The following is a 52,916-nucleotide window of genomic DNA, read 5'->3' as shown; positions in this document are numbered from 1 at the left end:
CCCCGACCCCGAGCCCTACCCCGAGCCCTACCCCGACCCCGACCCCGACCCCGACCCCGGCCGTGACCCCGAGCCCTACCCCGACCCCGAGCCCCACCCCGACCCCGCCCCACGCGCCGGTCCAACGCGCCACCGCCCCCGGAACGGTGAGCCGCGGCGAGGCGCCGCCGGTCGTCCCGCGCGTACGCCTCGACCCGGCGCCCGCCCAGACGGCCGCCGGCTCCGTGCAGAGGACGGCCTCCCCGCTGCCGATGCCGTTCACGAGGGGCGCCGGACCGGGACGCGGGGCCGAGCCCACCCCGCCCCGCGTCGTACCGGCACCGGCCGCCAACCGGCTTCAGACCAAGGCGGTCCAGCGGATGGCGCAGGAGGGGCTCGGCGGCGTCCCGGTGACCCCGGTGACCCGTGCCACGTCCACCTCGGCCGCCTCCACCCCCTCGGCCACCGGGACGACGTCCTCGACGCGCCCGGCCGCCGCGACCACGTCCACATCGGCGTCCAACCCGCGAGGGCCCGAGATCGAGGAGCTGGCCAGGCAGCTGATCGACCCGGTGGCCCGGCTGCTCCGGGCCGAGATGCGCCGAGGTCGGGAACGCACGGGACGTCCGTACGACAGCCGCCGCTGACCTCCGGCCGCTGAGACCCCGGCCGCCGACCCCCGGCGCCACTCCAGACACAGACCAGCACACAGACCGGCACGCAGACCGGCACGCAGACCGGCACGCAGACCGGCACACAGAACGGGCCTCCGGGCCAAGGAGAGAGATGACGGACAGCATCGTCGCGACGAGCGTGTTCTTCCGGCTCGCAATCGGCGGCAACGACCTCGGTGCCTTCCACACCTGCTCCGGCCTCGGCGCGGAGGTGGAGATGCACCAGTACGCGGAGGGCGGCAACAACGGGTTCGCCTGGCAGCTCCCCGGCCGCATCACCTGGTCCAACATCACCCTGACCCGGCCCGTCACCGCGGACACCGCCAAGATCGCCCGCTGGCTCGACGAGATCATCGAGCGGGTCGAGCCCAAGGACGGGGAGATCGTCGCGCTCAGGCCCGACCTCAGCCGCATCGTCAGCTGGCAGGTCCTCGGCATCGTCCCGGTGCGCTGGCAGGGCCCGTCGTTCGACCCGGCGAACTCCCAGGCCGCGATCGAGACCCTGGAGATCGCCCACGAGGGCCTGCGCCCGTCCTGAGAACCGGCAACACCCACGGAGAGGAGGTACGGACGCGATGGCACCCGCCCGATCGAGCCGCGCACGGGCCCAGCTGACGATCATGGAGCCGCCCGCGAAGGTCGGCGCCAAGCCCGGCGGCACCCTGGCCCGGGTGAAGCTCCAGTTCAACCCGTCGGCGCTGACCATGAGCAAGTCCACCGAGTGGCGGCGCACACCGTCCCGGATGGCGGGCCAGTCGGCCCTGCCCGAGTTCGTCGGCAGCGGACCGCGTTCGCTCTCCCTCGAGGTCTTCCTCGACGCCACGGCCACACACGACAACTCCGTGGAACAGGCCGTGCAGCAGATGATGACGGCCTGTGTGCCCACCAAGGCCAGCCTGGCCCGCAAGACACCGGCCAGCCCCTGGGTGCGGTTCGAATGGGGCACGTCGAAGACGACCTCGTTCGACGGCGTGCTGTCCAACTTCTCCGTCAACTACACCCTGTTCGACGTGGACGGGAAGCCGCTACGCGCCACCTGCTCGCTGTCGATCGAGGAGGCGAGCGTCGACCCGCCGGGCCAGAACCCGACGTCGGGCTCGCGCGAGGCACGCCGTACGCACCGGGTCGTCGCGGGCGACAGCCTGCCGCTGCTGGCCTGGCGCGAGTACGGGGACGCCACCGCCTGGCGCGTCATCGCCGAGGCCAACGGCATCGACGACCCCATGGTGCTCGCGCCCGGTACGGAACTCGTCGTGCCCGGCGCCGACGGAACAGCGGAGGAGGACCGATGAGCGCCGCCACGGAGTCGCGGGGCGGCCGGTCGTTCGCGGCCGACCCGATCGTCGAGGCCCCCGCCGAACTGCCGCCCGCCTGGGTCGCGCAGTTGGTCAGCTGTGTGGTCGACGAGAACGTCGGACTGCCGGACACCGCGCTGCTGACCTACCGCGACCCGAACCACGAACTGCTCACCGCCACCGGCATCACCATCGGCACGCCGCTGAAGATCTCGGTGGTGACCGTCACCGGGCAGGCCAGGGAGCGCCTGTTCACGGGCGAGGTGACGGCCGTCGAACTGGACACCGACACCACGGGGTCGTTCACGGTGATCCGCGCGTACTCCAAGGCGCACCGCCTTCAGCGCGGCCGCAAGGTCGTCGCGTACCGCAACATGACGACGGCGGACATCGTCCGGAAGGTCGCCGCCGGGGCCGGTCTGGCCTGCGGAAAGATCGAGGCGGCACCGGTCACCCATCAGCAGCTCTCCCAACCCAACGTCTCCGACTGGGAGTTCCTCCAGTACCTGGCGGGGGAGAGCGGTGCCCATGTGCGGGTCGACGAGAAGGGCCTGCTGCAGTTCGTGAAGCCGACGCCCGCCGCGTCCGCGCCGGCCCCGTCCACCCCGGCGACCCGCAGTCCGTTGGTCCTGGAGTACGGCCGCAACCTGCTGGCCCTGCGGGCCGTCCTGACGGGCGCCGACGGGGCGGGCAACGTGGAGGTGCGCGGCTGGAACGTGACCACCAAGACCCCGCTGGTCGCCACCCGGCCGGCCGTCCGCAGCACCACCGTCACCCCGGGACTCAACCCGTCGGTGGCGTCCGCGTTCGGCGCGTCCGCGAAGGTCACCGTCACCGACACCCCGTACCGTTCACAGGCCGAGACGACGGCCGTGGCCGGTTCGGTGGCCGCGTCGGTGAGCGCCGGGTTCGGCGAGATCGAGGCGGTCGCCGAGGGGAACCCCAAGCTGCGGGCGGGCAAGCCGGTCGCCCTCGGCAACGTGGGCCCCGCGTTCTCCGGCCGGTACACGGCCACCGCCGCCCACCACGTCCTGGAGCCGCAGGGCGGCTACCGTACGACGATCGTCGTGAGCTCCTCGCCCGACCGCTCCCTCACCGGCCTCGCCACGGGCGGGAACGCGCCCGCGCGCGGGTCGCGCATGCCCGGTCTGGCGATCGGCGTGGTCACCGACATCCGGGAGGCGGGCGGCGGCCAGCGCGGCTGGGTGAAGCTGAAGTTCCCCTGGCTCGACGCCACCTACGTGACGGACTGGGTACGGACCGTCCAGTGGGGCGGCCAGGGCGGGGGAGGGGTCTTCAGCCCGGAGGTCAACGACGAGGTGCTCGTCGGATTCGAGCAGGGACTCCTCGACAGTCCGTACGTGCTCGGCGGTCTCTACAACGGCGTGGACAAGCCGTCACCGCACGACGTCCCACTGGTCGACAAGACCAGCGGCAAGGTCCAACGCCGCTCCCTGGTGTCCCGCTCGGGCCACCGCCTCGAACTGCTCGACACCCCGCGCGGCACGTCCGGGGTACGCCTGGCCAGTGGGAACAAGCGGCTGGAGGTGAAGCTCGACGAGCGCCGCAACCGGCTCGAACTCACGGTGTTCGGCCCGGGCGGCAGACGGGCGTTGAGCTCGGTGACGCTGACCCCGAAGGGCATCACGCTCGACGCGGGGACCGGGACGCTCGACCTGAACGGCCGGACGGTGAACATCAACGGCAAGACGGGGGTGACGGTGGACGGCGGGCTGCTGGCGACGATCAAGGCGCGGATGATCCGCCTCAACTGACGAAGGCCCGGGCCGCCCGCGCATGCCGGGGGCCGCACATGCGGAGGGCCCCGGACACACCGGGGCCTGCCCTCCACCACACACCACAACTCCCTCATCCTCATTGTCAGCAAGGAGAAAGAGAATGCCTCCCGCAGCCCGCGTCGGGGACCCCACGGCCCACGGCGGTGTCATCGGCACCCCGCCGCCCGGCGCCGTCCTGGTCCCCACCGTGCTCATCGGCGGCAAGCCGGCCGCGGTGACAGGAAGCCTGCACGCGTGCGTACCCCACGCCTACCTCGGTCCGGCCAACGTGATCATGCCGAACCCACGCACCGCCGTGGGCGGGCCCGTACTGATCGGCGGGCTGCCCGCCGCCTGCGTACGGGACCAGACGAGCTGCGGGGCGCAGATCGTGGCCGGCGCGGTCAACGTCCTCATCGGGGGGCCGATGTGAGCGAGCGGTTCATCGGCCGGGGCTGGGGCTTCCCGCTCCGGGTGAGCCCCACCGGCGGGATCGGCATGGTGGAGCGCGACCGGGAGATCGAGGAGGCGATCCGCCTGGTCCTCGGCACGGCGCCGGGCGAGCGCCCGATGCGCCCCGAGTTCGGCTGCGGGATCCACGAGTACGTCTTCGCGCCCGGCGACGGCGAGACGGCCGGCCGGATCGGCCACGAGGTGCGGACGGCGCTGGAGCGCTGGGAGCCGCGGATCGAGGTCGACGACGTGGTGGTCGCGTTCGACGCGGTGGACGACGGCATCTTCTACATCGACGTCCGGTACACGGTCCGGTCCACCAACGACCTGCGGAACCTGGTCTTCCCGTTCTACTCCATCCCCTCCCACGAGGGATCCGACGAGACGGGAGGACGCTGATGGCTCTGCCCTCACCGAACCTGGACGACCGGCGTTTCCAGCAGCTGGTCGACGAGGCGAAGCGGTACGTGCAACAGGCGGCACCGGAGTGGACCGACCACAACGTGTCGGACCCCGGGGTCACGCTCATCGAGACCTTCGCCTACATGGTCGACCAGCTGCTCTACCGGCTGAACCGGGTGCCGGAGAAGAACTACGCCGCGTTCCTCGACCTGTTGGGCGTCCGGCTGTTCCCGCCGACGGCCGCGACGGCGGACGTCGACTTCTGGCTCTCCGCGCCCCAGCCCGACACGGTGATGCTGCGGGCGGGCGTCGAGGTGGCCACCGTACGGAGCGAGACCGAGGACGCGGTGGTGTTCAGCACCGCCGCCGACCTGCCGATCGTGCCCAGCTCCCTCACCCGCCTCGTGACCGCCCCGGCCGGCGGCGAGCAGACGGACCGGACGACGGCGCTCGGCGAGGGCCGCGACATCCCGTGCTTCCAGGCGGCCCCGGCCCCCGGTGACGCGTTGCTGTTCGGACTGCCGACGGCCGTGCCGCACTGCATCGTCGCCGTCCGGCTCGACAGCCGCGTCGAGGGCGTCGGCGTCGACCCCCGGCAGCCGCCCCTCGTGTGGGAGGCATGGGACGGCGCCCGGTGGGTGGTCTGCGAGACCGGTTCGGACACCACGGGCGGGCTCAACAGGCCCGGCGAGGTCATCGTGTTCGTACCGGCGGGACACACCGCGTCGGTGGTCGCGGGCACGCGCGCCGGCTGGCTGCGCTGCCGCGTCACCGCGCCCGAGGCGGGCCAGCCGTTCTACTCCGAGTCGCCCACGATCCGCGAGGCGGAGGTGTTCACGGTGGGCGGCACGATGGCGGTCGAGCACGCGGAGACCGTGTACGACACCCTGCTCGGCGCCTCCGACGGGGTGGCGGGCCAGCGGTTCCGGCTTCCCCGGCCGCCGCTGCTGCTCGACGGCGAACCGGTGGTGGTCGAGGTGTCCTCGGCCGAGGGCTGGCAGACCTGGACGGCGGTGGACCACTTCGGCGACTCGTCGCCCACCGACCGGCACGTGGTCGTGGACGCCACGAACGGCGAGTTCACCTTCCCGCCCGCGCTGCGGGAGCCCGACGGCACCGTGCGCACATACGGGGCGGTGCCCGACCAGGGAGCCCAGGTCCGGGTCCCGCGCCACCGCACCGGCGGCGGCGCCGGCGGCAACGTGGCGCGCGGCGCGATCTCGGTGCTGCGCAGCTCCGTCCCGTACGTGGCCCGGGTCGAGAACCGCGAGGCGGCGCGCGGCGGGGTGGACGGCGAGACCGTCGACAACGCCAAGGTGCGGGCGCCGCACGTGCTGCGGATACGGGACCGGGCGGTCACGGCCCAGGACTACGAGTTCATCGCCCGCGAGGCGGCGCCCTCGGTGCGGCGGGTGCGCTGTCTGCCCGCCGTGGCGGGGGAGGGCGGGGCGGTACGGGTGCTGATCGTCCCGGACGCGGTCGCCGACGAGGGGGACGACCGGCTCCGGTTCGAGCAGCTGATCCCCTCCGAGCAGGTCCTGTCGGCGATCACGGCCCGCCTGGACGAACGCCGCCTGGTCGGCACACGCCTGGTGGTGGAGCCCCCCGCGTACCAGGGGATCACGGTGGTGGCACGCCTGATCGCCGACCCCCAGGACGTGGACCGGGTACGGGAGGACGCGCTCGCCGCGCTGTTCCGGCACTTCAACCCGCTGCACGGCGGAGCCGACGGCAGGGGCTGGGCGTTCGGCCGCCCCGTCCAGTACGGAGAGGCGTTCGCGGTCCTCCAACGGGCGGCCCGGAACGCCCTGGTGGACGAGGTCCGCCTCTTCCCCGCCGACCCGGTGACCGGCCGCCGTGGCGCCCCGGCCGAACGGATCGACGTGGCCCGCAACGCCCTGGTCTTCTCGTACCAGCACCAGGTGGTCGTGACCCCCGGGGACCTGGGGGGTGCGACATGACCAGAGCAGCGGTCCCCGGCCTGCCGAGCCGCCACCCGATCGGCGGCCTGCTCCCGGCCCTGTACGCGGAGGACGACTTCGCACAGCGCTTCACGACGGGCCTCGACACGGTCCTGGCCCCGGTGCTGTCGACCCTGGACAACCTTCCGGCGTACTTCGACCCCGCGCTCACGCCCCCGGACTTCCTGCGGTGGCTCGCGACCTGGCTGGGTGTGGAGCTGGACGAGGAGTGGCCGGAGGAACTGTCCAGAACGGTCGTGGCCCGGGCGACGGACCTCCACCGCCGCCGCGGCACCCGCCGCGGCCTGGTGGAGAGCCTGCGCCTCTGCCTCGGGGTGGAGGCACGGATCGTCGACGGTGGCGGCGCCACCTGGTCGACGACGGCCGACTCGGAACTGCCCCCGGCACCCCCGGGCGAACTCCTCGTCCTGGTCTGGCCGGTCCGCACACCGACGGTGGACGAGCGCCAGGTCCTGGACGTGATCGCGGCGTCGTGCCCGGTCCACCTGACGTGCCGGGTGGAGATCCTCACCGGCCCACCGGAAGACGGAGGTAGCTGAGGCCATGCGCTCATGCCCGGACTGCGGAACGGCGAACGGCGAGACGGACGACTTCTGCGGCAACTGCGGCGGGTACCTGGGCTGGTCGCAGGAGGAGGAGAGGAAGGAGGAGCGTGAGGAGGCCCGGAAGGAGCCCCCGCAACCCCCGCTCGTCCCCCCGCCCGCGGCCCCACAGGAACGCCCGCCGGCCCCCGCGTCGGGACGCCCGTCGGTACCGCCGCCGGCCCCCGCGCCGGGACGCCCGTCGGTACCGCCGCCGGCACGCGCGTCGGGACGCCCGTCGGTACCGCCGCCGGCCCCCGCGCCGGGACGCCCGTCGGTACCGCCGCCGGCCCCCGCGTCGGGACGCCCGTCCGTACCGTCGCCGGGCCCCGCGCCGGAAACCCCGACGGGACTTCCGTCGTCACTCGCACCGGAGCTCCCGACGGAGCCTCAGCCGGGATTCCTGAGAGGGCTGCTGAGGGGCTTCCAGCAGGACCTCCCGGGTGAGCGTCCGACGGGACTGCAGTCGGGACGACAGGCGGACCTTCCGACGGACCTGCCGGCGGGACTCTCGGCGGACCTCCCGGGGGAGTTCGCGTCGGGACTGGCGTCGGGGCGACCGGTGGACCTGCCGACGGAACCGCCGGCGGGCCTCACGACCGATTCCCCGACGGACTCTTCGGCTGAACAGGAGGAGGGCACCCCCAAGGACCGCCCGGTGCCCACGACGCGTCCCGCTCCCGCCACCCCACCAAGGCCCACACACAGGCCCGCGAAGACTCCCACGACCGCGCCCGCGAGCACCCCCACTCCGCCGGCGATCCCCGCACGCACTCCGACCCCCGCACGCACCCCGACCCCCGCCCCCGACGCTCCGGTGGGGGCGGTGAAGCCGGCGAAGCCGATCGCCCAGCGCCCGAAGGTACGCCCGACGGCGGAACAGACGCAGCAGGTGGGCCCGCCGTGCCCGTCGTGCGGAACGCCGAACGCATCGGACCGCCGCTTCTGCCGCCGCTGCGCGACCCCGCTGCGCGTGACAGCCCAGGCGGCGCCGCTGCCGTGGTGGCGGACGGTGTGGCCGTTCCGCCGCAAGGTGCGATCGGGCTCGGGCCAGTGGGCACGCCGAACGGTGATCGCGGTCGTGGTGCTGGGCCTCCTGGTGGGGGGCTACTTCCTGATCCCGGCGGGCCGCTGGCTGTACGACGACGTGCGGGACAAGCTCTCGAAGGCGACGCACGTCACGCCGGCTTCGGTCGAGGCCACAGCGTCGGTCCCGAAGCACGGGCCGACGCTGGCGACGGACGGCCTGAGCAACACGTACTGGGGCGCGCCGGCAGTCGGCGACTCGCTGACCTTCACGTTCCGCTCCCCGCTCCGCCTGGTGGACGTGGTGGTCCACACGGGCGTCTCGAAGAAACCGGAGGCGCACCGCGATCAGGCCCGCCCGATCAGAGCGGACCTCCTGATCACGGCGTCGGACGGAACGACGAAGAAGAAGACGATCACCCTCGCGGACAAGCCGGGCCCCCAGACCGTCCAGACGGGTTACAGCGACGTCGTCTCGGTCCAACTGACCCTCCGCGAAGCGACGGGGCTCACCGAGGACCGCCACATAGCCCTGGCGGAGGTCGAGTTCTTCAGGAGGAGCTGACGTCCGTCGGCGGACGAACGCAGGAAGGAGCCGGCCCCGGCGGGAGGCCGGCGTCGGGTGGACCTCACTCCTCCAGCAGACGGCGGGCCTCGGTGAGGAGGCGCAGCAGCTCGGCGCGTGCTCGGGGGTCGGTGGCGTCGGCGTCGGCGTCGGCGTCGGGGGTGTGCGGGGGCCGGGACGTGAGGACGTGGAGGGCGACGGCGGCCTGGCGGGCGAAGAGGGACAGCAGGTCGAGTTCGGGAAGACCGGATCGCGCCTGGGGGGACGGGTCGAGCACTTCGAGGACGCCGAGCACCCGGTCGTCGTGGATGAGCGGGGCCGCCATCAGCGCTTCGGGGACGTAGCCGGTGGACTTGGCGACGGCACGGTCGAAGGATGCGCTGTCGTGCAGGTCGTCGACCACCATCGGTTCGCCGGAGGCGGCCACCCAGCCGGCGATGCCCCGGCCGCCCGGGAAGCGGCGGCCGACCAGGAACTCCTGGCCCTGCCCCGAGACGGCTTCGAAGACCAGCTCGTCGGCCGCCTCGTCGAGGAGCAGGATGGAGCTCGCCTGGGCGCCGAAGATGGCGCGTGCGGTGTCCACCACCGACTGCAGCAGTTCCGTCAGGGCCGGGTCCGGCCGGGGAGCTGTGGACACGGAGGATTCGTTCGTCTGGGTCATGGGGTCCCCCTTCTGGAGTGGTGTCGGGTCGTCACCGAAGTCCGTCGACACGGACGTTGGCAGCCGACAGGTACAGGGCGTTCTTCAGCTGGAACGGCGTCAGCCGGGGACGGCTCGACAGGATGCGCGCGCAGAGACCGGCGACGAACGGGGTCGCGAAACTGTTGCCGGAGCTCCGGATCGACGTCCCGCCGAGCCAGGCCACCTCGACCTTCTGGCCCGGGGCGAAGAACTCCACCGGGGGCTCGGGGTTGTAGAGGTACAGGTTCGGGTCGTCCTCCTGGTGGCTGCCGACCGAGATCACCGAGGAGAACCGCCAGGGGAAGCTCTCCACCTGTGTGTTGTGCGCCGAGGCGACGATCACGGTCCGCTGGAAGTACGCCTCGTCGGCCAGTTTGCGCAGCTCCTCCGAGAAGCGGTCGCGTGTGGTCGACAGGCTGAGGTTCACGACGTCGAACCGCTGGTGCACAGCCCACTGGATCCCCGCGAGCAGGGCGTCCCCGCTGCCGGAGAACCGCTCACCGAGCACCCGGACGCTGGACAGCTCGCACTCCGGTGCCGTGCGCCGGATGATGCCCGCGCAGGCGGTGCCGTGGCCGCAGGCGTCCCCCTCCTCGGTCTCCTCGACGTGGATGCCGGCGTCGTCCTTGAACACGCGCCAGGCCTGGGAGACCGGGCCGACCATCGGGTGGTCCCGTTCGACACCCGAGTCGACCACGCACACCCGCACGCCGCGCCCGGTGCCGCCGACGAGACCCGGCCCGGGGGGATCCGGGGGGCCGTCGGCCTCGACGGGTACGTCGGCCGGGCCGCGTCCCCGCAGGCCCCAGGTAAGGCCGGGCACGGGTTGCTGCGGGGCGGTCATCGTACGGTCTCCCTTGCGGTTTCGGCGGTCTCGGCCGCCACGTTGTCGGCTCCTCGGCGTGGTCCGTGTCCGGCCGGGAAGCCCCGGCACAGGTCGGCCATGGCGTCGGCGCGGCGGACGGCGGGGAGATGGCCCTTGGCCGCGAAGCGCCGCCGTGCGAGCGCCGTCGCCTCGGCCGCGTGGGCCGGGCGCCCCAGGGCGAGGGCGGTGCGGGCAAGGTCGAGAGCGGCGGTTCCCTGGACGATCGGCGAGTCGGTGAGGTCCGCGGTGGCGAGTGCCCGGGCGGCAAGCCGCGTGGCGGTCGCGGCGTCTCCGCGGGCCGCGGCGATCCGGGCACGCATCCCGTCGAGGTCGGCCGAATCCGCGTTCGGCCGGCGCGGGTCGGAGTGCTCACCGTCCTCGGCCCGTCCCGGTCCGCCGCCGGTTCCGTCTGCGCCACGAGTACGGTCACCCCCGGTACGGGTGCGGTCACCTCCGCCGGTACGGGTACGGTCGCTCTCTCCCGTACCGCCGCCGTCCTCCCGTACGCCCTCCAGATCGGCGAGGTCAGCAGACGCCGTACGCCAGTCGCCGAGGTCCAGCCGGATGCGTGTGGCGTCCAGCACCGCACGGCGCCGCAGCCCCGAGGCACCCAGTTCCCGGGCCGCGGCGGCGGCCCCGTCCAGCGTCAGCAGCGCCTCCTCCCGGCGGCCGGCCAGATCGGCCACGGTCGCGGCGAAGATCGGCAGGAAGGCGTCGGCCTCCGCGTAGCCGAGTCCCTTCGCGAGGTGTTCCGCCTCGGCCAGGCAGGCCAGGGCCCCGTCCTCGTCGTCGTGGAGAGCCAGCAGCACCGCCAGCGGGCAGTTGAGCGTCAGCCGGACGGCGCGGCGGCCCGGTCCCTGGTCGGTGAGGAGATCACGGCATTGGGCCACGGCCTGCGCGACCGGTCGGGGCCCGCACCAGAGCGAGACCCCCGTCGCACCGAGGGCCGCGGCGCGCTCCGGCTCGGCGTCGTCGCGGACCGCGTGCGCCAGCGCGCGGGCGAGCAGCCGCTCGGCGTCCCCGTGCCGCCCCTCCTCCTGGCGGGCCTGGGCGAGCCGCAGGCAGGCCCTGGCCTGTCCGAGGTCGTCGTGGGCGGCCTCGAAAACCGGCAGGGTGGCGCGGGCGGCCTCGGCCGGCGACTCGGCCGGCCCGGCGAACCGGCCGGCGGAGGCCAGGGCGAGCCGGGCGTGCGCGGCCTCCACCACGGCTCCGCCGAAGGCGCCGTCACCGTTCGCCGCCGGGGCGCCGGCCAGTACCTCTTCGAGCAGCGCCTGGCCCTCCGCGGCGCGCCCCAGGTCCAGCAGCGTCTGGCCGAGCCGCCGACGTGTCGCCGTGCTGTTGGGCTCGCCGGGCTCGTACCGAGCGGTGGCCCTGGACAGCAGATCGGCGGCCCATACGGGGTCGGCGTGGGCCAGCGCCAGACGGCCCGCGTCGGCGAGCGCGTCGGCGGCGCGTCGGCGCAACTCGTCGGTGTGGGCGTCCTGGGCGCCCAGTTCGACCCGGTACCGGTGTGCCTGCTCCAGATGCGCGCCCACCGCGGCGCCACCTGCCTCGCGCACCGAAGCCAGGAGAGCGGCTCGTTCGTGCCGTTCGGCCCTGTCCTGCTTGGACTGGCAGTCGTAGACGACCTCCTGGATCAGCCCTCCGGCGAAGCGGAAGGACCTGCCGTCCGGTGTGACCAGACGGTGCCGGACCAGACGGTGCAGCGTGGCGCGGAGTTCGGCGTGGGCCCCGGATTCCAGGGGCGAGGAGGCGAGCGTCGGCGGGGGACCGGTGTGTGCCGACGAGGGACCGGCGAGCGTCGGCGGGGCGCCGGTGAATGCCGACGAGGGGACGACGGGTGGGACCGACGTGTCGGCGAGTGCCGTCAGCTCCTCGGCGGTGAAGTCGCGGCCCAGGACGGACGCCAGACCCAGGGCGCGGTGCTCGGGCGGGTCGAGTGCGTCGATGCGCGCGCCGATCAGGGCCTGCAACGGGAGCGGGACGCTGTCCGTGCCGACACCGTCTCCCGTGATCAGCAACTGCTCCAGGTGCAGTGGGTTTCCGCCCGCCCGCTCCAGGAGCTCGGGGGGCAGCGGCTCGCCGTTCGACGCGAACCCGGTCAGTTCGGTGGCGAGGAGCCGCGCCTCCTCGTCCGAGAGCCCGCCGAGCGGCACCGCGTCCGAGGCCAGTCCGGGCCGTACGTCGAGCAACTGGGGGCGGGTGAGCAGGACGACCAGGACGGCGGCGCCGGTGAGCGCGCGGACCAACTGGTCGAGGGCGTCGAAGAGGGGCTGCGCGGCCCAGTGGCAGTCGTCGATCACCAGGACCACGGGGCCCGTCCCGGAGAGCTGGGTGAGTACCTTGGCGAGTGCCGCGCAGGTGTCCGTGAGCGACGGGTTGGGGGTGCCGTCCAGGAGCAGGCCGTGGTTGAGCAACTCCAGTTCTGGTGACGGTGTGAGCCTGCCGCCCGCCTTCAGCGCGGCGGCCACGGCGTCGGCGAGCGGCCCGAGGCTGGCCTGCTCGCCCCGCGACCGGCAGCGGCCGAAGCCGTGGCGCAGACCGCCGGGTGACGCTGTCTCCAGGTCGAGCCACTCCCTGAGCAGCCGGGTCTTGCCCTGGCCCGCTTCCCCGCTGAAGACCAGTCGGCCGGCCTGGCGTGCCCGCACGACCCGGTCCAGTGCCCTGTCGAGCAGGGCGAGTTCGTGACTGCGACCGACGAAACCCAGGTCGAAGCGGCGCAGCGCCTCCGGGCTGTCCTCCTCGTCCAGGCCGAGCAGCCGGTGGGCTGTGACCCGGTCACTCTTGCCCTTGAGGAGCAGCGGGCCGGTCTCCGCCGTCCGGACGCCCGGCCCCGCCGCGCGCAGTGTGTCCGGACCGATGAGGATCTCTCCGGCGGCGGCGTTCTGCTCCAGTCGCGCGGCGACGTTGACCACCTCGCCGGAGACCATGGACTGGCGTGTGGTGGACGAACCCGCCACCACCTGGCCGGTGTTGATGCCGATGCGCATCTCGAGCCGGACGCCGAACGTCGTGTCGAGACGGGCGTTGAGTCCGGTGAGCGCCTCCCGCATGGCCAGGGCGGCGGTGATCGCCCGCCGGGCGTCGTCCTCCCGAACCGTGGGCACTCCGAAGACGGCCATCACGGCGTCTCCGATGAACTTCTCCACCGTGCCGCCCTGTTCCTCGATGCGCAGCCGCATCAGGTCGAACCAGCGGAGCGTCACCGAGCGCAGGGTCTCCGCGTCCAGTGCTCCGGAGAGTGCGGTGGAACCCACCAGATCGCAGAAGAGGGCGGTCACCACCTTGCGGCCGGTCGCCTCGGTGGTGCCCGGCACGGGAGCGCACGGGCTGCCGCAGGAGGGGCAGAACCGGGCGTCGGGCGGCAGTTCGCACCGGCACGAGGCGCAGGACATGGGTTCCTCCGTGGACAAGGGCTGGCGGGCGACCGGGCGACCCGGCGACCGGGTTACCCCGGCGACCGGGCGACCCGGCGACCCGGCGACCCGGCGGGGTCGCCGGGCGGGGTCGCCGGGCGGGCGAGGGTGGCCGGGCGGGCCGGATCAGAAGAGAGCGCCGCCCGCCACCTCGCCGGCCTGCAACTCGGCTCCGGGGATGCCGATATGGGCCTGCACCTCCGGTGCGGCCTCGTCGAGCCTTCCCTTGATGTCGATGAGCAGCGTGAGTTCCTCGGCGGTCAGGCCGCGCAGGACGTCGTGCTGTTCGTCGTTGAGGGCGTCGATGCTGAACCCTGCCGCGGCGAGAGCGGCCAGGGTGGGCTCGGACGGGGTGGGCCGTCCGGAGGCGGCGGAGTCGGGCGAGGGCGTGGGGTCGGGCGAGGGGGTGATGCCGGTCATGGGTGTCCTCCGGGGTCGGCGGCGAGGGAGAGGAAGAGCCGGGTGAGCAGGTTCGCCGTGTGGAGAGCGCTGACGGAGACCGAGGTCTGCTGGCGTGGGGTCAGGGGGAGTTCGTCGAGCACCGCGTGGAGCTCGCCGAGATGGCCGCCGTCGAGCTCCGCGTGCTCCCTGAGGGTGCGGAACGCCCCGTCCGGCAGCCCGGTGGCCTCGGCGAGGCGGTCCGCGAGCCAGGGCGCGGGCGCGTTGCCTTCCAGGACGGCCATGTAGCCGAGCAGCGTGGCAGGGTGCTCGTGCTCGATCCGGTAGTACTGCGCGCCGGCGAGTTCGGTGACGACGGGCGGCGGTACGGCGGCGGGCGCGGCGTCGACCGTGGCCAGGTCGTCGAGCAGCCAGGCGTCGTGGTCCCGTTCCTCATCCGCGTGCCGCCTGTAGTAGGCCGCGAGGCGCCGCGCGGGCGGGTCGTCGAGTTCGTCGCACCGCTCGGCGGCCCGTTGGAGCAGCGGCACCGAGGCCAGCACCAGGGGATGCATCGAGGCCAGGTAGCGGACGTACCGACCGCGCAGGCCTTCCGGTCGCCAGAGGGCCGCGGTGGCGGCCTTGAGCGCGGGGGCGCCCAGCGCCAGCTTGATGCCGAGCACGGCGGAGGGCGGCAGGTCGCGCGCGGCGGGGACCCTCGGGCCGACCCCGGCGGATCCTGCGCTGCCGGGCCCGCGGCGCGTGGCGGACGGGCCGGGCGCGGTCGTGGCCGAGGCGCTCATCGGCGGTCGCCCGCCTGTGCGGGCGCCAGTTCGACCAGGTCCGCGTAGCGGGAGCAGCCCAGCCGGCGCACCAGGGCGGCCGGGCCTGCGGCGAGCTGCTGCTCCGCGGTGAGTTCGTCGAGGAGCTTGCCGACCCGGCCGCCCGCGTCCCGTGCCGCGCCCGCGAGGACCTCCGGCCGGTCGGCGAGCCCGCGGCAGGTGTCGCAGTAGCCCTTCGGGGCGGGGGAGGCGTCGTAGCGGGCGTGCAGACGGCGGGGTCCCACGGTGCGCAGCATCCGCAGCACGGGGGAGTCCAGGGACCGTTCCCGTACGGTGGCCCAGTCGTCCTGGGCGATGTGTCCGAGGCGCAGGTGGCTGGGGACGGGCCGCCGGTCCACGGTCCACTGGCTGCAGCAGGCGACCACGGTCCCGTCGAAGGCGACCACCGGCCAGGCCGCCAGGGAGCACGAGTCCGTCGGGGAGCTTTCCGGAACGGCCGGCTTCACCCGCACCAGGCCCGCGGCGCGGCCGAGCGGCCGGATCTCGTTGACGAGCATGGGCACCCGGTCGGCGAACACGCGGCGGATGTCCGCGACGGCGTCCTCCAGGTACGGGTCGTCGGGGCCGGTCCCGGTGAGGTGGACGCTGACGGGGACGCCGGCGTCGAGGACGGCCCGGAGGGCGCGGAGGACGCCCTCGCGCGGGATCTCGCGTTCGTGGTGGGCGTCCAGGCTCGCCGAGAAGTGGTCGAGCGTGCCGATCGCCCGCATGATCCGGTCGGGTACGCGTCCCTCGCGTGCGAAGTACATCCCGCTGAGCAGTGCCACCCGGGAGCCCGCGGCGCGCGCCAGACCGGCGAGACGGGCGGCCAGCTCCGGCAGCAGCAGCGGTTCGCCGCCGGTCAGCATGACGACCTCCGGGCGGTTCGCCTCGCCGAACGAGCCGATGAAGCGCTGCAGGTGATCCGGGGCGGGTTCCTCGGCCGACGTCATGGAGGAGTCGGTGGAGCAGTGCGCGCAGCTCAGGGGGCAGCGCCGGGTGAGCGCCACCAACAGGCCGCCGCAGGGGACCGGACGCAGGCCGATGAGTTCTGCCAGCTGCATGTCTCCTCCTCCAGTCCTCCAAGCGCGTACCGCACGCCGCGCGTCCTGTGCGTACCGCGCACCGCGCGTCCTGTGCGTACCGCACGCGCAGGCCGACTCGGCACTCTGCCCTCACGCGGCAGATTTTCGGTTCACGGCCGCCTGGCAATCGGTTAAGTACCTGGTCGGGATGGGTGAGGCGGCAGGCCGGGTGCGGGAACGCGGGCGCCTGGAGGGTTCCGGCGCTGTCCCGGGCCCCGGTGTGGCGTCCGTATGCGGTCGCACGTCGGCCGTACGTCCGCCGGATCTCGGCCGTATACCGGTGTCGAACCGATGACCAGGCGTCGGCATACCGGGGATCCCTACGTTCTTCCTCAGTCGGCGCGACGGACGCCGTCAACGAAGGAGAGACACATGCCCGAGAACACGAACCCCGAGCCGGCGGACGAGGACATCGAGGTCGTCGCCCACACCGAGGAGGAGGAAGAGGAGGCGGGCAACTGCTTCACCAACAACAGCGACATGCTCCAGTGACTCGGTTCGTCGAGTCCTGAGCACTGAGCGCTGATCGGACCACCGGCCCTCGGACATCCATGCCGAGAGCCGGTGGCCCGCGGCCATCGTCCGCCCCGCCCCGAGGAAGTACCGAGTGACCCCCGTCGCCCGACCCGCACAGAGCCGGTACCCCGACACGGTTCGGCAGCACGCAGTACGAGAACTCCGCGGACCGCACGCCGACCCGCCCACCCGACAGGTGGGCCGCACCGTGCCGGGCCGCCCCGGCCGGGAGGCGTCGTGAACATCCTGCTCTGCCCGCTCAGCGACGGTGGCTACCTCTACCCGGCGATCGCCGCCGGGCGCGAACTGCGGCGCCGGGGGCACCACGTCAGCGTGCTGGGCCGGGCCTCCGCCGCACCCGTGGCGGCCGAGGCCGGGCTCCCGTTCGCCGCCGCGGAGGACTTCGGCGGGCGGCGGGCGTTCTCCGCCGCCCTGTGGGGGAAGACCGGTGTGACGCAGTACCGGGCGACCGTACGTGCCGCCCGGGCGTGCGGGGCGGATCTGCTCGTCACCTCCGTGCTGTGCAATGGCACGCTGCTCGCGGCCGAGGCGCTGGACATCCCCGTGGTGGTGGTCGGGCTCTCGGTCCACCTGTGGGACTACGGAGCGGGCGGCGACGGTGAGCCGCCGCTGGGCCGGACCCGGGAGAACCGGACGAGCGACGGGCGCCGAAGGTACGCCGAGGTGAGGGAACAGGCCGGGGCGGGGGCCCGTGCCTCCCGGTGGGGGGACAACCCACTGCTGGGCGACGCGCTGCTGCTCCGCGGCGATCCGGCGCTGGAGTACCCCGGCGCGGAACTGCCCGACCGGGTGTGGCAGGTGGGGCCCCTGGCCTGGGAGCCGACGCCCGACCAGGCCGAGGTCGAGGAGGTCAGGGACCACCTGGCGCGGTCCGGGAAGCCCGTCGTCTACGTGCACCTGGGCCGGGTCTTCGGCGGCGCCAGCCTGTGGCCCCAGCTCAACGAGACGTTCACCGGCGGCCGGTTCCAGGCCGTGGTCGAGCGGGGCCGCTCCACGCCCCCCGAGCCCGCCCCGGGCGCCGACATCCTGCCGGTCGGCAAGCCGTGGATGGGGCCGCTCGTCGACCTGGCCGGGATGGTGCTGACCAACGGCACCTCTGCCCCGGTGCTGGCCGCTCTGCTGCGCGGGCGAGCCCTCGCGGCCTCGCCCAACGGCTCCGAGCAGCCGTTGCTCACCGGCGCCTGCATGCGGGCCGGCGTGGCCGTGCGTCTGCCGAGGAACCCGTCGGCCGACTGGCCCGCGCTGCTGGAGTCGGCCTGGCAGGACGACGGCCTGAGGACCCGCGCCCGTGCACTCGGCCGCAGGCTGGCCACGGGGGACAGCGCCGCCCGCGCGGCCGACGTCGTCGAGCAAGTGGCTCAGCGATCCGCAATCCCGAAGGAGGACCATGAGTACGCGATCACCTGACCTCGACGAGGTCGGCGAGGCCGCGGAGAGGCTGTCGGTGGGCACGAGGCGGTGGATGGGGACCCACGCGGGGTACCTCGACTCCCCGGCCGCCCACGCCGAGCTGCCGGTGACCGCGCGGGTGAAGGCCCTTCTGCAACTCGGGCTGCTGTGCCACTACTGGGGAAGGGCGATTCCGGGGGAGGCCGCCCTGGGGGACGCGGTCGCGGTGGTGGACCGCGCCTGGCGGCGTCCGGACTTTCCGCTGCCCAGCGGCTTCGACCAGAGGAAGGCGCGGCACTTCCAGTTGCTGTACGCGGCCCTGGCACCGGCCGGGACCGCCACCGACGAGCACCGTGAGCTGCTCGCCCGGCTGGCGGCCGACGGCTATCTGGCGCCGGGCCGGAAGTCGCCCTACCTCCACCTGGGGGTCAGGTTCTTCGCCGATCTCGCGGGCGTCGGGCACCGGCTGGCGTCGTACCAGGAGCTGTACGAGTCCAGTCTCCTGGCACGAGCCGCCACGATGCCGGTGGCCGAGCTGGACGTCTGCGAGGTCACGGACACGGTCTTCTACCTCAGCGACTTCGGCTTCCGTGACCCCGGCCTGACCGAGGAGTCCCGGGAGCAGGCGTTGCGCGTCGTGGACCGGCTCATGGACCGGTGCGCGCGCGACGGGGCATGGGAGTACGCCGGCAAGCTCGTGCTCGCTCAGGCCTGTCTGGGCATGGACCCGCTGCGCACGCCGTCGGGGGCTGCCGGTATCCGGATGCTCGCCCACGCCCAGGCACAGGACGGCGCGATACCGGGGAAGACCTCGGCCGGGCGGGCTCCGGAGACCGCGACGCCCGAGGAGTACTTCCGTAAGGCCTATCAGGCGACCCTCGTCACGGCCCTGGTGATGACCATCATCACCGCAGGCCGGGCCGACGGGCTCGCGACGGCGGGACCATCGGCAGCACGGAGGGCGCTGTGAACCTGCGACAACTCGACCTGCCCGAGGGCGCGCGTCTCCTCGAAGGCAAGCGGAACCTGTGGTTTCTCGGTCGGGGCGGGGTCGCCCGCCTCGGCGTCCGGCACCTCACCGCCGACGGAGCACTGCGGCCCGAGACGGAAGACCGGCTGCGCGAGAGCGGCCTGTTCTCCTCCCCGCCGATCCGCTCCTACGGCCTGACCGTCCTCACCAGCACCCACTGCAACCTGGGCTGCGGATACTGCTTCCAGAACACCGCCCAGGACACGGCCGGCGGAAGCCGCCCGCCCAGGATCGCCCAGACCCGCCTCTCCTCGGAGACCATCACCTCGATCCTCGGCTTCACCGAGCGGCAGATGGCCGCGGCCGGTCTGGAGAAGCTGCGCATCCTGCTCTTCGGCGGAGAGCCGCTGCTCAATCCGCGAGGCTGCCTGGAACTGCTGGAGCGGGCCAGGGGCATCGGGATGTCCTCGGCCTGGATGATCTCCAACGCCACGCTCCTGACCCCGTGGATGGCACGGCAACTCGCCGACCTCGGACTGACCTCGATCCAGGTCACCTTCGACGGCGACCGCGCCGACCACGACCGGATCCGGATCGGCAGGGCGAACGGCAACGGCACGTTCGACACGATCGTCCGCAACATCGTCCAGGCCAGCGAGGTCTCACCGATCAAGTGGACCCTGCGGGTCAACGTCTCCCAGGAGACCTTCCACGGTGTCGACGCCCTGATCGAGCGGCTTGCGGAGGCGCTCGACCCCAGCCGCTGCGCCCTGTACTTCGCCAGGGTCGGCGACGTGGGCATCGGATTCGCCAACGACCTCCTCCACACCGGCGAGTTCACGTCCGGCTTCAGCCGGTGGCAGCGCCGGGCGCTCGACCTCGGCTTCACCGTGTCCCGCCCGGGCGCCCGCCGCCCGTGCCACACCTGCGGTCACACCGACGGCCGCTACGGAGCGGTGGTCAGCGCGGACGGAACCCTGGCCAGCTGCTGGGAGACCGCGGGCAAGCCCGACTGGGAGGTCGGCACGGTCGCCGACGGGTACCAGCCCGAGACGGTGACCCGCGACCGCTGGATCTCCTGCGAGGACCTCTACCAGTACGACGAGGACGCGCGCACCCTCGCGAGATTCCGCGACGACGTGGACGCGGCCCTGCTCGACTACCTGGACGAGACGGAGCGCCTGTAGCCATGCCATCGCCTCTTGACCAGCTCTCCGCCGGCGCACTCGACTGGGTGCGAGGGAACCTGGACCACTTCGACCCGTACGCGGCGAGCGCCCGGTCGGCGACGCACAAGCAGGCGAAGGCCGCACTGGAACTGGCGCTGCTCTGCCACTGCTCGGAGCGGCTGGACGGCACCCACGACGAGCGGCTGGGCGGCACCCACGACGAGCGGCTGGGTGAGGCGACCGCCCTGGTCCGCAAGCTCTGGCAGCATCCGGACTTCCCGCGCCTCTTCGAGACCCACCCCCAGGTCGCCTCCTCGTACGCGCTGATCTTCGCGGCGCTGGCCCCCGGCGGGATCGACGACACGGTGTGCCGGGCCGCGCTCGCACGGCTCACGCCCGACTTCCTCTCGCCACACGGCAAGTCACCCCTGAAGCGCATCGAGATCCGCTACTTCGCGGACAAGGCCGGTGTCCGCCACCAGGTCGAGCCGTACGCCGAGCTCGTCCCGCGCAGTCCGCTCGTCACCCTGCACGAGGCGGAGCCGCAGAACGGGCCGCCGCTCACCAACCCCCAGGGGTACTCCCTGACACACGCCGCCTTCTACCTCGGGGACTACGGCCGGGCCGACCCCGGGCTGACCGGCGACGCCCTGGCACGCGCCAGGGACCTGGTCTGCCGGATGCTCGGCCACTGTGTGGAGCACGATCGCTGGGACCTGGCCGCTGAACTCGTCACGACCCAGTTCATCCTGGGAATGGACCCGCTGCGCACGCCCTCGGGAGCCGCGGCCGTGGAGTGTCTGCTGCGGGCCCAGCGGGCCGACGGCGCGATCCCCGCACGGACGGCCGCGCTCAGGGGGGCGCAGACGGCTTCGGCCGAGGAGTTCTTCCAGAAGGCGTACCACCCGACGCTGGTGACCGCCCTCATGGCGCTGATCGTGTCCTCGGCGAGGCGGTCATGACGCCGCGTCTGACCCTCATCAACCGCGACTACACCCGGCTCTGGTTCGGGCAGGCGGTCTCGTCCCTCGGGGACATCGTGTTCAGTACCACCCTGGTGCTGTGGGTGGCCACCGTACTGGCGAGGGACGAGACATGGGCGCCGGCGGCGGTCAGCGGTGTCCTGCTGGCGGCCGGCGTCGCGGTGCTGTTCGTCGGTCCGATCGCGGGCGTCTTCGTCGACCGCTGGGACAAACGCCGCACGATGCTCGCCACCGAAGTGGTCCGCGGCGGGCTGGTGGCCCTGCTGACGGCCGTCTCCTTCCTGCCGGCCGGCACCCTCCCGGTCGGAGTGTGGCTCGCCCTCATCTACACGACCGTACTGGTGCTGAACGCGGCCGCCCGGTTCTTCGCACCGGCCCGTTTCACGGTCATCGCGGACGTGGTGACCGGGGACGCCGACCGTGCCCGGGCGGCAGGCATCACCCAGGCGACCAGCCAGACGGTCCTGATCGTCGGGCCGCCGCTCGCCGCGCCGTTGCTGTTCACGGTGGGCCTGCAATGGGCCCTGCTCTTCAACGCGCTCTCCTACCTGGTGTCGTACCTCGCCATCCGCGCCGTCCGGGTACCCGTACCCGTATCCACCCCCGAGGCGCGGCCGGCCGAGGAGGGCGGCACGGAGGAGCCCACCGGAAGGCGGGCCGAGGGGCGGGCCGGAGTGCTGCCGGAGTTCATGGCCGGCCTCCGCTTCTTCGCGCGCAGCAGCTTCCTGGTGGCGCTGCTGGTCATCGTGGTGATCGGCCAGTTCGGGGTCGGCGCCCTGAACACCCTCAACATCTTCTTCATCACCGAGAACCTCGACGCGTCGGCCCGCCTTTACGGCTATGTCGGCATGGCCATCGGGGTGGGCGGCATCATCGGCGCGCTGTGCGCCGGCCGGGTGGTGCAGTGGATCGGGGCGCGGCGGACCGTCTGGGTCGGCCTGCTGGTGAGCGGTGTCCTGCTGGTCGCCTATTCCCGGCAGACCGGGTTCCTGGGCGGCGCCGCCCTGCTCGTCCTCTTCACGATCCCCGTCACGATGCTGAACACCGCGACGGCACCGCTGCTGCTCGCCGCGGCGCCCGCCGCCTACCGGGGGCGGGTGTACTCCGTGTTCCAGCCGGTGACGCAGCTGGCCCTGGTGCTGTCGGCGGCGCTGTCCGGCTGGCTCGTCGGCAGCGTGCTGCTGGACTTCGAGGCCTCGGTGGCGGGCGTCCGGTTCGGTCCCATTGACACGATCTTCGCGGCGTCCGGGCTGATCATCGTGCTGTCCGGCGTCTACGCCCGGAAGACCCTCCCGCACGCGGCGACAGCCGAGGCCGGTGAGGCGGCCGGGACCAAGGGGGAGGCCACGGCCGACGGTACGGCCGGGACCGCCGGGCAGGCCGGGAAGCGGACCAGGAAAGAGGCCGGGGGCGGCGAGGTCGTCGCGCACCGCACGGCCGAGGAGGAGGAAGGGACCGCCACGCCATGAGTGAGCACCGAGTGAGCCTCGACACCCCACCCGTACAACGCCGGTACCCCCACGCGGACCGTCAGCACGTCGTGGAGGAACTCCACGGGCTGCGCGTCCCCGACCCGTACCGCTGGCTCGAGGACGCCGAGTCCGCCGAGACGCTCCGCTGGAGCGCGGAGCAGGAGGCCCTCTACGAGGCGGAGCGGGCTGCCTGGCCCGGCCTGGAGCAGTGGCAGGCGGAGGTGGCGGCGCTCGGCGCCGTCGATCGCGCGATGCCGCCCAAGGTCTGTGGCGGCAGGGTCTTCTGGCTGCGGCGGGAAGCCGGCCGGGACCATCCCGTGCTCGTGGTGGCGGACGCCGGGGCGGGCACGCCGGAGCGGTTGCTGCTGGACCCCTGTGCTCTCGATCCGTCCGGACGCACCGTGCTGGACGCCTGGCAGCCCAGCCCCGAAGGCGACCTGCTGGCCTATCAGGTCTCCCGGAACGGCACGGAGGACTCGCGGCTCTGGGTGGTCGATGTGGCCACCGGGAAGGTCGTCGACGGGCCGGTGGACCGGGTGCGGAAGTCGTCGGTCGGCTGGCTGCCCGGCGGCGAGGCGTTCTACTACGTCAGACGGCTGGACCCGCGGCTGAACCCCGGCGAGGAGCGCTACCACCGCCGCGTCTGGCTGCACCGGGTCGGGACCGCGCCCGAAGCGGACACACTGATCTTCGGCGAAGGGCGGGACAGGACCCAGTTCTACAGTGTGTCCGTGACCGCGGACGGCCGCTGGCTCGGCGTCAGGGCCACGCTCGGCTCCGGCCGGGGCGCCGACCTCTACCTCGCCGACCTGACCGAAGCCCCGCTCGACCGTCCACGCCTCCGGCCGGTGCAGGAGGACACCCGGGCGGCCACCCGCCTCCACGCGGTGTCCCGCACAGGCCCGCAGGACCTGGTGTGGCTGCGCACCGACCACGGCGCCGCCCGCGGGCGGGTCGTCGCCTGCCGTCCGTCCGAACTCCACCTGGGCCCCGACTCCTGGCGCGAGGTGATCGCCGAACGCCCCGACGCGACGCTGACCGACCTCGTCGTCGTGTCCGGACCGGAGCTGGAGCATCCGGTCGGCCTGGCCGCCTGGACTCGCCACATGGTGGCGGAGGTGACCGTGCACGATCTGGTCGACGGCCGGCAGCTGGCCACGATCCCGCTGCCCGGACCCGGCGCGGTGGTGGAGTTCTCGGCCGGCCAGGACGGGAGTCACGAGGCCTGGTTCGTCTACACCGACTTCGTCACGCCGCACCGGGTACTCCGCTTCGACGCGCGGACGTACCGTGTGACGCCCTGGGAACGCGAGGCCCACGAGGCTCCGGAGATCACCGGCGCGGTCACCCGCCAGGTCGCCTTCCCGTCCCGGGACGGTACGACCGTGCGGATGTTCGTGATCTCGCCCACGGGCCGTCCGGACGTCACGCGCCCCGCTCTGGTCACCGGATACGGCGGCTTCCGCGCGACCATGTCACCCCGGTACCGGGCCCAGGTCCTGGCCTGGGTCAGGGCGGGCGGCGTCTTCGCCTGGACGGGGCTGCGCGGCGGCGGAGAGGAGGGCGAGGCGTGGCACCGGGGCGGCAGCGGGGCGAACAAGCAGAACACCTTCGACGACCTGGCCGCCGCCACCGACCTCCTGGTCTCGGAGGGCTGGACCGAACCGGGCCGGATCGCGATCATGGGCGCCTCCAACGGCGGGTTGCTGGTCGGCGCGGCCCTCACCCAGCAGCCCGAGAAGTACGCCGCCGCGGTGTGCCGGGCCCCGCTCCTGGACATGGTCCGGTACGAGCTGTCCGGACTCGGGCCCAGCTGGGTGCCCGAGTACGGCAGCGCGCAGGACCCCGCGCAGCTGCGGACCCTGCTCGGCTACTCCCCCTACCACCGGGTCACACCCGGCATCCCGTACCCGGCTGTGCTGCTGGCGGCCGCGGACGGCGACACCAGGACCGACCCGCTGCACGCGCGCAAGATGTGCGCCGCGCTGCAGCACGCCACGACCGGTGCCGGACCGGTCCTGCTCCGCCTGGAGCGTGGCGTGGGGCACGGCGCCCGCGCCCTCTCGCGCGCGGTGGCCATGGAGGCCGAGTGCCTCGCCTTCCTGGCCGCGCAGGTGGGCCTCGCCGCGCCGAGCCGCCCCGGCGGGGAGGCGCGGTGAGGGCGCGGGCGCGGGTGTCCTGACCGGAGGCGGGGGCGTGGTGGACGTGCTCACCCCGGGGTGAGCAGCGGGCTCCTGTACCGCACGTCCAGCGCGTCGTGGGGGTTCTGCGGGAGCTGTGCCGTGCGCGCGTCCCCCGAAGCCCGTGCCGTGCGCGCGTCCGTCGTGTCCTGGGTGTCGTGGGCCTGCGGTGCCTGCCGTGCGTACATTCTCACCAGGAGCGGCAGTTCGTACTGCGCCGCGTGCGAGGTGACCTCGCCTCCGGGGGAGGCCACCACCCCGGCGTCGATGAGGGTCTCCACCACCCGCACGGCCCGCCGCTCGTCGCACCCGAGGGCCCCGGCGGCCTCGGTCAGACCGAACGGGCCGTCCCCGGTGCCCGCGGCCAGCCGTGCCGCGTTCCGGCCGCACTCCGGAGGCAGCGCTTCCCAGCCCCGGGCCAGCCATCGCCGTACGGAGACGTCCCCGGCCGTCAGCTCGTCCAGCGCGCCGACGGGGTCGGCGAGTCGGTCCGCGAACTCCCGCAGCGGCACATGTCGAAGCACCGCCAGTCGCATGCCGCTCACCCGGACCGCCAGCGGAGACCCGCCGCAGGCCCGCACGATCCGCAGCGCGGCCTCCCGGTCGGCCCGGACCCGGCCCTGTCCGATGAGCCCGCCGAGCAGCTCCAGGGCCTCGGCGGAGCTCAGCGGCGGCACGGCGATCCGGTGGACGGGCGCCAGACCGCCCAGCTGGCCGTGTGCGGTGAGCAGCACCCTGCCGTGCCCGCCACAGGGCAGCAGCGGTCGTACGGCGCGTTCGTCCGGTGCGTCGTCCAGGATCACCAGCGCGTGGTGCGCGGCGAGCCACTCCCGCCACGCCTGGGGCGACAAGGGCCGGCCGTGGCCGGTCATGGTGGCGAGCTGGGCGAGCACCGCGTCCAGCGGGCGAGGCCCGCCCTCCGCGTCCCGCAGGGAGACACAGAACCGTCCGTCCTCGAAGCGGTCACCCGACAGATGCGCGGCCCGCACCGCCAGCGTGGTCTTTCCCGCCCCGGCGGGACCGGACAGCAGGACGACACCGGGGGAGCCGTCACCCTCCAGCAGCCCGAGCAGACCCCGTATCTCCTCGCCGTGCCCGGTGAAGTCCGCGATGCCGGGGGGCAGGACCGTCCCCGGCGCTTCGCGGGAGGCAGCCGGAGCACCCGGCAGCCGGGAGGCACCGTCCGTTCCGGACTCCCCGCCCGCCAGGATCGCCCGGTACCGGGCGGTGATGACCCCGCCCGGCTCCAAGCCCAGTTCCCTGGCCAGGAGCTGCCGGTAGTCGTCGTACACGGCGAGTGCCTCGGCCTGCCGGCCGGACCCGCTCAGCGCGCACATCCAGGCGGACCTGAGCCGCTCGCGCATCGGGTGGCGCTCCACCAGATCGCGCAGTCCCTCGACGACCACGGACGCGCCACCCAGCGCCAACTCCGCGTCGGCCCAGTTCTCGTACGCCGACAGCCGTCGCAGTTCCAGCTGCTCCGCCTCCTCCGCGAGGCGGGGCGACTGCCGCAGGTCGCCGAGTGGCGGCCCTTGCCACAGGTCGAGAGCCTGGCGCAGCTGCCGGGCGGCGGTCGCAAGCCGCTGTCCCTCGGCGGTCCGCACCAGCGAGTGGAACCGCATGACGTCCAACTCGTCCTCGGCCACGCGCAGCACGTATCCCCCACACGTGTGGGTGAGTCGTGGTTGATCCCGGCCGTCCTCCGTCAGCAGCGCGCGCAGGGCGCTCACGTACACCTGGAGGTTCTTGCGGGCCGTACGAGGGGGCTCCTCCGGCCAGACCGCGTCCGTCAACACGTCGACGGAGACCGGGCTGTTGGGGGAGCCCAGCAGGGTCGCCAGCACGATCCGCTGTTTGAACGGGCCGAGGGGCAGCGCCTGGGAGTCCCGGTGGACCGTGAGTGGTCCGAGGAGGGAGAAACGGAGTGTGCCGGGGGGCGCTGCGGGCTGTGCGAAGGGACGCGGCATGGGGCGAACCTCCGTGTGGAGAGCGAGGGGGGGTGTGCGTTCGATGTTCCGTCGCCAGGACGAATCGCGCATCGGGGGCGAGCCCGCACAGTTCCGCCGGCCCCACCCCCATGTTCACGGCGTCGGACCCCCATACGAGCGGGCGCCGCACCCTCAAGGACCGTGTCGAGCCCCCATGTTGCCGTGGGGCCCCCGCTGCCGTCCGCTCTCCTCCTCCTGAGCCCGGGGCGGGGCGGCGGGAGACCGCCGGGGGAGCGCCGCCGGGCCGGGGCCCACGTGTGCGGTCGTGGTGCCGCTTCGTCGTGCCGCCGATCCGTCGTGCCGCCGCGTCGCGCCGCCGATCCGTCGTGCCGCCGCGTCGCGCCGCCGATTCGTCGTGCCGAGTCGACGAGCGCCGTCGATGTGGAGGGCCGACGTGTGGAGCAGTCGCTCAGTCCTGCGCCTGTTCCGCCGAGAACGCGCACAGTGCCGAACGGTCCGCGCAGCCCGTCTTGGCCAGCAGGCTCGCCATGTGCTTCTCCACGGTCCGGGGTGAGATGCACAGGCGCTGGGCGATGAGCTGGTTGCCCGGCCGGTCCGTCAGCAGCGCGAACACCTCGTACTCGCGCGGCGTCACCCCAGCCCTTCGCAGCCTCGCGGGGATCAGCTCCCGCCCGCCGCGGCGCTGCTGGACGCTCACCCCCGCCTGCCGGAGCACCGCTCGGCAGGCCCCGGCCATGGGCTGGACCCCCGCCCCGTGGAAGTACTCCTCGGCGGTCCGCAGCCAGGTCACCGGCTCCCCCCAGCCGTCGGCCAGCGCCGCCTCCGCGGTGAGCCGCAGCGCCAGGTGCCACGCCTGTGCGAACACCCCCGCCGCGCGCCCGGCCGTCTCCACGGCGCGCAGTGCGCCTTCCGGGTCGCCGGCCCTGCCCCGCAGCACCGCGTCCGCCATACCCAGGAACATTCTGTTCCAGGCCAGTTGCGCGCCCGGCGAGGCCATCGCCTCCTGGTACGCCTCCTGGCCGTCGGGCGCGTCGTCCAGGACGCGCAGCAGGGGGCGTAGCCCGTACCGGCCGCTCAGATAGAAGAAGCTGGGGTGTTCCCGCTCCCACACCAGCGCCGCGTCCAGCTCGGCCAGCGCCCGCTCCCGGTCCTCCTCCATCAGTGCGCCGAAGCCCTGGCACAGTCCCCGTTGCAGGGGTACGAGCATCGACTCCTCACCGCCCGCCCGGCGGAACCGGACCAGTGCCCGGTCCCGGTCGCGGCCCCGCCCCTGGTGCGCCGCGAGCGTGGCGTCGACCAGCAGCAGATAGCGGTGGGCCGACAGGTTCTGCAGCCGGGCACTGGCCTCCAGGGACCTGTCGACGATCTCCCGGGCCCGGTCCCACCGACCTCCCAGCACGGCCTGCATGGCAAGGAGACCGTCCACGGTCTGCTGCAGGGCCAACGATCCCAGCTCGTGGGCGGCCGTACGGGCCGATTCCAGCCGGGTCGCCTCCCCGGTCCGCATGAACGCGTTGGTGCCGAGACGGACCAGGGCCTCGGCCCGCCACACGGGGAGTCGGTGTTCCTCCGCGACGGCCAGCATCCGCTCCAGGCACATGTCGGCCTCGTCGAAACCGCGTTCCCGGGACAGCAGGGCCAGCAGCTGCCACGCCTGGCAGGCCACCACCGGCAGGCCGCGTTCCTCGGCGGTCAGCGCGGCACGCTCGGCGGAACGTTCCGCCACCCTCAGCCGCGCGCGGCCGTCCCGGTAACCGCGATCGCCCCGGTCGCCTTGGTCGTCCCGGCCGTCCTGGTCGTCCCGGCCGTCCGGGCGGCCGTGGCCGTGGCCACCGTCCCTGTCGTCCCGGTCGTGCCCGCCCTCCCCGCCCGGGAGCAGGGCCAGATGGCCCTCCACCACGGCGAGCGCCGCCTCCTGCTCCGGCCCCGCCCCGGACCCCAGCAGGGCGCGGGCCGCCCGGATCCGGCGGTAGGCCTCGTCCTGCTGCTCCGCCATGGTCGCCACCCAGGCGACCCGTATGTGCGCCTGAGCCCGTTCCCGCGCCGCGTGAGACCCCGTGGGCACCGGAGGCAGATCGTCGAGCAGAGCCGCCGCCGCGTCGAGCCGCCCGGACTGGGCCTGGGCGACCGCCAGTTCCACGGTGACCGTGTCCCGCTCCCCGTCGGCCGCCAGTCCCCGGGCGCGCTCCAGCAAAACCGCCGCCGAGCCGGAGGCCCCGGCTGCCAGCATCTGCCGTCCGACGAGCGCGAACTGTCGCGAGGCCGCCGTCCCGTCACCGGCCGCCAGCCGCAAGGTCGCCACCAACTGGCGTTCCTCGCTGGACAGTTCGCCCCCGCCCTCCTCGATGGTCAGGGCGGCACGCCGGGCCAGCGCGCCCTGCTCGGCCGGCGGCAGTGAAGCGCGGAGGGCGTCCGCGGTCAGGACGTGACGGAACGTGTAGTGGTCGTGAGCGGCCCCGTCCGGGGCGATGATCCCCGCCTCCGACGCGGACCGGAGATGGGCGAACAGCGCCCGGTCGTCGAACCCGGTCACCGCCTTCAGCACGCTGACGGAGAACTGTCCGCCGAGCGTCGCCGCCGTGAGCAGCAGTTCCCGCACGGGCTCGTCGAACCGGTCGAGCCGCCGGGCCCAGCTGCGGACGATCACCGTCGGTACGGTCGCCTCGCCGTGCTCCGCGAGCCGCCACCCCTCGTCGGTCCTGCCCAGCCGGCCCGTGTCCACGAGGTCGGCCAGGAGCACCTCCACCAGATACGGGTTCCCGCCCGCCCGCCGAGAGAGCCGCTGGTGGGCGGCCGGGGGCACCTCATCCGGCGCGGCGTCCAGACACGCGTCGACCATGTCCCGTACGGCCGCGTCGTCGAGCGGGCCCAGCTCCCGCACCGAGGCGGTGTTACGGAGTTCGGCGGCGAGCACCAGGTCCAGCGCCGGGCCGGGGTCCGGGCGGAGCGTGCCGACCAGCAGGACCGGCAGGTCCGCCAGGTTGTCGACCAGGTACTCCACGACCGCGATCGTCTCGGTGTCGGAGTCGTGCAGATCCTCCAGCAGGATCACGCAGCCCCGCTCCCTGCCGAGCACCGCGAGCAGCCTGAGCAGGGCCTCGGCCAGCTCGACCAGCGAGTTGGGATAGCCGGGCGTCGACGCCCCGCCCCGCCACTCCGGTACGAGAGCGGCGAGCGCGGGCCGATAGGGCGCGAGTTCCGGGTCGTCCGGCGTGCCTGCCGCCCGGAACCGTGAGGACAGCGCTTCGACCAGCGGTCGGAAGGGGACGACGAGCCCGGTCGAGGTGCCGCGGCCGCGCAGCACGGGCATGTCGCGGGTGTAGGCACCCAAAGCGCACTCGCCGACCAGCCGGGACTTGCCGATCCCCGCCTCACCGACGAGGAACACGGCCCGCCCCGCGCCCTTCCCGACGCCGTCCAGGGCGTCCCTCAGCAGCCCGATCTCGGCGTCTCGCCCGACGATGACCGACGACGTCACTCGCATGGGCGCATGGTACGTGAACCGTTTCGACTGCGGCAGAGGCCCGGAATCCTCCCGGGCCCTCCGGACAGCTCGTCAGAAACGGTTTCCCGTAGTGCCGTCGGCCGAGGAACGGGTCTCCTACGACAGAGTGAAGGTGCCGGTCGTGAACGCCACGTCCACGGCTCCGTCGGTGCTGCGGTCCGGGGTTCTGAGCAGTCGGCTCCGCAGGCCGAGCACGCCGCTCAGCCCGAGCGTCACCTCGCCCAACGGGTGGTCCTGGGCGGCCACCTCGGTCCGGGAGCCGCCGTCGACGTACGTCACCGTGTCACTGATCTGCATGATCTCCACCTTGCCGATAGCGTTCAACTGGACAGAATTTCGCGCGGGGTGATGCTGTGTGGTGCGGGTGTCCCCAGAAGGAGCGACGGAGGAACACGGTCGCGGAATCCGGCCCTGAGTAATCCGTGGCCGACCCCCGCGAGGCCGGTCAGCAGGCCGGGGTGCGGGACCCCGTCCGGGGTGCCGCACCGTGGATCCGTCTCCTCCACGGCAGCGAGGAGCGCACCGGCCCGCCGCATCCAGTGCGGGCGCGCCTCCGTGACCTCACCGTGGCCCAGCAGCTCCAGCAGCCCCGCCTCCCCGTGACAGAGGCTGTCGTCGGGGGACGGCCCGTGCCGGCACACGCGGTCGACGGCCCTTCGGGCCCAGGCCGCGAGGAACGGGTCGTCCAGGGCGCCGGGACCGTCCAGCACGGCGAGCGCGATCCCCGCGTGCCCCCGGCACCAAGCCGAGGGCCGGGCGTCCGGCGGGTGGGCGTCTCGGACCGGCCCCCCGGACCGGGCCGTCCCGTCCGGGGACGCCGCGCCCCCGTCGGCCCCTTCCTCCCAGGCGATGGCGGGCGTGCCGCCCCCCGGCGGGGAGCCGGCGGAGGCACCCCTGTGGCCCCCGCCGGGTTCCCCGCCCACGGCCACCCGCAGCGCGGCCAGGCCCGCGGCCCGGTACCGCTCGCCACCCTCGGCGGCGGCGAACCGAAGGAGCGCCCACCCCACACCGGCGAGCCCCGTGGCGAAGCCAGGCCCGCAGCCCCTGAGGTCCGCCGACAGCAGGCGGTCGGCGCAGGCGCGTGCCGCGTTCCATGACTCCGGGTCCATGTCACCACCGCGGCGGGCGGCCGCCAGCAGGGCGACCAGTCCTCCCGCGGTGCCCGAGCAGACCCCGAACTCGCTCTCGGACAGGGCCGCGGTGCCCGCCAGCCTCAGCGCGGGGGACACCCAGGTGCCGATCGTCGGATCGTCGAGGAGCCGGGACACCTCGGCCAGCGCGTACGCGATGCCCCCGAGTCCGGAGAACGCCCCGGAGCCCACCGCCCCCAGGTCGTCCGGGCGCTCGCGCAGCGCGTCCAGCAGCGCGGGTACCGGCACCAGCGCCGTACGGGCGGCCTCCGCGTAGTGTCCGGCCCCCGTGAGCGCCGCCAACTGGGCCAGGAACAGCGCCGGTCCGGTGTACCCACCGGCCAGGTCGGCGGCCATGGGGCCGATCCGCCAGTAGCGGTCGTCCAGGAGTTCCAGGCCGATCCAGTTGGTGCGCGGGCCGCCGCGGTACGCCAGGGACACCAGCTGGTCCCCGATGGACCGGGCCGCCGAGAGCAGCCGCTCCGGCTCCGGAGCGCGGTCCGCCGTACGCGTACGCCGCCGCCCGGCGGGCCGGTGCGCGGGCGCGCGTGACGTCGTCGCCAGGGCCGTCCGGACGATCCGTTCCTGGTCCTGCCGGTCGACCGTGTCCAGTGCGGCGAGCTTTCCGGCGACCCGGGCGAGCCCGGTCCGCTCCGTGCGCGCCGCCGTCTGCCGCCCCGCTGTCCCCCACAGCCGACGGTGACCCGGCCGAGCGGTGAACAACGGCACGTCACCCGCCCACAGCTGGACGAGCTCCTCGTCCTCGACCCCGGGGAAGCCGGCCGGACCGAACAGGCCGTTCCGCAGGGACTCCAGGACGCGCTGCCGCTCGGCCGCGTCCTTCAGCAGATCGGGATGCGTCGACTCGTCGAGCAGCGTGCTGTAGACCCAGGTGGGCCGCACCACCACACGCACCTCGTCGTCCGCGAACGCCCTCAAGGGGCCTCGGGGCCGCAGCAGTTCCTCACGTGCCGCGCTGACGGCCGTGTATCCGGCGCGGAACCCGGCGCACAGTGCCTCGACGTGGACTCCCGGCTCGACGGGCTCGGAGCCCTCCAGGTACGGCCGGTTGCTCGACCCGCCGAGCCTCCCGGCCTTACGCACCAGGCGCATCCTGTCCGTGCCCGCGTCGGCCCAGTCCGCCCGGACCAGGGGGGACACCGCCTCGTGGCCCCCGCCGACCGCCGACACGTCCAGCGCGCTCTCGTCGCCCACGAGGAGTTGGGGGAGCAGTCCGACGCGGTACACCGAGTCGTGCAGGGCACGGGCCGCCGGGTCGTCGTCGGTCGCGACGCTCGGCAGCGGCGGATGGAACAGCGCCTCCACGTCGACCAGCACCGGGTGACCGCCGACCGCGATCAGGTTCTCGTGGTGCAGGTCCGTCCCGTCCAGCAGGTGCAGCACGGCCAGCAGCGCGCCCTGGCGCCGGTAGAACGCCTCGACCTCCGCGGTCGAGGCGCAGGGCCGTGCCGTCACGTACTCCACCCATCCGTACGTGCCCCGGTCGAGCAGCCGGAGCGTACGGAGGCCGACGGCACCCGGCAGCCCGTTGAACCAGGTGACGAGGTCGTTGAAGTGACGGTGCACGGCCTGGGGGCGGGGCTTGTACACCAGCCGGGCCCCGTTCGCGAAGCGCAGCAACATCACGCTCCGGCCACCCGCGTGCCCGTCCCCGGCGCCCGGATCGACACCCATCAGCGGCCCCGGATCCCCGCCGGGCTCCCTCAGGAGACCGTTCGTCAGAAGTCCGCCGCGGTCGTCCGCCAGCCGCTCCAGCATCTCCGCGACGGCGTCCGCCGCGTCGACGGCCGCCCGTCCCAGAATCCGTGCCAGCACGGGTCGTTCGGTCAGCAGGGCGGTCAGACCGGTCCGGGAGGCGGTGCGCCGAAGGAAGTCGCGGAAACGAGCCCGCGAGTCGGTCCCGGCGAGCAGCCCGGCGCTCCGCGCCTCGTGCAGTTCGAGGACCAGGGTGCGGGCCGCGGCCCGGGCGAGTCGGCGGCTCAGGTGGCGCTCCAGGCCGTCACGTACGGCGGGCAGGTCGACGAACGGGAGCACGCGCTTCGGAACGGCTCGCTCCAGGTGGTCCCCCGCGCAGGCGGCGTACGGCGCCAGCACCCGCTCGAAGCCGGTCAGCCCCGGGTGGTCCACATCGGGGACGGCCGCCTCCTCCGGAGTGGCGAGCAGGACCCGATGGGCGAACTCCGCCCAGTCCGGGCACGGTTCGCCCTCCCGCCCGGCGTGCTCCCCCATGTCCGTACCGCTGAGGAGGCCCGGCTCCCACCAGCGCTCGGAGAACCACGACCGCGGAGGACCCGGGGCCGCTCCCGCCCCCGTTCGGGTGTCCTCGGCTGCCATCGCCCCTCCTCCGCTGTCCTCGGCCCGGCCGGTTCTCGTCGCACCCCCATCCTGGTGCGGGTGGCGACCCCGGGACATGGGGGTGCACCCCCCATCTTTCCGCCCCCGCCCCGTGGGGCCCGCCCGGCCGGGAGGTCAGGACCCCTTCGTGGCACGGCCCGTGGAACGGCGGTCGATCGCCGGACAGCACCGGCCCCTCGTCCCACTCGGCCGCGATGCCCCGCGGGCCCGGACCGCGGGGCCCGGCCCGCGTGGACGGGTGCGTGGAAGAATCCCTGCCTGGGCGGTCTACCGCCCCGCGGCGCCGACGAGGAACAGCGTGTGGGGCCAGAGGGTGTCGAGGACCGCGGGATCGTTCTTCAGTTTGGCGAACAGCACCAGCCCCTCCAGATGGGCGATCACCGCGCGCGCGACCGACGGTTCGGCGTGCGCACGAGGGATGGTGCCTTCGTCCGCGGCCTGGCCGAGCACCGCGCCGATCAGCACGGTCTGCTCGTCGAAGATCTCTTCCAGTCCGGCGCGAACGTCAGGTTCCTGGGTGCTGAGTTCCAGGGTGAGGTTCCCGAGCAGGCAGCCGTCGACCGTGCCGCAGGCCTCCTTTCTGTTCCGCTGGACCTGTGCCATGCCCTCCAGTAGCCGGCGGAGCCGGATCAGGGCGGGGTCCGGGCCGTCCAGCACGGCGGTCCAGGCGCCGCGCTGGCCTTCCCAGTAGGCGTTGACCGCCTGGAGGGTGAGGTCCTGTTTCGAGGTGAAGAAGTGGTAGAAGCTGCCCTTCTTGACCTCTGCCGCGGCGCAGATCTCCGCCACTCCCAGGCTGCTGTACCCCCGGTGCTGCATGAGTTCGCCGGTGGCATCGAGGAGCCGTTCGCGTGCGGTGCTGGTGCGTCCCATGGGGCAAGTATACGGTCGGTCAACTATTTCGAGGCTGCGCGGGTGGCGTAATAGTTGACCGGTCGTCTACTGTGCTTCCCGGAGGCGGCTCCGACTCCGCGTCCGGTTGACCGTTCACCCCGATTCCGGGGCATACGCCATTTCATGGAGGGCCACATGTCCGTACCCATCTCTGTCGTCATCGCCTACCACAGCGGTTACGGGCATACGGCCCGGCAAGCGGCAGCCGTGGCGGAGGGCGCCGCGGCGGTGCCCGGCGTCCTGGCCGATCTGCGGGACGTCTCCACGCTCGACGAGGGCCTGTGGGCGGCCCTGGCGGAGGCGGAGGCGATCGTCTTCGGCTCTCCCACGTACATGGGCGCCACCTCAGCCGTGTTCCAGCGCTTCGTGGAGGCCAGTGCCCCCGTCTGGGCGGCGCGCGGGTGGCAGGGCAAGCTCGCGGCCGGGTTCACCAACTCGGCGGGGCTGAACGGCAACAAGGACAACGCGCTGCTGTCCATGACGGTCCTCGCGGCCCAGCACGGTATGAACTGGGTTCCTCTTGGCCTGATGCCCGGCTGGATCTACAGCTCCGGCGGCAGCCCCGAGGACCTGAACCGGCTGGGCTCGTTCGTGGGAGCCATGGCGCAGTCGCCCTCCGACCTCGGCCCGGAGGAGTCCCCTGCAGAGGCCGATCTGCGGACCGCGCGGCACCTTGGCAGGCATGTCGCCCGGACCGCGCTGCAGTTCGCACACGGCCGCAAGGCCGTCGAAGCCCTGGTGGTGACGGCATGAACGCCGGACGCCTCGGTGATCTGCTGGGCATCCCCCTCCCCGTCGTGCAGGGCCCGTTCGGCGGGGGCCTGTCCACGGTCGCACTGGCCGCGGCCGTGTCCGAAGGGGGAGGGCTGGGCTCCTACGGGGCGCACCTCCTGGAGCCGCGAGAGATCACGGACCTCGTCGGAGAGCTGAAGGCCCGGACCAGCCACCCGTTCGCCGTCAACCTCTGGGTCCCCCACCCGGACGAGGCCGGACCGTGGCCGGACCCCGCCGAACTGACCCCGCACATCCGGCGGCTGCACCCCTGCTACGACGAACTCGGGCTGCCCGCGGTGAAGGCCGAGGACGTCTCGCGGGGGCCGGACTTCGACGCCCAGGTGGACGCACTGCTCGCGGCCGCGCCCCCGGTCATCAGCTTCGTGATGGGCCTCCCGCCCCGAAGGGTGATGGACGAGGCCCGCCGCCGAGGCATCGCCGTGATCGGCACGGCCACCACCGTGGACGAGGCCGTCGCACTGGAGCGCGCCGGAGTCGACGCCGTCGTGGCCTCCGGCGCCGATGCCGGCGGCCACCGGGGTGCCTTCCTGCGGCCGGTACGGGAGTCGCTCGTGGGCACGTTCTCGCTCGTACCGCAGGTCGCCGACGCCGTGAGCGTCCCTGTCATCGCAGCCGGCGGGATCGCCGACGGCCGGGGGATGGCCGCGGCCCTCGCCCTGGGCGCCGACGCCGTCCAGATCGGCACCGCCTTCCTCGCCACCCGCGAATCGGGGGCGAGCGAAGCCCACAGGAGGGCACTCGGCTCCCCCGAGGCCCGCACCACCGTTCTCACGCGTCTCTTCACGGGCCGGACCGCCCGCGGAATCGTGAACCGGTTCGTCCGGGACATGGCCCCGTACGAGGAGACAGTGCCCGGGTACCCCGTGCAGAGCGCACTGATGCAGTCCATACGCCGCGAAGCCGGTGTCCAGGGGCGTGAGGATCTCAGCAGCCTGTGGGCCGGCCAGGCCGCGGCACTCGCCGACGGCTCCCGCGACGCGCGGGACTACCTCAGCCAGCTCATGGACGACTTCCGGGCACGGGGAGGTCAGGAAGCCTGACAGGTCGGATCGCCGCCGACGACGGTGTTGGCGGGGACGCCCACCGCACGCAACAGCTGAGCCGCGAACCGAGGACAGGTCACCGCGGCCTCCCGGGGGACTCCACCTCCAGGAGTGTGGTGACCTGCTTCGTCGCGCTGTGTGCCGTTCGTTCCGCGGCAGGGGCACACGCGATGGCGCGTGCTCTCCTTGCTCAGTCGCACAAGCCGCAGGAGCTCGGCCTCGCCTGTACGGAGGTGACTGTACGGGGCGGGCCGTGACCTACGTCGCCTGTCGTCCTTGCGGATCTGAGCCGGGCAGGACAGCCGGATGCTGCAACCGCGGCCCCAGGACCCGCCGATCTTCACACCGCGGCATCTTCATCTGGTCCGGGAGATGATTCGAGAACGAGGCCTGGACGAGTGCCGGCTTCCTGCGGAACCCGCTGGTCCGGCAGCGTAAACAGGAGGACGGCCTGATGAGGGTCGTGCCAGAGTCGCCTCATGTCGACCGATGTTGCTTACCCCATCTTCCGCTCGCCCGACCGTGACCACGCCCTGCGTGTGGCCTGGCAGATGGTGGCGTTCGGCAGGCAGTCCTGTTCCGACGTGTCCGTGGACGCCACGGTGCCTACCCTGGCCGAGGTGAAGCGGCTGAGAGAGGCTTTGCCGGATTCCTGGTTCACCTGCTCGCAGGGAGGCATGGACGCGGTCCCACCTGCCGATATACCCGACCTGTTCCGTTCGGTTCCCGCAAGAGAACTTCCCGTCGACAGTCCCGGCCTGGGTGCGTACCTGCCGCTTTCCGTCTCGATGCTGGACCAACCTGTGGGAAGCATCGAGGATCACTTCACCACCGTGGTGGGCCCCTACCCGGCCGAGATCCACTGGGATTCGATGTACTGGCCGGACGCGCCGGAGCGCGGCCTGCGCGGTGAGGCGAACAACGCCAAGGTCACGCTCCTGCTCCACTGCGCCGATCGCGGACTCGATATCCAGGCCGACACACACACGGTCCTTGTCCACGTGCAGCGGCGCAACGGTAACGGTTACGAGGACCGCTTCGCGCAGTGGCTTGCCGAGCAGATCGGCCAGAAGGTCATAGGACCCCCGCAGCAGTAGTCTGCCGAGCCGCCACACGATGCCTGGAACGGGGGACTCCACCCCGGCAGCCGGTTCGGCGCGTATCCGGGCGGCGGCCAATGGACCGAGCCCTGGTTGGCGTGCCACTGACGGCCCAGCCACGCGCACTCCGGGATGCGGCCCTCCCGGTCGTCGGTGCAGCGGTCGGCCCGGTCCCGGCCCACCAGCAACGGCCGGGTCAGCAGCCCGCTTCCGGTCTCCCGGACGCGCGGGACCATGCCGAAACCGTCGATCCCGGGTTGCCGCGCGGCCCGTACGACGCTCTGTCGGCACCCGAGAGATGAAGGTCCAGGACCGCCCCTTCTCGTACCAGCAGCTTCGCGCCGCCGCCAAGGCGGCGGCAAGCTGGCGGACCGAGCCCGAGAAGGCCCTGGTCTTGCTGCGCACCGACGCGGAACGGGCGAAAGACTGCGGTGCCCGTGTCCTCGTCGACGTCCTCCTGGACGACAGGGACACGGATGCCGCCTGGCAAGCGGCCACGGAGTACGGCGTCCACGACGGCCAGTGGCTCACCCTCGCCGACCGGTCCCGCCCGACCCGCCCCGCGGACGCGCCGGCCGTCTACCTCCGACTCGCCGCCCGTCTCACCCGCGAGACCGGAAACCATGCCTACGAACAGCTCGTCAGCCTGCTCCTGAGCATCCGCGACTGCCACCGCCACCTGGGTACACCCGACGACTACACCGCGTACGTCACCGACTTGCGCACCCCCCAGAAGCGCAAGCGGAACCTGAAGCGACTGATGGACGGCCACGGCCTGTTCGGCTCGTGACGACGACAGTCACGCCGGTGGGCGCCTCCGGGGACCCTGTACTCCGACCACCACACCAAAATGTCCGTCAAAGCGGAGCAGGCTCACTCGACGGATGGCGGGTTCGGAAGGACGGCATCAGGTCGTACGCGCAAGCCAGCCCCGCTGGGCGGCGCGGGCGCCCGCCTCGAAGCGGCTGCGGGCGCCGAGCCGGTCCATGAGGTCGGTGGCGATGCGTCGGGCCGTGCGGGACGAGACTCCCAGGCGTTTGGCTATGGCGTCGTCCGTGTGGCCTGCGGCGAGGAGCTGGAGCGTCGCGTTCTGTTGGGGGGTGAGCCCGTGCGCGTCGGATGCGGTTCCGCTGCCGAGTGCCTGGGCCGTGGCCCAGATGGTCTCGAAGAGCGCGCAGAGCGCGGTGACGAGGCCGTCGCTCGTCAGGAACAAGGCGCCGGCCGTCGTGTCCTGGCTGGTGAGCGGGATGACCGCGGTCCTGCGGTCGACCACGATCATCCGGGTCGGCAGCATCGGCGCCGTGCGCACCTGGGCGCCGCGCGTGGTCAGCCAGTCCGCGTAGGCGAGCGTCGGTTCGTCGTTGCGCACGCTGTCGAGGTAGACGGTACGCATGCGGACGCCGCGATCAAGGAGTTCCTGGTCCAGGGGGCGGGACGCTTCCATGGCGTCGACGGTCTGGGCGCCGTCTGTGTTCAGGCCCAGCACTTCCTCCCGTACTTCCCGGGTCAGGGCGGCGAGACGGTCGCGGATCCGGTCGAGGCCGATGAGCTGTTCGACGCCGGGTCCACTGACCACAGGGGTGAGGGTCGCGTAGTCGGCGATGAGCCGGGCCGCCGCCTCGCGCGAGGCTTCAAGGCGCTGCTGGTGTGCCGCGAACTCGGCTTGCTGGCGTGCCATCAGGACTTCCATGCCCAGGGCCGGCGGCACGGCCCGTAGCTGGTCCCGGGATTCGTACGACGGCCGGACGAGCGTCAGCTCGCTGAGCGTGTCCAAGGCGTGGCGGACCTGCTCCTCTGTCAGGCTCAGGCTCTGCGCGATGGCGTGTACACCGTGCTGAGGGTGGGCCAGCATGATTCGGTAGACGGCCTCCGCGGTGCCGTTCAGGCCCAGCTCGACGAGCATCTCTGACATCCCCCCCGGAATGTTTTTGACAAGGGAATCTATGGTCGACTGATCATGTCAGGTGCATGTGTCGGGCGACCAGGTGCGGGGAGGGCGCGCGGCTCTGGCCGGTTCCGTCCTTGTCCCGAACCGTCCTGAGCACAGCGCACATACCGTGTTCCGGCCCTGGAAGCCTGGGGAGCATGTATCTGGTTCACGTCCACATGCGGCGACCTGCGGACGCTTCGGTTCCCGAGGAGATCGGAGCCTGGGTGGCCGATGTGGCCGTGCCCGGCGATGTCGAGCACGTCGCCGTCCACGCTGCCGCACACGTCCACCTCGTTCTGGGCGTCTTTCTGCTGGCCGGTCGCCTGGAAGAAGCCGAGGAAGTGGCGTTGACCGCCTGTCGGCGCATGCTGGACCGCCGGCCCGAGCTTGCGGGGTGGACGGTCGTCGAGGGGCACGTGCCGCTCCTGGCTCCGGTCTACGACGCCCTCAACGATGGTGATCCGGCCGACGTGGCCTGATCCGTCCATGACCGATTCCGTCCACGGGTATGCGCTTCTCCTGGGCCTGGGCTGGGGGAAAGCTGGAACCCGTTGCCGGGAGCCCGGCCGCCACACCGGATGTGGCATCACCGCGGATGCGCTCCGGAGACGTACCGCTCACTCAGGGATAGGGACCCCGTCATGCTGCGCACCCGTATCGTCGAGACCGTCGCGGTCGCCGTCGTCGCCCTCGGCGCCGTCTTCGTCGCCGCCACCGTCACCGTTGCTCCGGCCGAGATCGGCCTGGTCGCAGCCGTGGCACCGGTCGCGGACACCACCCCGACCGTGGGCACCGACAACATGACCTGGCAGTAGCGACACTTGCTCCCACGCGGCGGCATCCCGCTCCCGCAGGACGCGTCAGACGGCCTGCCACGACCACCGCCGGAGATCCGCATCTCGTTGATCGTCTGAGATCGACGGCCTGCCGACCTCACCGCCTGGAGCGCCTCGATCCGGTCCGGTACCCCACCCGGCCGGACCGCACCGCTGACGCAGGCGGCAGGCATGGACTTCCTTCCTGCCCCCCCGGCGGTGCGCTCCTTCCTGCCCCCGGGCGGTGCGCCCCTGCCCGAGAACGCGGTCATGACACCCCGCTGTCGGGTCGCGCTTGACGACGGTCTCCGCGTCGGTGTCACGGAGCTTCAGGAGTACGCCGTCTCCCAGCCGACCGAGCAGCAGGCCGGAATGACCACGGCCAAGGCGGCGATCGCGTCCTGAGGGCTCCTCCTTGCCTCACCCCCCTCGCTTCGCACTGCCCAGGCGCCACATGGATCGCCATGAACTGCGCCATGCCATACAGGAGGTACCGAATGTCCAGGACTGCTTTTCGCCCCACACGGAGTGCGTCATCCCGAAGACACAGATATGGCCGCATGGGTCTGAGGGTCCTGCTGGCGACCCTCTTCGCCGGTGGTGCGGCGGTGGCCTTGTACGCGGCGGCGCCTGCCACCGTGGCGTCCGGAGTCTCCTCCGGGGCAGTGCCGGTGTCCGGCGTCGGACGTTTTGACGCCGTGGCGGTGGCGGCGAGTGCGGCGACCACGGGCATGGGCGAGATCGTGGTCGCCGATGTCGACGGCGACAGGATCGACGACGTGGTAGCCGTCGAGCGGTCCACCGGCAAGCTGTGGATGTACGTGGCCGCCGGGCGGGTCGAGATCGGCACCGGCGGCTGGAACGCCATGCACGACCTGGTGGGCGGCGACCTCGACGGCGACACCAAGGCGGACCTCGTCGCCGTGGAACAGTCCACCGGGAAGCTCTGGCTGTACCCGAGTGTGGGCACGGGCCTGGGTGCCCGGGTTGAGGTCGGCACCGGTGGCTGGAACGGCATGCACGACCTGGTGGGCGGCGAGTTCACCGGGGACGGCAAGGCGGACCTGGTCACCGTGGAGACCTCCACCGGGAAGCTCTGGCTCTACCCGGGTAACGGCGCCGGATCGATCGGCGGTGCGAGCACGCGCGTGGAGATCGGTACCAATGGCTGGAACGGCATGCACGACCTGGTCGCCATGGACCTCGGTGACGACGGCAAGAGCGACATCGTCGCGGCGGAGACCTCGACCGGAAAGCTCTGGCTGTACAAGGGCACAGGCACCGGTCTCGGCGTCCGGGCCGAGATCGGCGGCGGGGGCTGGAACGGCATGCGCGACCTGGCTGGCGGTGACTTCGCCGGAAGCGCGGACGACGACCTGGTGGCCGTCGAGGCGGCCACGGGCAAGTTGTTCCTCTACCCCGGCAAGGCGGCGGGGCTGGACGGGCGCAAGCAGATCGGCACCGCCGACTGGTGACCGCCGGGGCGATGCCGCTCCGCGCGTGGGTCTTCCCCGTGGGGCGCGGACGGACGGTACGCCCTTCACGCAGGTGTCATGACGTGATCGAAATTGTTTTGGGGTGGGAATGAGCAAGTGGAGACTGCCGGCCGGCAGCACGGGTAGACCCTGGCTGCTCGCGGGTATGGCCGCCGCCATGGTCCTGTCGGCTCTGCCGGCACTGGGAACCAGCGCGACTGCGGCCTCGGTCGCACCAGCGGCGGCCACGACGGACAAGTCGAAGCTGACGGAGGCGCAGCAAGCGCTGGCGGACGCCAAGGAGACGGGCACCCGGGTCGAGGTGACCGGCGAGCGGACCGAGCGTTCGACGGTCTACGCGAACCCCGACGGCTACAGCTTCACGCTGGAGGAGTCCGCGGTACCCGTCCGCGTCGCCACGCCTGACGGCGGATGGCAGGCTCCCGACGCGACCTTGGAGCGGAGGGCCGACGGAACGATCGCGCCCAAGGCTTCGGCTGTGGAGATGGAGTTCTCCGGCGGAGGGGCGAACGAGCCGCTGGTGAGGATCGAGGAGCGCGGCCGTTCCCTCGCTCTCGGATGGCCCGGGAAGCTTCCGGAGCCGGAGCTGGACGGCACGAACGCGGTCTACAAGGAGGTCATGAAGGGCGTCGACCTCCGGGTGATCGCCTCGACCGAGGGCTTCCGCCACCTCCTCGTCGTGAAGACCCCCGAGGCCGCGGCCAACCCGAAGCTCCAGAAGATCGACTACGCGCTGAAGGCCGAGGGCCTGAAGATCCGCAAGGGGAAGGCCGGCAACCTCACCGCCGTGGACGCGGACGGCAACCGTGTCTTCCGTGCGCCCCGGGCCCAGATGTGGGACTCGGCGGGTGCCCTCGACACCGCGGAGGTCCCGAAGGCCACGAAGGCCCCGGCGAGCCGTGCCGCGGCCCTCTCCGGATCCGGATCGGCGCCGGCGTCGTCGGAGCCCGCCCCCACCGTCGCCGCCGAGGAGCCGTCGAGCGGGGAGCCGTCGAGCGGCGACACGGTGGCGACGATGGACGTGAAGGTCGGCTCCGACTCGCTGTCCGTCGTACCGGACGCGGGCATGCTCCGCGGCACGGAGGCGAAGGACTTCCCCCTGTACATCGACCCCACGGTGACGTGGGACGAGTCGGAGCGGACGCTGCTGCGTTCGGACGGCTACGAGTCCTACGCCTGGGGCAACGGCGACGACAACCTGGGCAAGGGCGTCGGCAAGTGCGGCACGTGGAACGGCTACTACTGCGGTCCCGGCTACGTGCAGCGGCTGTACTTCGAGTTCTCGCCGGCCGCCCTCAAGGGCAAGCAGGTCCTGGACGCGACGTTCCGGGTGACGGAGCCCTGGGCCTTCCAGTGCGACCCCCGCTGGGTGGATCTGGTCCGGACGGACAACATCTCCTCCTCCACCACGTGGGCCTCGCGGCCCAATCAGCTCGACTGGATGGTCGACCGGCACGTCTCGGCCGGCCGGGGCTCCCTCTGCGACCCCGACTCTCCTACCGCACCGATCGAGTTCCACGACAACCCCGCCGAGTCCAACGAGAACCTCACCCCGACCGTCAGGAGCTTCGCGGCGGGCAACATCTCCCGGCTCACCCTCCAGCTGAGGGCGCAGGACGAGACGGACACCTCGGCCTGGAAGCGGTTCCGCAACGACGCCGTCCTCGCGGTGGACTTCGTCGGGCTCCCCGACAAGCCCACCGGTACGGGACTGGTGACGGGTTCGGGCACGGTCTGCAACACCTCGGAGGCCGACCCGGCGGTGGTCTCCGACCCGACTCCGACGCTGAAGGCGTTCGCGCAGACGAAGGCCGGCGGTGAGCAGGGCGCCCAGCTGCGGATCTACTTCGACCTGGACCACAAGAACGCCGACGGAACGTGGACCGACACCTCTGCCGGAAACGGATCCTCGCGGCCTTCGACCGGCTACATCGGGGACGGGCAGGCCGTCACGCTCGACTGGTCCACGCTCACCGACGGGAAGCTGTACCGGTACCAGTCGTGGACGCACTCGTACTACAACGGCGGGGCGAGCCACCTGAGCAGCGGCGCGTCGGTCCTCTGCTACTTCAAGGTCGACTCCTCCGCTCCCAAGGCGCCGCAGATCCTGATCCGCGGCCCGTACTCCGAGTGCCTGACCAACGACTGCAAGGCGGCCGGCGGACCGGGGGTCAAGGCCCACTTCCTCTTCTCGCCCGCCGCCGGTGACGAGAACGTCACGGAGTTCCAGTACCGGCTCAGCCAGTCGAGCGCCTGGGTCTCGACCTGCACGCCGGGTACCGCCTGCCTGTTCTCGGGCAGCTACGCGCCCACGAAGTCGGGTACCTACCGGATCTACGCCCGTGCCAAGGACAGCCTCGGCCGTTGGGGTGCGCAGAACACGCTCGACTTCAAGGTGGACCGGGGCGAGGCCCCGGTGGGCCGCTGGCGCTTCGACGAGGCCAGTGGCGTGGCGGTCGACACGGCGCTCGGCGGCGGCGGTGTGCGCCAGGACGCGGCCCTGGGCGGCGGCGCGGTGCGCGACGACCGCGGACGTCTCGGGTTGGTCACCCACGACGCCCAGGGAGCGCTGCTGGCGCAGTCGGTGAACGACCGGGGTCTGTCGCTGAACGGCACGGGAGCCTACGCGGCGACCAGCACGCCCGTCCTGAACACGGGGCTGGCGTACACGGTCTCGGCTTGGGTGCGCCTCGACAGCAAGGCCCAGGACGGTGCCGTCCTCGCGCAGGACGGCACGAAGTACAGCCCCTTCCTGCTCTGGTACGAGGACGCCTGGGACCGCTGGGCGTTCGGCGTCAAGGAGAAGGACACGGACAGCATCGCGCCCGCCCGTGTGACCAGCCAGGACCCGGCCACCGTGGGGGTGTGGACGCACCTCGCGGGCAGCTACGACCCCGACACGAAGGAAGTCCGCTTCTACGTCAACGGAAAGCTGCAGGGCACGAAGGCGGTGGCCGGCTCCTGGTCCGCCACGGGCCCCTTCAACATCGGACGCAACCTCTGGGCGGGCACCCGTACCGCACCGTTCAAGGGCTCGATCGACGAGGTGTCCGTCTGGCAGCGGAAGCTGACCGACGGCGAGACCGCGGACGAGGCACGAGCCCTGATCTCGCAGGGATACGCGGGCGCCGAGCTGGTGGCGCACTGGTCCGCCGAGGGCGCTTCCGGAACCACGATCGCCGACGCCACCTCGGGCTACGGCAAGCCGCTGACCCTGTCCGGCGGTGCGGCGGTGGTGAACGACGAGATCGTCCTCGACGGTGTGGACGACGCCGCCACGGCCACCGGGCCTCTCGTGGACGACACGGGTTCCTTCACCGTCACCACGCTGGCGGCCCTGGACGGCGACAAGCTCGCCGCCAAGCCGGTGGGCTACACGGGCCAGGTCCTGGGCCAGCGCACGGCGGACGGTTCGGCGTGGGGCTTCTGGCACGAGGTCACCGGCAAGGACACGATCCTCGACGAGGAGACCTTCGAGGAGCGCACCGTGTCGGTCGGCAAGTGGCACTTCGGACGGCTGAACGCCGACGGCACGTTCTCCTCGGTCGTCTCCGACGAAGTGGCCGATCTGGACGGCGCGGTCCGTCTGACCGGTATCTACGACGCGCAGTCGGGCACGATCAGCCTCTACCTGGGCCACAACCAGAACGGCGACGCCAAGGCGTTCACGGCCATGCTCGGTTCGGGCGACTTCGCCCTCGGCAAGGGCTTCACCTCGGGCGCCTGGAACCACTACCTGCCCGCCAGGATCGCGGAAGTACGGGTGTGGGCAGGGGCGATGGCCGGCTCTGACCAGATCAGTACCACCGTGGGGGACTGAACGGTGTGAGCGTGCGGGCAGCAGCGGAGGTACCGCTGCTGCCCGCACTGCGGCCGTATACGGCCGCAGTGCTGCATCCCTGAGATATCCATGGGTGGCGGCGGCCGGGTACACCCACCTCAGCCTGGACGGCACGGCCGTCCGCACCGACCGCGTGGCCGCCGCCGGTCTCAACGGTGCGGATGGTGGTGGGGCAGGTGCAAGCACCACGGAGGAAACGTGCAGGTCGGCGCTGCCCCGGACGGCTGGCCATCTGGTTCCCCCCGATCCGTGCGCACGACACCACCTTCGCAGGGGCCCATGGACTGGTCGACGAGCTGAACCGGCCCTCGGCGTCCCTACCCTGACCGACCTCGGCCACGAGAACGCCGGGCCCGGCTTCCGTCACCCGGTCAAGAAGCCCAGCGACCGTGAACCCGCTGAGCCCGACCAGGCGTTCAACGCCGTGATCCGAGGCGTCCACGCTGTCGCCGAACGTGCCAACACCCGGCTGACGGCTACCTTCAAAGCTCTGCGGAGGGTCAGCCTCGACCCTGCGGCCATCGCCGGGCCGCCCTCGTCCTGCTCCAGTTCGGACACGGTCGCACCACCAGAGCGAAGATCACAAAACGTCATGAGACGTGACCGAGAAGAGTGCATCGATTCACGCTGCCTGGCGTCGAGCCGGCCGCCGACGACCGGGTGGGCGAGTGACAGGCGATGTCACTCGCCACTCGCACGGGACCAGTGATGGACAACGACAAAGAGCCGGACCCAGTGGGACTGGGTCCGGCTCTCGATGTCTGGCACTTCCGCAGGTCAGCGGATTGATCACGCTGGTCCGGCTTCTGTGCCCCCGGCAGGATTCGAACCTGCGCACACGGCTCCGGAGGCCGTTGCTCTATCCCCTGAGCTACGGGGGCGTCCGCCGCGTTCGGCGGCGACGGGTAGAACCCTACCAGCATCCGAGCCGTGCCTGTGAACAGGTATTTCCGTCGAGTCACCGACCCCTCGTTCCCCCTCACGGGTCGGAAGTGGGCAAAACCCGGACGCAGCCACTTCCGGCGACCTACTCTCGTCGTGTGTCAGGCATGTCCGGTCGGGTGCTCGTTGTCGATGACAACCGGGTGATCCGGCAGCTGATCAGGGTCAATCTCGAGCTCGAGGGCTTCGAGGTCGTGACCGCGGCCGATGGTGCCGAGTGTCTGGATGTCGTGCATCAGGTTCGGCCTGATGTCGTCACCCTCGATGTCGTCATGCCCCGGCTGGACGGGTTGCGCACCGCCGAGAGACTTCGGGCCGATCCGCGGACCAGTCATCTGCCCGTCGCCATCGTCAGCGGCTGCACCCAGTACGAGATGGACAGCGGTGTCGCCGTCGGTGTCGATGCGTTCCTCGCCAAGCCCTTCGAACCCGCTGAGCTCGTACGCGTCGTGCGCAAGCTCATGCACCGCGACGGGCGTGAGCCAGGCCAGCGGCGTGGCGGACAGGAGGGGCCGTCGGGGGTCGACGGCAGACCTGACGGGCGGCACGGCGTCGGGCACGCCCGCATCCGCCCCTAGGGTCTTCTCCTCCTCGAAGCTCAGCGACGGTCTTCACAAGCGCAGTGACCGTGAGGCCCCACCCGCGCCCGAATGCGCCCTCACCGCGTCCGTCCCGCACCCGCGCCCGCATACACCTGCGTCAGCCCCGCGCCCCCGCCCGCGTTCGCCCTGCGCCCCGCCCCCACGCCCACCGCCCGCCCCCCCAGACCTCCCCCTCAGTGACCGCATCGCGAAACCGGTTCGCGTTCTCACCCCCCTTCTCCCATACGCTTGTCCCGTGACCCCCGCGGACCTCTCCCTCACCGTGCTGCACGCCGTGCGCCGTGCGGTCGATGACGGTGCGCTGCGGGTCGACGTTCCCGAGAACGTCAAGGTCGAGCGGCCCCGCCCCGGGGGCCTCGGCGACTACGCCAGTAACGTCGCCCTCACCCTCGCCCGCGCCGCCGGGCGCCCGCCCCTCGATGTCGCCGCGATTCTCCGCGAGCGGCTCCACCCGAGCCCCGGGATCGCCGCCGTCGACATCACCGGGCCCGGGTTCCTGAACTTCACCCTGCGCGGCGAAGCCCAGCAGGGGCTCATACGGGAGATCCTCCGGCGCGGTGAGCGGTACGGGCGGGTCGGCCACACCGGTCAGGTCGCCCAGCCCGCCTACCGCGCCGATGTCCGGGCCGCCGTCACCGCCGACGCCGTGCGGCGCATCCTTCTCTCCCAGGGGTACGCCGTGCGCACCTCCTGCGAGGACGCCGCCGACCCCGCCTGGGCCGACCTCGGCGTACGGATCGAGGTCCAGCACTCCCGGGGCCGCCTGGCCACCGACATCGCCCCGCTTCCCGTCCCGTACACCGCCTCCGAGCTCCTTGCCCGCTTCGGGCTCGACGCCGCCCGCTGGGGGCTCCTGGCCGCCGCCGCCCATGATCGGGCTCCTCTCGACGATCTTCTGCTGCGGCAGCACGAGGACAACCCCTTCTTCCGGGTCCGGTACGCCCACTCACGCGCCCGAGCCCTCGTACGGAACGCCGAACAGCTCGCGTTCCGTAGCGATGCCCGCGAGAACGTCGACGCGCCCGCGCTCATCCGCGCCCTCGGCGACCACCCCGCCGTTCTCGCCTCCGCCGCCCGCCACCGCGCCCCCGATCGGGTCGCCCGGCATCTCGAAGTCGTCGCCGACGCGCTGCTCGACCTCCAGCACACCGTCCTGCCCCTCGGTGACGAGAAACCCTCGGCCGCCCACCGCTCCCGGCTCGCGCTCGCCGAAGCCGCCGGGGTGGTGCTCGCCGGTGGCCTCTCCCTGCTCGGCATCAGCGCACCCGACCAGATCTGAAAGATGCAGACATGAGCCGTTCCGCCCACCCCGCCGGGCCCCGCCACGCCGACGTCCTCCCCGAGGGGCACTACACCGCCCCGCCCGCCGACCTCAACCGGCTCGACCCCAAGGTCTGGGCCCGGACCGTCCGTCGTGACGACGAAGGGCAGGTCACCGTCGGCGGGCTCACCGTCGACGAGCTCCGTGAGCAGTTCGGCACACCCGCCTACGTCCTCGACGAGGCCGACTTCCGCACTCGCTGCCGTGCCTGGGCCGACGCCTTCGGCGCCGACGCCGACGTCTTCTACGCCGGCAAGGCCTTCCTCTCCCGCGCCGTCGTGCGCTGGCTCAAGGAGGAGGGGCTCAACCTCGACGTCTGCTCCGCCGGTGAACTCGGCACCGCCCTCTCCGCCGGCATGCCGCCGGAGCGCATCGCCTACCACGGCAACAACAAGTCCGAGGCGGAGATCCGGCGGGCCGTCGAGGTCGGTGTCGGGCGTATCGTCCTCGACTCCTTCCAGGAGATCGTCCGCGTCGCCCACATCGCCGAATCCCTCGGCAAGCGGCAGCGCGTCCAGATCCGCGTCACCGTCGGCGTCGAGGCCCACACGCACGAGTTCATCGCCACCGCCCACGAGGACCAGAAGTTCGGCATCGCGCTCGCCGGGGGACAGGCCGCCGAGGCCGTCCGGCGCGTGCTGAAGCTGGACGGTCTCGAGCTCATCGGCATCCACTCGCACATCGGGTCGCAGATCTTCGACATGGCCGGGTTCGAGGTCTCCGCCCGCCGCGTCGTCCAGCTCCTCGCCGAGGTGCGCGACGAACACGGCGTCGAACTCCCCGAGATCGACCTCGGCGGCGGCCTCGGCATCGCCTACACCTCCGACGACGATCCGAGCGAACCCCACCACATCGCCAAGGCCCTCCACGAGATCGTCACCAGGGAGTGCGCCGCCGCCGGGCTCGCCACGCCCCGGATCTCCGTGGAGCCGGGCCGCGCCATCGTCGGACCCACGGCCTTCACGCTGTACGAGGTCGGCACCGTCAAGCCCCTCGACGGACTGCGGACGTACGTCAGCGTGGACGGCGGCATGTCCGACAACATCCGCACCGCGCTGTACGACGCCGAGTACAGCGTCGCCCTCGTGTCGCGGACGAGCGACGCCGAGCCCATGCTCACCCGTGTCGTCGGCAAGCACTGCGAGAGCGGCGACATCGTCGTACGGGACGCGTTCCTGCCCGCCGACATCGCGCCCGGCGATCTCGTCGCCGTGCCCGCCACCGGCGCGTACTGCCGGTCGATGGCCAGCAACTACAACCACGCACTCCGCCCGCCCGTCGTCGCCGTCCGCGACGGCGAGGCGCGCGTGATCGTCCGGCGTGAGACGGAGGAAGATCTCCTGCGTCTCGATGTCGGGTGATGAAATAGATGTCTCAGGATCCGGACGAGGGGCAGAAACCCTCGTCCGGTGAGTGAGACTGGTCCAACCGTAGAGATACGAAGCAGTACGAGAAGCAGTACGAGAAACGAGGTCGGATGATGCGTACGCGTCCGCTGAAGGTGGCGCTGCTGGGCTGTGGTGTGGTCGGCTCAGAGGTGGCGCGCATCATGACGACGCACGCCGACGACCTCGCCGCGCGCATCGGCGCCCCGGTCGAGCTCGCCGGCGTCGCGGTCCGCCGCCCGGACAAGGTCCGTGAGGGCATCCCCGCCGAGCTGATCACCACCGACGCCACCGCCCTGGTGAAACGGGGCGACATCGACGTCGTCGTCGAGGTCATCGGCGGTGTCGAGCCCGCCCGCACCCTCATCACCACCGCCTTCGAGCACGGCGCCTCCGTCGTCTCGGCCAACAAGGCGCTCCTCGCCCAGGACGGCGCGAGCCTCTACGCCGCCGCCGACCAGCACGGCCAGGACCTGTACTACGAGGCCGCCGTCGCGGGCGCCATCCCGCTCATCCGGCCGCTGCGCGAGTCCCTCGCCGGCGACAAGATCAACCGTGTGATGGGCATCGTCAACGGCACGACGAACTTCATCCTCGACAAGATGGACACGTCCGGCGCCGGCTACTCCGAGGCGCTCGACGAGGCCACCGCCCTCGGGTACGCCGAGGCCGACCCGACCGCCGACGTCGAGGGCTTCGACGCCGCCGCCAAGGCCGCCATCCTCGCCGGTATCGCCTTCCACACCCGCGTACGCCTCGACGACGTCTACCGCGAGGGCATGACCGAGGTCACCGCCGCCGACTTCGCCTCCGCCAAGCAGATGGGCTGCACCATCAAGCTGCTCGCCATCTGCGAGCGGGCCGCCGACGGCGAGTCCGTCACCGCGCGCGTGCACCCCGCGATGATCCCGCTGAGCCACCCGCTCGCCTCCGTCCGCGAGGCCTACAACGCGGTCTTCGTCGAGGCCGAGGCCGCCGGGCAACTCATGTTCTACGGCCCCGGCGCGGGCGGCGCCCCGACCGCGTCCGCCGTCCTCGGCGACCTGGTCGCCGTGTGCCGCAACAAGCGGGGCGGGGCCACCGGCCCCGGCGAGTCCGCGTACACCCAGCTGCCCGTGAGCCCCATGGGCGACGTGGTGACGCGGTACCACATCAGCCTCGACGTGGCCGACAAGCCGGGCGTCCTCGCCCAGGTCGCGACGGTCTTCGCCGAGCACGGCGTATCGATCGATACGGTCCGCCAGCAGGGCAAGGACGGCGAGGCCTCCCTCGTCGTCGTCACCCACCGCGCGCCCGACGCCGCCCTCTCCGGGACCGTCGAGGCGCTGCGCAAGCTCGACACCGTGCGCGGTGTCGCCAGCATCATGCGTGTTGAAGGGGAGTAAGGACCCATGACCAGCAAGGGCACCCACCAGTGGCGCGGCATCATCGAGGAGTACCGGGACCGCCTTCCGGTCACGGACACGACGCCGGTCGTCACGCTCCGTGAGGGCGGTACGCCGCTCGTTCCCGCTCAGGTCCTCTCCGAGCGCACGGGCTGCGAGGTGCACCTCAAGGTCGAGGGCGCCAACCCCACCGGGTCCTTCAAGGACCGCGGCATGACCATGGCCATCTCCAAGGCCAAGGAGGAGGGCGCGCAGGCCGTCATCTGCGCCTCCACCGGCAACACCTCGGCGTCCGCGGCGGCTTACGCGGTACGCGCCGGGATGGTCTCCGCCGTCCTCGTGCCGCAGGGCAAGATCGCGCTCGGCAAGATGGGCCAGGCCCTCGTGCACGGCGCGAAGATCCTCCAGGTCGACGGCAACTTCGACGACTGCCTGGACCTCGCCCGCGCGCTCTCGGACAACTACCCGGTCGCGCTGGTCAATTCCGTCAACCCGGTCCGTATCGAGGGCCAGAAGACCGCCGCCTTCGAGATCGTGGACATGCTGGGCGACGCCCCCGACATCCACGTCCTGCCCGTCGGCAACGCCGGCAACATCACGGCCTACTGGAAGGGGTACCGGGAGTACGCCCGCCCGACGCCCGCCGCCATCCCTGTCGGGGACGCTCCGGGTCGCACCCTCCCTGCCCTCGCCACCCGCACCCCGCGCATGTGGGGCTTCCAGGCCTCCGGCTCCGCGCCGCTCGTACGCGGTGAGGTCGTCAAGGACCCGTCGACCATCGCCACCGCGATCCGCATCGGCAACCCGGCCTCGTGGGACTACGCGATCGCCGCCCGCGACGAGTCCGGCGGCCTCATCGACGAGGTGACGGACCGTGAGATCCTGCGCGCCTACCGGCTGTTGGCCTCCCAGGAGGGTGTCTTCGTCGAGCCCGCCTCGGCCGCGTCCGTCGCCGGTCTGCTGAAGGCCTTCGAGCAGGGCAAGGTCGACCCGGGCCAGCGGATCGTCTGCACGGTCACCGGCAACGGTCTGAAGGACCCCGACTGGGCCGTCGCCGGCGCGCCGCAGCCGGTCACCGTCCCGGTCGACGCGGCCGCCGCCGCCGAGCGCCTCGGCCTCGCGTAAGCCGCCCACAGCAGGTCAAGTCCCCGACGGGAAGGCGCCTCTCCGGGAATCCCCGGAGAGGCAAACCCGATCAGGAACGTACATAGGCGCACAGGAAGGCTTGCGACACGCATCGTGCGCCTCCTGTGCGCCCTATGTCGCCACAGAACCTTCCTTCGATAGGCTGTACCGAACCCGCCCCGTTGCATATGCGCGGTGTCGTTGCCGTTGTCGCCCCCGAGGCAGAGACGGCCCCCGGGTTTCCGTGTGCTTCTCTTGAAATCCCGTAGTCGCAAGTCAAGGAGAGTCATCGAGCGATGGCCGGTCCCGCGTTCCGCGCCGCCGCCGTACGGGTGCGCGTTCCCGCCACCAGCGCCAACCTCGGCCCGGGCTTCGACGCCTTCGGCCTGTCGCTGGGTCTCTACGACGACGTCGTCGTCCGGGTCGCCGACTCCGGACTGCACATCGACATCGCCGGTGAGGGCGCCGACACGCTCCCGCGCGACGAGAGCCACCTGCTCGTACGCTCCCTGCGTACCGCCTTCGACCTGCTGGGCGGCCAGCCGCGCGGCCTCGAGGTCGTCTGCGCCAACCGCATCCCGCACGGCCGCGGCCTCGGCTCCTAAC

39 protein-coding genes, 1 tRNA gene and 4 pseudogenes are annotated in these 52,916 nt (G+C 72.5%); 31 read left to right on the top strand and 13 right to left on the bottom strand.

The window, feature by feature from the left end; all coding sequences use genetic code 11:
• From ACFUJR_RS11530 to ACFUJR_RS11490, 9 genes and pseudogenes are all read left to right on the top strand, one after another.
• A pseudogene (locus ACFUJR_RS11530) lies at nucleotides 1-626 on the top strand (hypothetical protein); the annotation flags it as partial.
• 139 nt (nucleotides 627-765) lie between these two features.
• Nucleotides 766-1,191: a phage tail protein gene (locus tag ACFUJR_RS11525; protein WP_383177814.1), complete on the top strand. Its 426-nt coding sequence runs from the start codon at nucleotides 766-768 to the stop codon at nucleotides 1,189-1,191.
• A gap of 37 nt (nucleotides 1,192-1,228) precedes the next feature.
• Nucleotides 1,229-1,945 carry a LysM peptidoglycan-binding domain-containing protein gene (locus ACFUJR_RS11520; RefSeq protein WP_383177811.1) on the top strand — a complete coding sequence of 239 codons (717 nt, stop codon included), beginning with the start codon at nucleotides 1,229-1,231 and terminating at the stop codon, nucleotides 1,943-1,945.
• Complete coding sequence (locus ACFUJR_RS11515) at nucleotides 1,942-3,723, top strand: VgrG-related protein (protein WP_383177808.1); 1,782 nt, start codon at nucleotides 1,942-1,944, stop codon at nucleotides 3,721-3,723. The genes ACFUJR_RS11520 and ACFUJR_RS11515 overlap by 4 nt, the downstream gene beginning before the upstream one ends.
• A gap of 124 nt (nucleotides 3,724-3,847) precedes the next feature.
• The gene (locus ACFUJR_RS11510) at nucleotides 3,848-4,159 is read left to right on the top strand and encodes a PAAR domain-containing protein (protein WP_383177805.1); all 312 of its coding nucleotides are present in this window, start codon (nucleotides 3,848-3,850) and stop codon (nucleotides 4,157-4,159) included.
• Nucleotides 4,156-4,578, top strand: coding sequence for a GPW/gp25 family protein (locus ACFUJR_RS11505; protein ID WP_383177802.1), 423 nt, complete (start codon nucleotides 4,156-4,158; stop codon nucleotides 4,576-4,578). The genes ACFUJR_RS11510 and ACFUJR_RS11505 overlap by 4 nt, the downstream gene beginning before the upstream one ends.
• On the top strand, nucleotides 4,578-6,542 hold the full coding sequence (locus ACFUJR_RS11500; RefSeq protein ID WP_383177799.1) for a putative baseplate assembly protein: 1,965 nt from the start codon (nucleotides 4,578-4,580) through the stop codon (nucleotides 6,540-6,542). Before ACFUJR_RS11505 ends, ACFUJR_RS11500 begins: the two co-directional genes overlap by 1 nt.
• Nucleotides 6,539-7,102, top strand: coding sequence for a phage tail protein (locus tag ACFUJR_RS11495; protein ID WP_383177796.1), 564 nt, complete (start codon nucleotides 6,539-6,541; stop codon nucleotides 7,100-7,102). The genes ACFUJR_RS11500 and ACFUJR_RS11495 overlap by 4 nt, the downstream gene beginning before the upstream one ends.
• Nucleotides 7,103-8,117: 1,015 nt before the next feature.
• A complete protein-coding gene (locus ACFUJR_RS11490; protein WP_383177793.1) occupies nucleotides 8,118-8,735 on the top strand; it encodes an NADase-type glycan-binding domain-containing protein in 618 nt (205 codons plus the stop codon).
• Between the two features lie 64 nt (nucleotides 8,736-8,799).
• Here ACFUJR_RS11490 and ACFUJR_RS11485 read toward each other — a convergent pair whose 3' ends face one another.
• The 6 genes from ACFUJR_RS11485 to ACFUJR_RS11460 all read right to left on the bottom strand — a co-directional run bounded on the left by ACFUJR_RS11485 (nucleotide 8,800) and on the right by ACFUJR_RS11460 (nucleotide 15,958).
• Entirely contained in the window at nucleotides 8,800-9,396 is a 597-nt protein-coding gene (locus ACFUJR_RS11485) for a GAF domain-containing protein (RefSeq protein WP_383177789.1), read from the bottom strand.
• A gap of 31 nt (nucleotides 9,397-9,427) precedes the next feature.
• A complete protein-coding gene (locus ACFUJR_RS11480; RefSeq protein ID WP_383177786.1) occupies nucleotides 9,428-10,261 on the bottom strand; it encodes a S8 family serine peptidase in 834 nt (277 codons plus the stop codon).
• Entirely contained in the window at nucleotides 10,258-13,677 is a 3,420-nt protein-coding gene (locus ACFUJR_RS11475) for an adenylate/guanylate cyclase domain-containing protein (protein WP_383450332.1), read from the bottom strand. Before ACFUJR_RS11475 ends, ACFUJR_RS11480 begins: the two co-directional genes overlap by 4 nt.
• A 147-nt stretch (nucleotides 13,678-13,824) precedes the next feature.
• Nucleotides 13,825-14,118, bottom strand: a complete 294-nt coding sequence (locus tag ACFUJR_RS11470; protein WP_383165162.1) for an aroma-sacti cluster domain-containing protein — start codon at nucleotides 14,116-14,118, stop codon at nucleotides 13,825-13,827.
• On the bottom strand, nucleotides 14,115-14,876 hold the full coding sequence (locus ACFUJR_RS11465; protein WP_383165164.1) for an iron-containing redox enzyme family protein: 762 nt from the start codon (nucleotides 14,874-14,876) through the stop codon (nucleotides 14,115-14,117). Before ACFUJR_RS11465 ends, ACFUJR_RS11470 begins: the two co-directional genes overlap by 4 nt.
• On the bottom strand, nucleotides 14,873-15,958 hold the full coding sequence (locus ACFUJR_RS11460; RefSeq protein WP_383165167.1) for a radical SAM protein: 1,086 nt from the start codon (nucleotides 15,956-15,958) through the stop codon (nucleotides 14,873-14,875). Before ACFUJR_RS11460 ends, ACFUJR_RS11465 begins: the two co-directional genes overlap by 4 nt.
• Before the next feature lie 774 nt (nucleotides 15,959-16,732).
• Between ACFUJR_RS11460 and ACFUJR_RS11455 the strand changes: the two genes are divergently transcribed.
• From ACFUJR_RS11455 to ACFUJR_RS11430, 6 genes are read left to right on the top strand one after another with little or no spacing between them, the layout of a single operon-like run.
• Nucleotides 16,733-17,923, top strand: a complete 1,191-nt coding sequence (locus tag ACFUJR_RS11455) for a glycosyltransferase (RefSeq protein WP_383165170.1) — start codon at nucleotides 16,733-16,735, stop codon at nucleotides 17,921-17,923.
• Nucleotides 17,904-18,875 carry a DUF6895 family protein gene (locus ACFUJR_RS11450; RefSeq protein ID WP_383165172.1) on the top strand — a complete coding sequence of 324 codons (972 nt, stop codon included), beginning with the start codon at nucleotides 17,904-17,906 and terminating at the stop codon, nucleotides 18,873-18,875. Before ACFUJR_RS11455 ends, ACFUJR_RS11450 begins: the two co-directional genes overlap by 20 nt.
• Nucleotides 18,872-20,062 (top strand): radical SAM protein, encoded by a 1,191-nt coding sequence (locus tag ACFUJR_RS11445; RefSeq protein ID WP_383165175.1) that lies wholly within the window; start codon nucleotides 18,872-18,874, stop codon nucleotides 20,060-20,062. Before ACFUJR_RS11450 ends, ACFUJR_RS11445 begins: the two co-directional genes overlap by 4 nt.
• A gap of 2 nt (nucleotides 20,063-20,064) precedes the next feature.
• Nucleotides 20,065-21,006 (top strand): DUF6895 family protein, encoded by a 942-nt coding sequence (locus tag ACFUJR_RS11440; protein ID WP_383165178.1) that lies wholly within the window; start codon nucleotides 20,065-20,067, stop codon nucleotides 21,004-21,006.
• Complete coding sequence (locus ACFUJR_RS11435; protein WP_383165181.1) at nucleotides 21,003-22,496, top strand: MFS transporter; 1,494 nt, start codon at nucleotides 21,003-21,005, stop codon at nucleotides 22,494-22,496. Before ACFUJR_RS11440 ends, ACFUJR_RS11435 begins: the two co-directional genes overlap by 4 nt.
• Nucleotides 22,493-24,658 (top strand): prolyl oligopeptidase family protein, encoded by a 2,166-nt coding sequence (locus ACFUJR_RS11430; RefSeq protein WP_383165184.1) that lies wholly within the window; start codon nucleotides 22,493-22,495, stop codon nucleotides 24,656-24,658. Before ACFUJR_RS11435 ends, ACFUJR_RS11430 begins: the two co-directional genes overlap by 4 nt.
• Nucleotides 24,659-24,708: 50 nt before the next feature.
• Here ACFUJR_RS11430 and ACFUJR_RS11425 read toward each other — a convergent pair whose 3' ends face one another.
• From ACFUJR_RS11425 to ACFUJR_RS11405, 5 genes are all read right to left on the bottom strand, one after another.
• Nucleotides 24,709-26,646, bottom strand: coding sequence for a BTAD domain-containing putative transcriptional regulator (locus tag ACFUJR_RS11425; protein ID WP_383165187.1), 1,938 nt, complete (start codon nucleotides 26,644-26,646; stop codon nucleotides 24,709-24,711).
• Nucleotides 26,647-27,076: 430 nt separating this feature from the next.
• Nucleotides 27,077-30,112: a helix-turn-helix transcriptional regulator gene (locus ACFUJR_RS11420; protein WP_383165190.1), complete on the bottom strand. Its 3,036-nt coding sequence runs from the start codon at nucleotides 30,110-30,112 to the stop codon at nucleotides 27,077-27,079.
• Between the two features lie 117 nt (nucleotides 30,113-30,229).
• Nucleotides 30,230-30,430, bottom strand: coding sequence for a hypothetical protein (locus ACFUJR_RS11415; protein WP_383165193.1), 201 nt, complete (start codon nucleotides 30,428-30,430; stop codon nucleotides 30,230-30,232).
• Between the two features lie 23 nt (nucleotides 30,431-30,453).
• Nucleotides 30,454-33,618, bottom strand: coding sequence for a type 2 lanthipeptide synthetase LanM family protein (locus tag ACFUJR_RS11410; RefSeq protein WP_383165196.1), 3,165 nt, complete (start codon nucleotides 33,616-33,618; stop codon nucleotides 30,454-30,456).
• Between the two features lie 288 nt (nucleotides 33,619-33,906).
• Nucleotides 33,907-34,509 carry a TetR/AcrR family transcriptional regulator gene (locus tag ACFUJR_RS11405; RefSeq protein ID WP_383165199.1) on the bottom strand — a complete coding sequence of 201 codons (603 nt, stop codon included), beginning with the start codon at nucleotides 34,507-34,509 and terminating at the stop codon, nucleotides 33,907-33,909.
• 156 nt (nucleotides 34,510-34,665) lie between these two features.
• On the opposite strand from ACFUJR_RS11405, the gene ACFUJR_RS11400 reads away from it, so the two are divergent.
• From ACFUJR_RS11400 to ACFUJR_RS11385, 4 genes and pseudogenes are all read left to right on the top strand, one after another.
• Nucleotides 34,666-35,283, top strand: a complete 618-nt coding sequence (locus tag ACFUJR_RS11400; protein WP_383165201.1) for a flavodoxin family protein — start codon at nucleotides 34,666-34,668, stop codon at nucleotides 35,281-35,283.
• A complete protein-coding gene (locus ACFUJR_RS11395; protein ID WP_383165204.1) occupies nucleotides 35,280-36,365 on the top strand; it encodes an NAD(P)H-dependent flavin oxidoreductase in 1,086 nt (361 codons plus the stop codon). The genes ACFUJR_RS11400 and ACFUJR_RS11395 overlap by 4 nt, the downstream gene beginning before the upstream one ends.
• A 482-nt stretch (nucleotides 36,366-36,847) precedes the next feature.
• Nucleotides 36,848-37,465, top strand: a complete 618-nt coding sequence (locus ACFUJR_RS11390) for a hypothetical protein (protein ID WP_383165207.1) — start codon at nucleotides 36,848-36,850, stop codon at nucleotides 37,463-37,465.
• A 325-nt stretch (nucleotides 37,466-37,790) separates the two neighbouring features.
• Nucleotides 37,791-38,258, top strand: a pseudogene (locus ACFUJR_RS11385) (hypothetical protein); the annotation flags it as partial.
• 117 nt (nucleotides 38,259-38,375) lie between these two features.
• Here ACFUJR_RS11385 and ACFUJR_RS11380 read toward each other — a convergent pair.
• A complete protein-coding gene (locus ACFUJR_RS11380) occupies nucleotides 38,376-39,371 on the bottom strand; it encodes a LuxR C-terminal-related transcriptional regulator (RefSeq protein WP_383165294.1) in 996 nt (331 codons plus the stop codon).
• Between the two features lie 251 nt (nucleotides 39,372-39,622).
• On the opposite strand from ACFUJR_RS11380, the gene ACFUJR_RS11375 reads away from it, so the two are divergent.
• The 6 genes and pseudogenes from ACFUJR_RS11375 to ACFUJR_RS11350 all read left to right on the top strand — a co-directional run.
• The gene (locus ACFUJR_RS11375; RefSeq protein WP_383165210.1) at nucleotides 39,623-39,877 is read left to right on the top strand and encodes a hypothetical protein; all 255 of its coding nucleotides are present in this window, start codon (nucleotides 39,623-39,625) and stop codon (nucleotides 39,875-39,877) included.
• 162 nt (nucleotides 39,878-40,039) lie between these two features.
• Complete coding sequence (locus ACFUJR_RS11370) at nucleotides 40,040-40,213, top strand: hypothetical protein (RefSeq protein WP_383165212.1); 174 nt, start codon at nucleotides 40,040-40,042, stop codon at nucleotides 40,211-40,213.
• Nucleotides 40,214-40,405: 192 nt separating this feature from the next.
• Nucleotides 40,406-40,618, top strand: a complete 213-nt coding sequence (locus ACFUJR_RS11365; protein ID WP_383165215.1) for a hypothetical protein — start codon at nucleotides 40,406-40,408, stop codon at nucleotides 40,616-40,618.
• Between the two features lie 155 nt (nucleotides 40,619-40,773).
• Nucleotides 40,774-41,688 carry an FG-GAP repeat domain-containing protein gene (locus ACFUJR_RS11360; RefSeq protein WP_383165218.1) on the top strand — a complete coding sequence of 305 codons (915 nt, stop codon included), beginning with the start codon at nucleotides 40,774-40,776 and terminating at the stop codon, nucleotides 41,686-41,688.
• 109 nt (nucleotides 41,689-41,797) lie between these two features.
• Nucleotides 41,798-45,529: a LamG-like jellyroll fold domain-containing protein gene (locus ACFUJR_RS11355; RefSeq protein WP_383165221.1), complete on the top strand. Its 3,732-nt coding sequence runs from the start codon at nucleotides 41,798-41,800 to the stop codon at nucleotides 45,527-45,529.
• Nucleotides 45,530-45,629: 100 nt separating this feature from the next.
• Nucleotides 45,630-46,153: pseudogene (locus ACFUJR_RS11350) on the top strand (transposase family protein); the annotation flags it as partial.
• A 206-nt stretch (nucleotides 46,154-46,359) separates the two neighbouring features.
• Here the strand turns inward: ACFUJR_RS11350 and ACFUJR_RS11345 are convergent.
• Nucleotides 46,360-46,431: transfer RNA gene (locus ACFUJR_RS11345), tRNA-Arg, on the bottom strand.
• 168 nt (nucleotides 46,432-46,599) lie between these two features.
• On the opposite strand from ACFUJR_RS11345, the gene ACFUJR_RS11340 reads away from it, so the two are divergent.
• The 6 genes and pseudogenes from ACFUJR_RS11340 to ACFUJR_RS11315 all read left to right on the top strand — a co-directional run.
• Entirely contained in the window at nucleotides 46,600-47,070 is a 471-nt protein-coding gene (locus ACFUJR_RS11340; RefSeq protein ID WP_383165297.1) for a response regulator, read from the top strand.
• Nucleotides 47,071-47,329: 259 nt separating this feature from the next.
• Complete coding sequence (gene nrtL, locus ACFUJR_RS11335; protein WP_383165223.1) at nucleotides 47,330-48,373, top strand: ArgS-related anticodon-binding protein NrtL; 1,044 nt, start codon at nucleotides 47,330-47,332, stop codon at nucleotides 48,371-48,373.
• An 11-nt stretch (nucleotides 48,374-48,384) separates the two neighbouring features.
• The gene (gene lysA / locus ACFUJR_RS11330) at nucleotides 48,385-49,776 is read left to right on the top strand and encodes a diaminopimelate decarboxylase (RefSeq protein ID WP_383165226.1); all 1,392 of its coding nucleotides are present in this window, start codon (nucleotides 48,385-48,387) and stop codon (nucleotides 49,774-49,776) included.
• 116 nt (nucleotides 49,777-49,892) lie between these two features.
• Nucleotides 49,893-51,185: a homoserine dehydrogenase gene (locus tag ACFUJR_RS11325; RefSeq protein ID WP_383165229.1), complete on the top strand. Its 1,293-nt coding sequence runs from the start codon at nucleotides 49,893-49,895 to the stop codon at nucleotides 51,183-51,185.
• Nucleotides 51,186-51,191: 6 nt separating this feature from the next.
• A complete protein-coding gene (gene thrC / locus ACFUJR_RS11320; RefSeq protein ID WP_383165231.1) occupies nucleotides 51,192-52,310 on the top strand; it encodes a threonine synthase in 1,119 nt (372 codons plus the stop codon).
• 296 nt (nucleotides 52,311-52,606) lie between these two features.
• A pseudogene (locus ACFUJR_RS11315) lies at nucleotides 52,607-52,912 on the top strand (homoserine kinase); the annotation flags it as partial.
• Nucleotides 52,913-52,916: the final 4 nt, after the last annotated feature.

This window comes from Streptomyces sp. NPDC057271 (assembly GCF_042668715.1).
Classification (GTDB): domain Bacteria; phylum Actinomycetota; class Actinomycetes; order Streptomycetales; family Streptomycetaceae; genus Streptomyces.
The sequence above is the reverse complement of the archived record's forward strand: the minus strand, read 5'-3'. Positions and strand labels throughout refer to the sequence as shown.

What these genes read in the sequence shown, in the direction of transcription:
- ACFUJR_RS11430 (WP_383165184.1), top strand. Translation starts at nt 22,493, where the DNA reads ATGAGTGAGCACCGAGTGAGCCTCGACACCCCACCCGTACAACGCCGG.
- ACFUJR_RS11365 (WP_383165215.1), top strand. Translation starts at nt 40,406, where the DNA reads ATGGACTTCCTTCCTGCCCCCCCGGCGGTGCGCTCCTTCCTGCCCCCG.
- ACFUJR_RS11325 (WP_383165229.1), top strand. Translation starts at nt 49,893, where the DNA reads ATGATGCGTACGCGTCCGCTGAAGGTGGCGCTGCTGGGCTGTGGTGTG.
- ACFUJR_RS11355 (WP_383165221.1), top strand. Translation starts at nt 41,798, where the DNA reads ATGAGCAAGTGGAGACTGCCGGCCGGCAGCACGGGTAGACCCTGGCTG.
- ACFUJR_RS11465 (WP_383165164.1), bottom strand. Translation starts at nt 14,876, where the DNA reads ATGAGCGCCTCGGCCACGACCGCGCCCGGCCCGTCCGCCACGCGCCGC.
- ACFUJR_RS11510 (WP_383177805.1), top strand. Translation starts at nt 3,848, where the DNA reads ATGCCTCCCGCAGCCCGCGTCGGGGACCCCACGGCCCACGGCGGTGTC.
- ACFUJR_RS11450 (WP_383165172.1), top strand. Translation starts at nt 17,904, where the DNA reads ATGAGTACGCGATCACCTGACCTCGACGAGGTCGGCGAGGCCGCGGAG.
- ACFUJR_RS11405 (WP_383165199.1), bottom strand. Translation starts at nt 34,509, where the DNA reads ATGGGACGCACCAGCACCGCACGCGAACGGCTCCTCGATGCCACCGGC.
- ACFUJR_RS11485 (WP_383177789.1), bottom strand. Translation starts at nt 9,396, where the DNA reads ATGACCCAGACGAACGAATCCTCCGTGTCCACAGCTCCCCGGCCGGAC.
- ACFUJR_RS11390 (WP_383165207.1), top strand. Translation starts at nt 36,848, where the DNA reads ATGTCGACCGATGTTGCTTACCCCATCTTCCGCTCGCCCGACCGTGAC.
- ACFUJR_RS11515 (WP_383177808.1), top strand. Translation starts at nt 1,942, where the DNA reads ATGAGCGCCGCCACGGAGTCGCGGGGCGGCCGGTCGTTCGCGGCCGAC.
- lysA (WP_383165226.1), top strand. Translation starts at nt 48,385, where the DNA reads ATGAGCCGTTCCGCCCACCCCGCCGGGCCCCGCCACGCCGACGTCCTC.
- ACFUJR_RS11470 (WP_383165162.1), bottom strand. Translation starts at nt 14,118, where the DNA reads ATGACCGGCATCACCCCCTCGCCCGACCCCACGCCCTCGCCCGACTCC.
- ACFUJR_RS11460 (WP_383165167.1), bottom strand. Translation starts at nt 15,958, where the DNA reads ATGCAGCTGGCAGAACTCATCGGCCTGCGTCCGGTCCCCTGCGGCGGC.
- ACFUJR_RS11495 (WP_383177796.1), top strand. Translation starts at nt 6,539, where the DNA reads ATGACCAGAGCAGCGGTCCCCGGCCTGCCGAGCCGCCACCCGATCGGC.
- ACFUJR_RS11360 (WP_383165218.1), top strand. Translation starts at nt 40,774, where the DNA reads ATGGGTCTGAGGGTCCTGCTGGCGACCCTCTTCGCCGGTGGTGCGGCG.
- ACFUJR_RS11410 (WP_383165196.1), bottom strand. Translation starts at nt 33,618, where the DNA reads ATGGCAGCCGAGGACACCCGAACGGGGGCGGGAGCGGCCCCGGGTCCT.
- ACFUJR_RS11480 (WP_383177786.1), bottom strand. Translation starts at nt 10,261, where the DNA reads ATGACCGCCCCGCAGCAACCCGTGCCCGGCCTTACCTGGGGCCTGCGG.
- ACFUJR_RS11340 (WP_383165297.1), top strand. Translation starts at nt 46,600, where the DNA reads ATGTCCGGTCGGGTGCTCGTTGTCGATGACAACCGGGTGATCCGGCAG.
- ACFUJR_RS11425 (WP_383165187.1), bottom strand. Translation starts at nt 26,646, where the DNA reads ATGCCGCGTCCCTTCGCACAGCCCGCAGCGCCCCCCGGCACACTCCGT.
- ACFUJR_RS11395 (WP_383165204.1), top strand. Translation starts at nt 35,280, where the DNA reads ATGAACGCCGGACGCCTCGGTGATCTGCTGGGCATCCCCCTCCCCGTC.
- ACFUJR_RS11500 (WP_383177799.1), top strand. Translation starts at nt 4,578, where the DNA reads ATGGCTCTGCCCTCACCGAACCTGGACGACCGGCGTTTCCAGCAGCTG.
- ACFUJR_RS11525 (WP_383177814.1), top strand. Translation starts at nt 766, where the DNA reads ATGACGGACAGCATCGTCGCGACGAGCGTGTTCTTCCGGCTCGCAATC.
- ACFUJR_RS11520 (WP_383177811.1), top strand. Translation starts at nt 1,229, where the DNA reads ATGGCACCCGCCCGATCGAGCCGCGCACGGGCCCAGCTGACGATCATG.
- ACFUJR_RS11400 (WP_383165201.1), top strand. Translation starts at nt 34,666, where the DNA reads ATGTCCGTACCCATCTCTGTCGTCATCGCCTACCACAGCGGTTACGGG.
- thrC (WP_383165231.1), top strand. Translation starts at nt 51,192, where the DNA reads ATGACCAGCAAGGGCACCCACCAGTGGCGCGGCATCATCGAGGAGTAC.
- ACFUJR_RS11370 (WP_383165212.1), top strand. Translation starts at nt 40,040, where the DNA reads ATGCTGCGCACCCGTATCGTCGAGACCGTCGCGGTCGCCGTCGTCGCC.
- ACFUJR_RS11380 (WP_383165294.1), bottom strand. Translation starts at nt 39,371, where the DNA reads ATGCTCGTCGAGCTGGGCCTGAACGGCACCGCGGAGGCCGTCTACCGA.
- ACFUJR_RS11420 (WP_383165190.1), bottom strand. Translation starts at nt 30,112, where the DNA reads ATGCGAGTGACGTCGTCGGTCATCGTCGGGCGAGACGCCGAGATCGGG.
- ACFUJR_RS11475 (WP_383450332.1), bottom strand. Translation starts at nt 13,677, where the DNA reads ATGTCCTGCGCCTCGTGCCGGTGCGAACTGCCGCCCGACGCCCGGTTC.
- ACFUJR_RS11440 (WP_383165178.1), top strand. Translation starts at nt 20,065, where the DNA reads ATGCCATCGCCTCTTGACCAGCTCTCCGCCGGCGCACTCGACTGGGTG.
- ACFUJR_RS11435 (WP_383165181.1), top strand. Translation starts at nt 21,003, where the DNA reads ATGACGCCGCGTCTGACCCTCATCAACCGCGACTACACCCGGCTCTGG.
- ACFUJR_RS11415 (WP_383165193.1), bottom strand. Translation starts at nt 30,430, where the DNA reads ATGCAGATCAGTGACACGGTGACGTACGTCGACGGCGGCTCCCGGACC.